The organism is Acidovorax sp. ST3 (assembly GCF_003231145.1).
Taxonomy (GTDB): Bacteria; Pseudomonadota; Gammaproteobacteria; order Burkholderiales; family Burkholderiaceae_C; genus Acidovorax.
On record NZ_QKVP01000003.1, the window covers coordinates 626349 to 682182 of the forward strand.

General features: G+C 65.1%; 56 protein-coding genes (1 of these 56 running past the window's edge). 28 read left to right on the top strand and 28 right to left on the bottom strand.

Annotation, left to right across the window (positions count from 1 at the left end):
* The 7 genes from boxB to DNK89_RS12110 form a co-directional block, all read left to right on the top strand.
* On the top strand, positions 1 to 668 hold the final stretch of the coding sequence (boxB, locus tag DNK89_RS12080; protein ID WP_110960269.1) for a benzoyl-CoA 2,3-epoxidase subunit BoxB. The gene continues 760 nt to the left of window position 1, outside the view; 668 of the gene's 1428 nt are visible here — the last part of the coding sequence; the start codon falls outside the window, past its left edge; it ends in the stop codon at positions 666 to 668.
* A gap of 153 nt (positions 669 to 821) precedes the next feature.
* Positions 822 to 2099: a benzoyl-CoA 2,3-epoxidase subunit BoxA gene (boxA, locus tag DNK89_RS12085; protein ID WP_110960270.1), complete on the top strand. Its 1278-nt coding sequence runs from the start codon at positions 822 to 824 to the stop codon at positions 2097 to 2099.
* A 257-nt stretch (positions 2100 to 2356) separates the two neighbouring features.
* Positions 2357 to 3157 (top strand): DUF3348 family protein, encoded by an 801-nt coding sequence (locus DNK89_RS12090; RefSeq protein WP_110960271.1) that lies wholly within the window; start codon positions 2357 to 2359, stop codon positions 3155 to 3157.
* On the top strand, positions 3154 to 5823 hold the full coding sequence (locus tag DNK89_RS12095) for a DUF802 domain-containing protein (protein WP_110960272.1): 2670 nt from the start codon (positions 3154 to 3156) through the stop codon (positions 5821 to 5823). Before DNK89_RS12090 ends, DNK89_RS12095 begins: the two co-directional genes overlap by 4 nt.
* Complete coding sequence (locus tag DNK89_RS12100; protein ID WP_110960273.1) at positions 5820 to 6488, top strand: OmpA family protein; 669 nt, start codon at positions 5820 to 5822, stop codon at positions 6486 to 6488. The genes DNK89_RS12095 and DNK89_RS12100 overlap by 4 nt, the downstream gene beginning before the upstream one ends.
* Complete coding sequence (locus tag DNK89_RS12105; RefSeq protein ID WP_110960274.1) at positions 6485 to 7075, top strand: DUF2894 domain-containing protein; 591 nt, start codon at positions 6485 to 6487, stop codon at positions 7073 to 7075. The genes DNK89_RS12100 and DNK89_RS12105 overlap by 4 nt, the downstream gene beginning before the upstream one ends.
* A 261-nt stretch (positions 7076 to 7336) precedes the next feature.
* Positions 7337 to 7633 carry a DUF4148 domain-containing protein gene (locus DNK89_RS12110; RefSeq protein ID WP_015015694.1) on the top strand — a complete coding sequence of 99 codons (297 nt, stop codon included), beginning with the start codon at positions 7337 to 7339 and terminating at the stop codon, positions 7631 to 7633.
* Positions 7634 to 7797: 164 nt separating this feature from the next.
* On the opposite strand, the gene DNK89_RS12115 is transcribed toward DNK89_RS12110, so the two are convergent.
* On the bottom strand, positions 7798 to 8700 hold the full coding sequence (locus tag DNK89_RS12115) for a LysR family transcriptional regulator (protein WP_015015695.1): 903 nt from the start codon (positions 8698 to 8700) through the stop codon (positions 7798 to 7800).
* A gap of 99 nt (positions 8701 to 8799) precedes the next feature.
* Between DNK89_RS12115 and DNK89_RS12120 the strand changes: the two genes are divergently transcribed.
* Genes DNK89_RS12120 through DNK89_RS12130 form a run of 3 tightly spaced genes read left to right on the top strand, consistent with a single transcriptional unit; the run spans position 8800 to position 13811 of the window.
* Positions 8800 to 10374 carry an NADH-quinone oxidoreductase subunit L gene (locus DNK89_RS12120; protein WP_110960275.1) on the top strand — a complete coding sequence of 525 codons (1575 nt, stop codon included), beginning with the start codon at positions 8800 to 8802 and terminating at the stop codon, positions 10372 to 10374.
* 24 nt (positions 10375 to 10398) lie between these two features.
* Positions 10399 to 12957, top strand: a complete 2559-nt coding sequence (locus DNK89_RS12125; RefSeq protein WP_110960276.1) for a YbcC family protein — start codon at positions 10399 to 10401, stop codon at positions 12955 to 12957.
* On the top strand, positions 12957 to 13811 hold the full coding sequence (locus DNK89_RS12130) for a DUF6671 family protein (RefSeq protein ID WP_110960401.1): 855 nt from the start codon (positions 12957 to 12959) through the stop codon (positions 13809 to 13811). The genes DNK89_RS12125 and DNK89_RS12130 overlap by 1 nt, the downstream gene beginning before the upstream one ends.
* Before the next feature lie 16 nt (positions 13812 to 13827).
* Here DNK89_RS12130 and DNK89_RS12135 read toward each other — a convergent pair whose 3' ends face one another.
* The 6 genes from DNK89_RS12135 to DNK89_RS12160 are packed head-to-tail and all read right to left on the bottom strand — an operon-like array spanning position 13828 to position 21029.
* Positions 13828 to 14775 (bottom strand): nitronate monooxygenase family protein, encoded by a 948-nt coding sequence (locus DNK89_RS12135; protein WP_110960277.1) that lies wholly within the window; start codon positions 14773 to 14775, stop codon positions 13828 to 13830.
* Positions 14772 to 15782 (bottom strand): nitronate monooxygenase family protein, encoded by a 1011-nt coding sequence (locus tag DNK89_RS12140; protein ID WP_110960278.1) that lies wholly within the window; start codon positions 15780 to 15782, stop codon positions 14772 to 14774. The genes DNK89_RS12135 and DNK89_RS12140 overlap by 4 nt, the downstream gene beginning before the upstream one ends.
* Positions 15783 to 15785: 3 nt before the next feature.
* Positions 15786 to 16892 carry a CaiB/BaiF CoA-transferase family protein gene (locus tag DNK89_RS12145; protein WP_110960279.1) on the bottom strand — a complete coding sequence of 369 codons (1107 nt, stop codon included), beginning with the start codon at positions 16890 to 16892 and terminating at the stop codon, positions 15786 to 15788.
* Positions 16889 to 18991: an acetate--CoA ligase family protein gene (locus DNK89_RS12150; protein ID WP_110960280.1), complete on the bottom strand. Its 2103-nt coding sequence runs from the start codon at positions 18989 to 18991 to the stop codon at positions 16889 to 16891. Before DNK89_RS12150 ends, DNK89_RS12145 begins: the two co-directional genes overlap by 4 nt.
* Positions 18992 to 19031: 40 nt before the next feature.
* Positions 19032 to 20180, bottom strand: coding sequence for an acyl-CoA dehydrogenase family protein (locus DNK89_RS12155; protein WP_238990794.1), 1149 nt, complete (start codon positions 20178 to 20180; stop codon positions 19032 to 19034).
* Between the two features lie 36 nt (positions 20181 to 20216).
* A complete protein-coding gene (locus DNK89_RS12160) occupies positions 20217 to 21029 on the bottom strand; it encodes an IclR family transcriptional regulator (RefSeq protein ID WP_110960282.1) in 813 nt (270 codons plus the stop codon).
* 189 nt (positions 21030 to 21218) lie between these two features.
* On the opposite strand from DNK89_RS12160, the gene DNK89_RS12165 reads away from it, so the two are divergent.
* The 10 genes from DNK89_RS12165 (at position 21219) to DNK89_RS12210 (ending at position 29142) form a co-directional block, all read left to right on the top strand.
* Positions 21219 to 22199 carry a tripartite tricarboxylate transporter substrate binding protein gene (locus tag DNK89_RS12165; protein WP_110960283.1) on the top strand — a complete coding sequence of 327 codons (981 nt, stop codon included), beginning with the start codon at positions 21219 to 21221 and terminating at the stop codon, positions 22197 to 22199.
* A gap of 59 nt (positions 22200 to 22258) precedes the next feature.
* A complete protein-coding gene (locus DNK89_RS12170; RefSeq protein ID WP_238990795.1) occupies positions 22259 to 22690 on the top strand; it encodes a zinc ribbon domain-containing protein in 432 nt (143 codons plus the stop codon).
* Complete coding sequence (locus DNK89_RS12175) at positions 22687 to 23862, top strand: thiolase family protein (protein WP_110960285.1); 1176 nt, start codon at positions 22687 to 22689, stop codon at positions 23860 to 23862. Before DNK89_RS12170 ends, DNK89_RS12175 begins: the two co-directional genes overlap by 4 nt.
* 33 nt (positions 23863 to 23895) lie before the next feature.
* Positions 23896 to 24705, top strand: a complete 810-nt coding sequence (locus tag DNK89_RS12180) for an enoyl-CoA hydratase/isomerase family protein (protein ID WP_110960286.1) — start codon at positions 23896 to 23898, stop codon at positions 24703 to 24705.
* Between the two features lie 51 nt (positions 24706 to 24756).
* Positions 24757 to 25572, top strand: coding sequence for an SDR family NAD(P)-dependent oxidoreductase (locus DNK89_RS12185; protein WP_110960287.1), 816 nt, complete (start codon positions 24757 to 24759; stop codon positions 25570 to 25572).
* Positions 25573 to 25675: 103 nt separating this feature from the next.
* The gene (locus DNK89_RS12190; protein WP_110960288.1) at positions 25676 to 26644 is read left to right on the top strand and encodes a tripartite tricarboxylate transporter substrate binding protein; all 969 of its coding nucleotides are present in this window, start codon (positions 25676 to 25678) and stop codon (positions 26642 to 26644) included.
* Positions 26644 to 27477 (top strand): SDR family NAD(P)-dependent oxidoreductase, encoded by an 834-nt coding sequence (locus tag DNK89_RS12195; RefSeq protein ID WP_110960289.1) that lies wholly within the window; start codon positions 26644 to 26646, stop codon positions 27475 to 27477. The genes DNK89_RS12190 and DNK89_RS12195 overlap by 1 nt, the downstream gene beginning before the upstream one ends.
* A complete protein-coding gene (locus DNK89_RS12200) occupies positions 27474 to 27977 on the top strand; it encodes a nuclear transport factor 2 family protein (RefSeq protein ID WP_110960290.1) in 504 nt (167 codons plus the stop codon). Before DNK89_RS12195 ends, DNK89_RS12200 begins: the two co-directional genes overlap by 4 nt.
* Positions 27977 to 28786 (top strand): SDR family NAD(P)-dependent oxidoreductase, encoded by an 810-nt coding sequence (locus tag DNK89_RS12205; RefSeq protein ID WP_110960291.1) that lies wholly within the window; start codon positions 27977 to 27979, stop codon positions 28784 to 28786. Before DNK89_RS12200 ends, DNK89_RS12205 begins: the two co-directional genes overlap by 1 nt.
* Positions 28787 to 28842: 56 nt before the next feature.
* Entirely contained in the window at positions 28843 to 29142 is a 300-nt protein-coding gene (locus DNK89_RS12210; RefSeq protein WP_110960292.1) for a putative quinol monooxygenase, read from the top strand.
* A 182-nt stretch (positions 29143 to 29324) separates the two neighbouring features.
* On the opposite strand, the gene DNK89_RS12215 is transcribed toward DNK89_RS12210, so the two are convergent.
* The 6 genes from DNK89_RS12215 to DNK89_RS12240 form a co-directional block, all read right to left on the bottom strand.
* On the bottom strand, positions 29325 to 29885 hold the full coding sequence (locus DNK89_RS12215) for a VOC family protein (RefSeq protein ID WP_110960293.1): 561 nt from the start codon (positions 29883 to 29885) through the stop codon (positions 29325 to 29327).
* A 19-nt stretch (positions 29886 to 29904) separates the two neighbouring features.
* The gene (locus tag DNK89_RS12220) at positions 29905 to 30918 is read right to left on the bottom strand and encodes a zinc-dependent alcohol dehydrogenase family protein (protein ID WP_110960294.1); all 1014 of its coding nucleotides are present in this window, start codon (positions 30916 to 30918) and stop codon (positions 29905 to 29907) included.
* 8 nt (positions 30919 to 30926) lie between these two features.
* Entirely contained in the window at positions 30927 to 31505 is a 579-nt protein-coding gene (locus tag DNK89_RS12225; protein WP_110960295.1) for an amino acid synthesis family protein, read from the bottom strand.
* Between the two features lie 31 nt (positions 31506 to 31536).
* Complete coding sequence (locus tag DNK89_RS12230) at positions 31537 to 32508, bottom strand: tripartite tricarboxylate transporter substrate binding protein (protein ID WP_110960296.1); 972 nt, start codon at positions 32506 to 32508, stop codon at positions 31537 to 31539.
* Between the two features lie 94 nt (positions 32509 to 32602).
* Positions 32603 to 33463 (bottom strand): fumarylacetoacetate hydrolase family protein, encoded by an 861-nt coding sequence (locus DNK89_RS12235; RefSeq protein WP_110960297.1) that lies wholly within the window; start codon positions 33461 to 33463, stop codon positions 32603 to 32605.
* 378 nt (positions 33464 to 33841) lie between these two features.
* Positions 33842 to 34561 carry a GntR family transcriptional regulator gene (locus DNK89_RS12240; protein ID WP_110960298.1) on the bottom strand — a complete coding sequence of 240 codons (720 nt, stop codon included), beginning with the start codon at positions 34559 to 34561 and terminating at the stop codon, positions 33842 to 33844.
* Positions 34562 to 34595: 34 nt separating this feature from the next.
* On the opposite strand from DNK89_RS12240, the gene DNK89_RS12245 reads away from it, so the two are divergent.
* Positions 34596 to 35177, top strand: a complete 582-nt coding sequence (locus tag DNK89_RS12245; protein ID WP_110960299.1) for an NADPH-dependent FMN reductase — start codon at positions 34596 to 34598, stop codon at positions 35175 to 35177.
* Positions 35178 to 35242: 65 nt separating this feature from the next.
* On the opposite strand, the gene DNK89_RS24395 is transcribed toward DNK89_RS12245, so the two are convergent.
* Both DNK89_RS24395 and glmS read right to left on the bottom strand, forming a co-directional pair.
* On the bottom strand, positions 35243 to 35416 hold the full coding sequence (locus tag DNK89_RS24395) for a hypothetical protein (protein ID WP_161958936.1): 174 nt from the start codon (positions 35414 to 35416) through the stop codon (positions 35243 to 35245).
* Positions 35417 to 35487: 71 nt separating this feature from the next.
* On the bottom strand, positions 35488 to 37419 hold the full coding sequence (glmS, locus tag DNK89_RS12250) for a glutamine--fructose-6-phosphate transaminase (isomerizing) (protein WP_110960300.1): 1932 nt from the start codon (positions 37417 to 37419) through the stop codon (positions 35488 to 35490).
* A gap of 144 nt (positions 37420 to 37563) precedes the next feature.
* Here glmS and DNK89_RS12255 point away from each other — a divergent pair, with 144 nt between their 5' ends.
* Entirely contained in the window at positions 37564 to 38052 is a 489-nt protein-coding gene (locus tag DNK89_RS12255) for an Lrp/AsnC family transcriptional regulator (protein ID WP_110960301.1), read from the top strand.
* Between the two features lie 269 nt (positions 38053 to 38321).
* A complete protein-coding gene (locus tag DNK89_RS12260) occupies positions 38322 to 39374 on the top strand; it encodes a diguanylate cyclase (RefSeq protein WP_110960302.1) in 1053 nt (350 codons plus the stop codon).
* 21 nt (positions 39375 to 39395) lie between these two features.
* Here DNK89_RS12260 and DNK89_RS12265 read toward each other — a convergent pair whose 3' ends face one another.
* The 3 genes from DNK89_RS12265 to DNK89_RS12275 form a co-directional block, all read right to left on the bottom strand.
* Positions 39396 to 40205 carry an ATP-binding protein gene (locus DNK89_RS12265; RefSeq protein ID WP_110960303.1) on the bottom strand — a complete coding sequence of 270 codons (810 nt, stop codon included), beginning with the start codon at positions 40203 to 40205 and terminating at the stop codon, positions 39396 to 39398.
* Entirely contained in the window at positions 40202 to 41632 is a 1431-nt protein-coding gene (gene glmU / locus DNK89_RS12270) for a bifunctional UDP-N-acetylglucosamine diphosphorylase/glucosamine-1-phosphate N-acetyltransferase GlmU (RefSeq protein ID WP_110960402.1), read from the bottom strand. The genes DNK89_RS12265 and glmU overlap by 4 nt, the downstream gene beginning before the upstream one ends.
* Before the next feature lie 165 nt (positions 41633 to 41797).
* Complete coding sequence (locus DNK89_RS12275; protein WP_110960304.1) at positions 41798 to 42553, bottom strand: Crp/Fnr family transcriptional regulator; 756 nt, start codon at positions 42551 to 42553, stop codon at positions 41798 to 41800.
* Positions 42554 to 42691: 138 nt separating this feature from the next.
* Here DNK89_RS12275 and DNK89_RS12280 point away from each other — a divergent pair, with 138 nt between their 5' ends.
* Positions 42692 to 43090 carry a BLUF domain-containing protein gene (locus DNK89_RS12280; protein WP_015015707.1) on the top strand — a complete coding sequence of 133 codons (399 nt, stop codon included), beginning with the start codon at positions 42692 to 42694 and terminating at the stop codon, positions 43088 to 43090.
* Between the two features lie 149 nt (positions 43091 to 43239).
* On the opposite strand, the gene fabF is transcribed toward DNK89_RS12280, so the two are convergent.
* Positions 43240 to 44505 carry a beta-ketoacyl-ACP synthase II gene (gene fabF, locus DNK89_RS12285; protein ID WP_110960305.1) on the bottom strand — a complete coding sequence of 422 codons (1266 nt, stop codon included), beginning with the start codon at positions 44503 to 44505 and terminating at the stop codon, positions 43240 to 43242.
* Positions 44506 to 44664: 159 nt separating this feature from the next.
* Here fabF and DNK89_RS12290 point away from each other — a divergent pair, with 159 nt between their 5' ends.
* Positions 44665 to 45291: a TetR/AcrR family transcriptional regulator gene (locus DNK89_RS12290; protein WP_110960306.1), complete on the top strand. Its 627-nt coding sequence runs from the start codon at positions 44665 to 44667 to the stop codon at positions 45289 to 45291.
* A gap of 86 nt (positions 45292 to 45377) precedes the next feature.
* On the opposite strand, the gene DNK89_RS12295 is transcribed toward DNK89_RS12290, so the two are convergent.
* Both DNK89_RS12295 and DNK89_RS12300 read right to left on the bottom strand, forming a co-directional pair.
* On the bottom strand, positions 45378 to 45755 hold the full coding sequence (locus DNK89_RS12295) for a DUF2917 domain-containing protein (protein ID WP_060985389.1): 378 nt from the start codon (positions 45753 to 45755) through the stop codon (positions 45378 to 45380).
* A gap of 105 nt (positions 45756 to 45860) precedes the next feature.
* Positions 45861 to 46400, bottom strand: a complete 540-nt coding sequence (locus tag DNK89_RS12300) for a DUF2917 domain-containing protein (protein ID WP_110960307.1) — start codon at positions 46398 to 46400, stop codon at positions 45861 to 45863.
* Positions 46401 to 46534: 134 nt separating this feature from the next.
* Between DNK89_RS12300 and DNK89_RS12305 the strand changes: the two genes are divergently transcribed.
* Complete coding sequence (locus DNK89_RS12305; protein ID WP_110960308.1) at positions 46535 to 47536, top strand: LysR substrate-binding domain-containing protein; 1002 nt, start codon at positions 46535 to 46537, stop codon at positions 47534 to 47536.
* A 91-nt stretch (positions 47537 to 47627) separates the two neighbouring features.
* Here DNK89_RS12305 and tyrS read toward each other — a convergent pair whose 3' ends face one another.
* A complete protein-coding gene (gene tyrS / locus DNK89_RS12310; RefSeq protein WP_110960309.1) occupies positions 47628 to 48860 on the bottom strand; it encodes a tyrosine--tRNA ligase in 1233 nt (410 codons plus the stop codon).
* 204 nt (positions 48861 to 49064) lie between these two features.
* Between tyrS and DNK89_RS12315 the strand changes: the two genes are divergently transcribed.
* Complete coding sequence (locus tag DNK89_RS12315; protein ID WP_015015714.1) at positions 49065 to 50435, top strand: M23 family metallopeptidase; 1371 nt, start codon at positions 49065 to 49067, stop codon at positions 50433 to 50435.
* A gap of 37 nt (positions 50436 to 50472) precedes the next feature.
* The gene (locus DNK89_RS12320; protein WP_110960310.1) at positions 50473 to 51582 is read left to right on the top strand and encodes an anhydro-N-acetylmuramic acid kinase; all 1110 of its coding nucleotides are present in this window, start codon (positions 50473 to 50475) and stop codon (positions 51580 to 51582) included.
* A 33-nt stretch (positions 51583 to 51615) separates the two neighbouring features.
* Here the strand turns inward: DNK89_RS12320 and mdtD are convergent, their stop codons facing one another.
* The 6 genes from mdtD to rplM form a co-directional block, all read right to left on the bottom strand.
* Positions 51616 to 53037: a multidrug transporter subunit MdtD gene (gene mdtD, locus DNK89_RS12325; protein WP_015015716.1), complete on the bottom strand. Its 1422-nt coding sequence runs from the start codon at positions 53035 to 53037 to the stop codon at positions 51616 to 51618.
* 109 nt (positions 53038 to 53146) lie between these two features.
* Positions 53147 to 53512, bottom strand: coding sequence for an iron-sulfur cluster insertion protein ErpA (erpA, locus tag DNK89_RS12330; protein WP_008907234.1), 366 nt, complete (start codon positions 53510 to 53512; stop codon positions 53147 to 53149).
* Between the two features lie 60 nt (positions 53513 to 53572).
* Entirely contained in the window at positions 53573 to 53971 is a 399-nt protein-coding gene (locus tag DNK89_RS12335) for a polymer-forming cytoskeletal protein (RefSeq protein ID WP_060986949.1), read from the bottom strand.
* A 154-nt stretch (positions 53972 to 54125) separates the two neighbouring features.
* Positions 54126 to 54836: a DUF6776 family protein gene (locus tag DNK89_RS12340; RefSeq protein WP_110960311.1), complete on the bottom strand. Its 711-nt coding sequence runs from the start codon at positions 54834 to 54836 to the stop codon at positions 54126 to 54128.
* Positions 54837 to 54996: 160 nt separating this feature from the next.
* Positions 54997 to 55389 (bottom strand): 30S ribosomal protein S9, encoded by a 393-nt coding sequence (gene rpsI / locus DNK89_RS12345; protein ID WP_110960312.1) that lies wholly within the window; start codon positions 55387 to 55389, stop codon positions 54997 to 54999.
* Positions 55390 to 55400: 11 nt separating this feature from the next.
* A complete protein-coding gene (gene rplM / locus DNK89_RS12350) occupies positions 55401 to 55832 on the bottom strand; it encodes a 50S ribosomal protein L13 (RefSeq protein WP_015015720.1) in 432 nt (143 codons plus the stop codon).
* Positions 55833 to 55834 lie beyond the last annotated feature (2 nt).

Sequence of the window (55834 nt, forward strand, 5' to 3'; positions counted from 1 at the left end):
CGCGCGTGCTCTCGCGCACCGCACAGGTGATGAACGACCTCAAGACCGACGACCCGGCCCAGGTGCGTGCAGCGGGCGCCATCGACCTGCCCACCATCCAGCGCTACCTCAACTTCCACTACAGCGTGACCATCGATCTGTTCGGCGCAGACCAGTCGAGCAACGCCGCCACCTTCTACAGCTCGGGCCTCAAGGGTCGCTACGAAGAAGGCAAACGCACTGACGACCACGTGCTCAAGGGCCAAACGTACAAAGTGCTGGAGGTCAAGGACGGCCAGTTGCTGGAAAAAGAAGTGCCCATGCTCAACGCGCTGAACGAAGTGCTGCGCGACGATTTCGTCAAGGACTCCATGGCGGGCGTGGGCCGGTGGAACAAGGTGCTGGAGAAGGCGGGCGTCCCCACCCGCCTGGTGGTCCCCCACAAGGCCTTCAATCGCCAGATCGGCGCGCTGGCCGGCATCAAGATGTCGCCCGACGGCCGCGTGGTGAGCGAGGCGGAATGGACCGCACGCAAGGCCGAATGGCTGCCCACGCCCGAAGACTTCGCGTTTGTGGCGTCGTTGATGGGCCGCGTGGTCGAGCCGGGCAAGTTCGCTGGCTGGATCGCGCCCCCGGTCATGGGCATCAACCGCCAGCCGGTGGATTTCGAGTACGTGCGTTTCAATTGACCCCTGCAGAGCCTGAGCCGCCAGCGCCCGCCTCTCCCAGGGGTATCCCGGCGCCTGCGGCCAGGCACAGCGGTTTTGCTCTGTATCGACTGAAGCCAGCCAACGCATGCAAGGTCACAGTACCCGTCGACATACATGGCACGAAGAACGACTATGGAAACCCACACGCTGATCGACAACGGCATCCTGAAGCAGCACCTGATCGACCCGGAGATCTGCATCCGCTGCAACACCTGCGAGGCTACCTGCCCGGTCAATGCGATCACGCACGACGACAACAACTACGTGGTGCGGGCAGATGTGTGCAATGGCTGCATGGCCTGCATATCGCCCTGCCCCACGGGTTCCATCGACAACTGGCGCGCGGTGCCGGTGGGCAGGGCCTACAGCATTGAAGAGCAGTTCAGCTGGGAAGAGCTGCCCGGCGAGCTCGCGCCCCACGAACTGGTTGCAGCAGGTGCAGAACCCGCCACAGCGGCGGCAGCACCAAAGCCAGCCGTTGAGGCCCCGGCAGAGCCGGGCACGCAGGTGTTTCGGTCTGCCCAGTACGGAGCCACGTTACCGCCCTGGTCCGCAGCACATCCGTACACCAATCTGTTTCCACCCAAAAACCCGACCACAGCCACCGTGGTCGGCAACTTCAACTGCACCGAGGCGGGTTTTGAGAGCGAAACCCACCATGTGGTGCTCGACTTCGGCAGCATGCCGTTCCCTGTGCTGGAAGGGCAATCGATTGGCATCATCCCGCCGGGCACCGATGCGCTTGGCAAGCCGCACCACGCGCGCCAATACTCGGTGGCCAGCCCACGCAACGGTGAACGCCCCGGATACAACAACCTAGCGCTGACCGTGAAGCGCGTGACCGTGGACCACGATGGCAACCCTGTGCGTGGCGTGGCCTCCAACTATGTGTGCGACCTGAAGGTGGGCGACAAGGTGCAAGTGGTGGGGCCGTTCGGCAGCAGCTTCCTCATGCCCAACCACCCGCGATCGCACATCGTGATGATCTGCACCGGCACCGGCAGCGCTCCCATGCGCGCCATGACCGAGTGGCGGCGCAGGCTGCGCAACAGCGGCAAATTCGAAGGTGGCAAGCTCCTGCTGTTCTTTGGTGCACGCACGCAGCAGGAACTGCCCTACTTCGGCCCCCTGCAAAGCCTGCCCAAAGACTTCATCGACATCAACCTGGCTTTCTCCCGCACGCCCGGGCAGCCCAAGCGCTACGTGCAAGACCTGATGCGCGAGCGCGCCGCCGATCTGCTGGCCTTGCTGCGCGACGACAACAGCCACTTCTACGTCTGCGGCCTCAAGGGCATGGAAGAAGGCGTGGTGATGGCACTGCGTGACATAGCGCAAGAGGCAGGGCTGAGCTGGGAGACCCTGGGCGCGACGCTGCAGCGCGAAGGCCGACTGCACCTGGAAACCTATTAAGGCCGTAAAGGCCTTGGCCTGAGGTCTCTCTCTAATTCAAGCCCTGGAGCCTCCAAAAGGCCCAGCGGCTGGGCCTCTGGGCGCTGCATGGCGCTCTTTCCGTCGTGTAACAGCTGCAACGCCGGACGCTGACCGGCCGACCGGCCTTTCGTTCCTGCGAAAATAGCGGGCTTTGCCTACGGGGACCCGTTCCCTCCTGCACGCGCCGCCGGACCATCCCGCTCGGCCGTGCCCACCCAGTGCACAGCCTTCGCGGGATGACCCAACACCACCGACTCAACAGCTCACCCCTCGTGGTCCTGCTCCAGCAATGGACGCGGGAAGCCAGTGAGCGGGCCGCGCGTCCGGTGCCAGCCGTCAAGCCCCCCGATGTGGCAGAGCAGCTGAGCCAATGGCTGGGAACCGTGGACGCCGTCCAGCTCAGCCGGGCGCTGCACGCGATCGAGACCCTGCCATCGCAGGCAGGCAGTGCACAACGCCCACCCATGGTGCTGAACATGACGGCACTCACCGGCTTGGTAGCAAAGGTTAAGGCCGATCTCGAAGGCCAGCTGACCACCAGGCCCGCTGCACCCAAACCGCTGCGGGCCCGGGCGGACAACACGCCCGTGGAGCTGCCGGACCCGATGGTGGAAACGGAATTCGCCACCCATGCGCCACGCTATCTGGACCTGCAAAAGCAGATGGAGCTGCGGCTGCAGCCCCTGAGGGCGCAAGTGCGCCAGGCGATCGCACAGGGCACACCCACGTTGCGCCAGGTAGCGGCGCTAGACGCTGTCATGGAGCACATGCTGGCGCCGCGCGAGCAACGGCTGTGGGCCTTGCTCCCCGCACATCTGGAGCGCCGACTGGCGCACCGCCATCGGCAACACCAGCACCGGCTGACCGCCCAGGGGCTGACCGATGAGCCTGCGCGCTGGCGGCAGGCAGGAGGCTGGCTGTGGGCCTTCGAACGCGACATGCAGGCCCTGCTCACCGCAGAGCTGCAAACGCGCATGGAACCAATCACGGGACTGCTGGAAGCGGCCCAGAACGACACGACAGGACAACAGGAATGAACAAGAGTGTGATGACAGCCATCTTTGCCACAGGCCTCGCGGCCGCTGGCTGGGTGGGCTGGGATTTTATAGGCCACAGCCCGCTGGCACTGGCAATGACGGTGATGATCGCCGCAACCTACCTGCTGGGAGCCTGGGAGCTGATGCGCTATCGCGCGGCCACCGCCTCGCTGACGCGCGCGCTCGACGCCCGTCAAGAGCCTCCTGCGCTGGAGGCCTGGCTGGAAAGCCTGGACCCGGCACTGCGCCACCCGGTTCGGCAACGCATCGAAGGCGAGAGAGTGGCCTTGCCAGGCCCCGCGCTCACACCCTACCTGGTAGGACTGCTGGTGATGCTGGGCATGCTGGGCACCTTCGTGGGCATGGTGGTGACGTTCCACGGCGCCGTGTTCGCCCTGGAGGCCTCTGGCAACCTGGAATCCATCCGCAACGCACTGGCTGCGCCCATCAAGGGACTGGGCCTGTCGTTTGGTACGTCCGTCGCGGGGGTGGCTACGTCGGCCGCGCTGGGCCTGTTGTCCGCCCTGAGCCGCCGTGAACGGCTGCAGGCGGTCCGCCAGCTGGATGCACGCATCCCCACGCTGTTTCGGGCCTTCTCTTCCGCCCAACGGCGTGAGGACACCCTGCAGGCCCTGCAAGCGCAGGCCCAGGCCCTGCCGCTAATTGCCGACCGCCTGCAAGCCATGATGGAGGGGCTGGAGCGCCGCCACAGCCAGCTCAACGACCAGCTGCTGGCGCAACAGCAGGGGTTTCACAAAGAGGCCTCTGCCGCCTACACCCAATTGGCGCAGGCCGTGGGCGCATCGCTGCAAGACAGCCTGAGCACCAGTGCCCAGCAGGCCACTGCCGCCATGCGCCCGGTGGTGGAACAGGCCATGGCGACGCTGGCACAAGAGTCCCAGCGCACCCACGAGCGGCTGCGAGAACACACCAGTCAGCAGCTGCAAAACCTCAGCGCGCAATGGGAGGGCACCGCACGCAAGGTGGCCGACACCTGGGCCCGGGCGCTCGACCAGCAGACGAACACGCAGGGCGCACTGGCAACCCAGTTCGAGGGCGCATTGCAAACACTCACGCAGGCTTTTGACGACCGCTCGAAATCCCTGGTGGACTCCCTGCACGCATCCGCCGCACAGCAACAGGCCGCCCAGGCGGAGGTGGACCAACGGCGACTGCAAGGCTGGGAGCACACCATGCAGGACATGGCCCGCAACCTCGCCGCTGAATGGCAGCGTGCAGGCACCCACACCCTGACCCAACAGCAGGAGGTGGGCCAGGCCTTGGAGCGCACAGCACAGCAGATGGACCGGCAATTGCAGGCCACCACCCAGGCCTTTGCACAGCAGGCCGAAGCACTGGTCACCACGCTTCAAGCCACCGTGGCCGAAGCCCACGCTGCACAACGGTCTGCGGACGCGCAGCGGCTTGCCGACTGGACCCAGTCCATGCGTCAGATGGCCCAGACAATCAGCGGCGAATGGCAGAGCGCCGGGACACAGACTGCTGAACAACACCAGGCCACCAGCGCGGCACTCGCCCAGGCAGCCCAGCAGATCGAACACCGCCTGCAGACCGCCAACAGCGCCTTCGAACAACGCTCAGAGGCCCTGCTGGCTGCGTTGCAAGCCACAGCCGCCGATGCCCAGCAGGCACAGCGCGACGCCGACACGCAACGGTTGGCAGACTGGAGCCAGTCCCTGGAGAACGTGGCGCACACGCTCAGCGCCGAATGGCAGCGCGCCGCCACCCAGACCGTGGAACAACAACGCGTCCTGGTGCAGACGCTGGAGGAGACTGCCACACAGGTGAGCCAGCAACTGAACGCCCAGGTGGAACGCACCTTGGGCGGCACCACTGCGCTGATGGAGCAATCCGACGCGCTGCTGCGCACACGCATCGACACCGAAGCCCAGTGGGTGCAAGCCCAGGGCCAGCGCATGGAGGCACTGACCCAGGTGTGGCGCGATGAGCTGGTCGCCCTGCGCGATGCCGAAGCCGTGCGCGGCCAGGCGGCCGTGGACCGCCTGGAGACCCTGCAAGCCGCCGTGGCAGAGCACCTGGCCACCCTCGGCGCTGCGCTGGAAGCACCGCTCACGCGCCTGCTGCAGACCGCCTCCGACGTGCCACAGGCGGCAGCCGAAGTCATCACCCAGTTGCGGCAGGAAATGACACGCTTGGGCGAACGCGACAACCTCGCACTGGCCGAGCGCACGGCCATGACGCACCAGTTGGGCACACTGCTGCAATCCGTGAACGATGCTGCTGTGCAGCAGCGCGCGGCCATTGACGCCCTGGTGGGCTCGGCCGCCCAGGTACTGGAGCAGGCGGGCCAGCAATTTGCGCAGGCCCTGGGCGCACAGGCAGACAAGGTGGACGAGGTCGCTGCGCAAGTGGCAGCCAGCGCCATCGAATTGTCCAGCCTCGGTGAATCCTTCCAGCACGGCGTGGGCCTGTTCAGCGCCAGCAACGACAAGCTGATGGAGAGCCTGCAAGGCATGGAGGGCGCGCTTCGCGAGTCAATGGGCCGCAGCGACGAGCAGCTGGCCTACTACGTGGCACAGGCCCGCGAGGTGATTGACCTGAGCATCAGCGCACAACAAGGCATCGTGGAAGACCTGCGCCGACTCCATGGCCGTGCCACGGCAGAACAAGGGGTGCCTGCGTGATCGGCGTGGACGACACTCTGGACGACGCTACCGACCAGACAGCCCCGGTGTGGGCCGTCTTCGGCGATCTGATGGCGGGGCTGCTGGGTGCTTTTGTGTTGATCCTCGTCGGCGTGCTGGTGGTGCAGATTGACCTGGTGGCCAGCCTGCAGCAAGAAGTGCAAAAGCGCCAGATGGAAGAGCAGCGGCGCATGGCGCTTGAAAAGGCGTTGGCCGTTCCGCTGGCTGCTGGGCGCGTGACGGTGAACAACGGACGCATTGGCATCAGCGGCAGTGTGCTGTTTGCCACTGGCTCTGACGAACTGCGTGCCGAGGGACGGCAGTTGCTCAAAAGCCTGGTCCAGCCGCTGGGGGTGTATTTGCGCGAGCGCGATGAAATGCTCATGGTCAGTGGCTTCACCGACAACACCGCGTTGCTGCGCGGCAGCCAGAAACGTTTTGCGGACAACCTGGAGCTGTCGGCCCAGCGCGCACTCACCGTGACCCGGGCGCTGATTGACGAAGGCATGCCGTCCTCCCAGGTGTTCGCGGCCGCCTTTGGTGCCGAACAACCCGTGGCCGACAACAGTGACGAAAGAGGCCGTGCACAAAACCGCCGCGTGGAGATGGCGCCCGTCCCCAAGGCCGCGCCTCAACGGCCGGCCGAGCCCCCCCGAGCCCCATGACCGATCCCCGCCTGGAGACCTTGCGCGCAGCAGGCGCGCACCATCACGACCCCGTGCGTTTCCATTATCTGGAGGTGCTGGCACGCCGCCTGCCCGGCCAACCGCCCGCCGTGCAGCGGCTGCTGACTCACAAGTTGGAAGCCGCGCTGGCGAGCTACCCCCAGAAGCCGCCCCGTACCACGGCATCAACCCGCCACGAACGCCATGCCAATGCGGGCTCCGCGCTGGCACAACTGAATCAGTCCTTGGGAATGCCCCGGCACAGCGCTGCTGTGGGCGACCCGTTTGCGGTGGACAACGCTCCATTGCCCGCGCTCAAAAGCGTGCACCAGTTCAGCAAGGCCTGGTCTCACATCGCCGCGGAGCAGCAAGTGGTGCAGGCCCTGCACCGAGGGCCGGAGAATGCGGGCCCCCTCAACGCGCACAAGCTGGTGCTGCGCTCCCTCAGCCTGATGCGCACCCTGTCTCCAGACTATCTGCGCCACTTCATGGCGCACATGGACACGTTGCTGTGGCTGGATCAGGCGAGCCACAAGCCTCCCACCCCCGCCCCCCGTCCAGCACGCAAGGCGCGCAGCAAGCCCTGACCCGCTGCGGCTGCCGCAAGGCATGCAGAGATCGCCGCTCAGTGCATTCAGATCTCAGTCCAATTATTTCGAATACCAGAATAGTCAATTAAATACTGAATAGTTTTTTCTTGAACACCGTCGGCGTACAGTTCATCCCATCGATGAGCCGAACCCGTCAGGCGACTCACCGAACCCGGAATGAAGTCATTTTTCATCAACACTTTGTGCACTTCACGCCGGCTTTTTTTGAGACGCTTTTTTTATTCAAGGATTTGCATCATGAACAAGACCGTACGCTTCCTCTCCATCGCTGCTGTTGCCGCTTTCGCCTCGTTGGGCGCCCACGCTGATGAAGCCGATGCTTCGCAGTTCGCTACCCAATTCGAAACCCAGCGCACCCGCGCCGAAGTCCGCGCAGAGGCCGTGGTAGAAGCCAAAACACACAGCATGGAACCTGCTGGCTCGCGCGTTGCCACCTACCAATCCACCGCCGACCGCGCTGCCGTGCGTGCCCAGGCCGCAGAAGCCGTTCGCACGGGCCAGATCTCCCACGGCGAAATCGGCAACGCCATGTGATGCAAGCCGATGCGGGCGTTTCGGACGCCACCGCTTGGCGCATCCACTGCGGCTGAGCGAAGGCGTCATCGGTGCACCGCATCACATTGCATCGCCCCTGAACGAGCCCCCATTGCGGGGCTTTTTTCATGGGGCAATCTTTTGACGAATCCCAGCTGGGTCTGTCAGGACGGCCCCATGCGGCCCGACGAACGTTCCAGCAGGGTTTCCAGCACCTCGATACGGTGCCGATGCCGGGTGGTGATGGCGTAGAAATGCTCCTGCAGCCCGGCGGAGTAGCCCACCTTGACCAGGATGCCCGTGCGCAACTCGTCCTGAACCACCACCTCGGGCAGCACGGTCAGCCAGCCGCTGTCACGGGCGATCAGGCGCAGCATGGCCATGTCATCCACCTCGGCGCGCAATCGGGGCGTCACCCCGGCCGATGCACACAGGGCCTCAAACTGCGCGCGCAGCGCATGGCGGGGGCCAGGCAGTGCCACCTCCATGCCCTCTAGGTCTTCAGGTATGCGCAACGAGCGCGATTGCCACACGCTGGCAGGGCCGACCAGCGAGATGGACTGGCTGCCGAGAAATTGGCAGTGCAAGGGGCGCTCGGAGTCGGAAGGCACTGACTCATTGGCCAGCACCACGTCCAGCTGGTGCTGCACCAGGCGGGTAATCAACCCCTCCAGCAGTCCTGACTCCAGCGTCAGAACCACGGACGGGTCGGCCAGCAAGGGGCGGATCCAGTTCTCCTGGTAGTTGCGGGACAACGTTGCCACACTGCCCACACGCAGCCGGGTCACACCCGACGCGCTGCCCTGCAGGCGCCCAAGCATTTCCTGACCCAGCCCGAAGATGTTCTCGGCATATGCCAGCACCAATTGCCCGGTGTCGGTCAGCAGCAGGCGGCGGCCTTCTCGCAAAAAAAGCTCTTCGCCCAGGCGCTCTTCCAGCTGCCGGATCTGGGTGGACACCGCAGACTGGGACGTGTGGAGCTCTTGCGCTGCCTGGGTGAGGTGCCCCAGCTTGGCCACACGCCAAAAGTAGAACAGGTGGTTGAAGTTGAGTTGATCGAGTCTCATTGTTCTATTTTTAGTATTTCCTTGTTCTTTTCAATGTATTTTACAGAACAATAACCCCGCAGCATCATCGCCCCCAGTCTTGTTTCTGGAGGTTGAGTGATGCCATTTCTTCACGTTTTGTCCCACGCCAGCGCATGGGCACCGGGCATGCTCATGCTGGCCGCCATGGCGCTGGCGCTGTGCCACAAAGGCTCGGTTGCCACGTTGTGGCGCTGGATGCTGATCCTGTCCGGTACCGCGCTGGCGGGTTCTGTATTGGCGGCGATTGCGGCCATGGCTGGCATCGGCAGTCTGGACCTCGCAGGCTGGCTCAAGGCATCGCCGATGGGCTTGTGCATGGGTGTTCTGGTGCAACTGCTGGGCACCGTCATCGCAGCGTTTTCTGCGCGGTACCTGGAGGGAGAGCCCGGCCAGCCGCGCTACATGGCGGCGCTGGCGGGCGTGCTGGCTGCCGTGCATATGCTGCTGCTGGCAGACCACTGGATCGTCCTGGCCATTGCCTGGGCTCTGGTGGGCATTGCGCTGCAGCACCTGTTGTGCTTCTACCCCGACCGGGCTTTTGCCAGCCTGGCTGCCCACAAAAAACAGATGGCTGACCGGGTGGCCGACGTATTGCTGGTCGGTGCGGCGGCACTGGCATGGCTGGAAGCCGGCAGCGGTTCTTTGTCGGCATTGTGGGCGTACATCGCACGCGACGGCATGTCCCCGTTGTTGCACGCCAGCGCGGTGTTGCTGACCCTGGCCGTGATCTTGCGGACGGCCTTGTTGCCCGTACATGGCTGGCTGATCCAGGTGATGGAGGCGCCCACGCCGGTGTCTGCACTGCTGCACGCAGGCGTGGTCAACCTGGGCGGGTTCGTGCTGATACGGTTCGCCCCCTTGCTGGAAAACGCCGCCGCTGCCCGCGTCGTGCTGGTCGTTTTTGGCCTCGGTACAGCCGTGCTCGCTGGCATGGTCATGCTGACGCGCATCAGCATCAAGGTGCGACTGGCCTGGTCTACCGTGGCGCAGATGGGGTTCATGCTGCTCGAATGCGGGCTGGGCCTGTACACACTGGCTGCGCTGCACCTCGTGGGCCACTCGTTGTACAAGGCCCACGTGTTTCTGTCGGCGTCTAACGCGGTTCGGCAAACCCGGCTGCAGGCCATGCACAGCGCAACCCCTCCGACTGCCATCAGCCTGGCGCTGGCACCCGTCGCCGCCACGGCCACCGTGCTGGTGGTGCTGAACTTGGCGGCGGATGCGCCCTGGCCGGCATGGTGGTCTGCCGTGCTGGGGCTGGCCTGGGCACCGCTGCTCTGGTCGCCTCAGGGCCAGGCCAGCGCCAAGACTGCGGCCTGGCACAGCCTGGCGGGGTTGGTGATGGTGGCAGGCCTCACCGCAGCGGCGGTCGCCATCCACCATCTGCCACTGGGCTTGCGCGATGCTCCGGCGCACGTTCTGGGGTGGCTGGCACTGATCGGACTTTTAGGCCTTTACCTCTTTCTGGCGCTGCTGCAAAGGCAGCCCCACATGCTGCGGACGTGGCGCCGGTGGAGCTATGCGGGGTTCTACATCGACGAGGCGTACACCCGGCTGGCCCTCTACATCTGGCCCACCGCCTGGACACCCCCTGCCCCGCGTGACGCTGTGCACCGTGTAGCAGGCCCCACGTTGCAAAGAGTCGCCCCCTGAACCGCACTGCACCCGGAGAACCCGATGATGGAATCACTGACCGACTGCCCCACCGAGGAGCTCGAGCTCGCGGCGCCAACGCCCACGCACGCCGCGCAGCACCCGGCCTCGCACAACGACATCGACACCGCCTGCGCACAAGCGTGCCAAGCCATTGCACCGGCCTGGCCCCTGGACCGTGCCATTGCAGTCAACCCGCACTGGGCGCGCATCGGCATGCCGGTGCGCCGGGTAGCTGCGCGCATGGCAGCGCTGGGCGGCATTCAGGTCTTTCCCGGGCGCGACCGGCAACTGCAAGCGTGGACGGAAGGACGCATCAGCGCCCAGGACCTTGATCAGGCGATCCGCCAAGTGCCTCAGGCGCAAGCCTGCAGGTTGACGGCCGAAGACTGCGTACAGGCCCTACACAACACCCAGCCTGTGGAGCAGTTGCCGCTGCTGATCGATGTGCTGGACAACGATCCCCACCGCCACACCCGCTTGTCCTGGCGCCAAGCCATCACCCACCAGGTGAGCCAGACTTGTGCCGCGTATTTCGACCAGACACAGGCCGACTGGCAGCCCCAGCGATCCGAGGGCCTGTATGCGTTCTGGCGCGAGACTCTGCAGCACGACCACTCCATCGGCCTGCTGATGGGCTTGCCACACCTCGCCGAGGCCTTGGAGGCCTTGCCCGCCACCCGGGAAGACGCCGAACGCTGGGTACTGCACAGGCTGCGTCTTCCGAAGGCAGTGTGGCCAGACTATCTGGAGTCGGTGCTGCTGACGGTGAATGGCTGGGCTTCGTGGTGCGCCTATCTAGGCTGGCAGGCCCACCTGAACCAGACGACCGACCCGCACCTGCGGGAGTTGCTGGCGATCCGGCTGGCATGGGGTGCGGTTCTGCTGCATTGCAAGGACGATGCCGCAGGCACCCATGCCTTCCAGGCGCTGCAACAGGCATGGGGCCAGGCTCCAGCTTTGTTGCAACGGGCAGAGCAGGCTCTGCTGGTCGACGAAGTGTGGCAAGTAGCTCTGGAAGTCGGCTACCAGCGCCAACTGGCTCAGCGGCTGCTCGGTGCCGGCAGTGCCCCGCCCAACCAGCACGAGATTGAGGTGCAAGCCGCTTTTTGTATCGATGTGCGCAGCGAGCCACTGCGGAGGTCCCTGGAGGCCATTTGGCCCGCCGTACAGACCATCGGGTTCGCGGGATTTTTCGGCCTGCCCCTCGCCTACACACCGCTGGGCACCAGCGCTCGCACGCCCCACCTGCCGGGCCTGTTGGCACCCGCAGTAGAAGCCACTGACTGCATCGTGCCATCCACTGCGGGCGCGTTGAAGACCGATGCGACGCTGCAAGCAGCAGCGACCAACGCACGCTCCAGGCGCTTTGCGCTGGCCGACCAATGGCTGTCCGCCAGCCGCTGGCCGGGTGCGGCGTTCTCGTTCGTTGAGGCGGCGGGCGTGGGCTATGCGGGCAAGCTGGGCCAATGGCTGCGGCCCTCCCGGCAAGCCAGGGCCAACGATGCACTGGAAGGCCTGCCTACGCGCTATCGCCCCCTGTGCCGGCCCCAGCTCACGGGGCTGGACATCGGCGCCAAGGTGTCGCTGGCAACGCGGGTGCTGCGCTCCATGGGGCTGGACGGTTATCTGGCGCCCCTGGTACTGCTGGTAGGGCATGGCAGCCAGTCGGCCAACAACGCCCATGCGGCAGCGCTGGATTGCGGCGCATGCTGCGGCCAGACCGGCGAAGTCAGTGCCCGCAGCCTGGCGCAACTGCTGAACGAACCTGCCGTGCGAACGGGCCTGGCGGAACAAGGCATCGCCATTCCGGAGTCCACAACCTTCGTGGCGGCCCTGCACAACACCACAACCGATGAGATCGAGGGCTTTGACCTGGACCTGCTGCCCCCAGCCGCTCGCCAACGGTGGGACAGCCTGCAGCCGGTGCTACACCACGCCAGTGACCAAGTCCGCAGAGAACGAGCACCGCACCTGCACATCGACCCACGGACACCGCACGACGATTTGCTGAAGCAATTGCGAAGGCGCGCCAACGATGGCGCCCAGACGCGCCCGGAATGGGGCCTGGCGGGCAACGCAGCCTTCGTCATCGCACCCCGGCACAGGACGCTGGGCGCTGCGCTACAAGGACGCAGCTTTCTGCACGACTATGACGCCCAGAGAGACCCCGACGGCAGCCTGCTGGAAGCGCTCATGACCGCGCCCATGCTGGTCACCCACTGGATCAACTGGCAGTACCACGCATCCACCTGCGACCCCACACGGCTGGGGAGCGGCAACAAAGTGCTGCACAACGTGGTGGGCGGAAACATCGGCGTCTTTGAAGGCAACGGCGGCGATCTGCGCATCGGCCTGTCGCAGCAGTCGGTGCACGACGGGAAGCGCTGGGCCCACGAACCGCTGAGGTTGACCGTGGTGATTGATGCGCCCCGCCAGTCCATCGACGCAGTGATAAATCAACATGCCGTCGTCAAGCAACTGGTGGACCACGGGTGGCTGCACCTCTGGCGGTGGGAAGGCGCCGACCTGATGCGCTATGACCAGGGTGTCTGGGAGCCGCTGCACACGGAGAAATGGTGATGCACCCCAGTGCACGCCCCTATGCAGACCGCCGCATCGCCTTGCTGACCCAGCATGGCAAGGAGCGGGTCATCGCGCCCGCGCTGGAGCCGGGTCTGGGTTGCACGATTGAACATGTCAGCGGGTTCGATACCGACCTGCTGGGCACCTTCACCCGCGAAACGGCACGTGCGGGCTCGCAACTGGATGCAGCACGGCGCAAAGCCCGCAAGGGCATGGAGCTCTCCGGCCTCGATGCCGGCCTGGCCAGCGAGGGCAGCTTTGGTCCCGATCCGTTCACAGGAATGGTGCCCTGGAACGTGGAGCTGATCGCCTGGCTGGACGACCGCATGGGCATCGAAGTCGTCGGCATGGCACAAGGGCCTGCGCGCAGCGGGCACCTGCTGAGCGATGACTGGAGTGCCGTGGAGGCATTTGCGCAGCGCGAGGGCTTCCCGCAGCACCAGCTGGTGCTGCGCCCGGAGAGCCAGGACGACACCCGCATGCACAAAGGCATCGCGGACTGGGACCGGCTGCGGCGCTGCTTCGACGCCTGCCAAGCCCAGGCCAGCAACCGCCAGGTCTTTGTGGAGACGGACCTGAGGGCCTTTGCCAACCCCACCCGCATGCGCCTCATCGAGCAAGCTGCGCAGGACTTGCTGCAGCGATTGCAGTCCAGCTGCCCGGCCTGTAACACCCCAGGTTACTGGCTCACCGAACGCATACCGGGGCTTGCCTGCTCTGCGTGTGGACGGCCTACCGCATCCTGTCGCGCTGAGGTGTGGTCCTGCCCGCGCTGTCAATACCAGTCCAGAGTGAACAAAGCCACGCAGGCATTGGCAGATCCGCGCCACTGCGCACATTGCAATCCCTGAGCAGCGTTCACCCCCGTCAAGCGTACGTCGTGACGCCTTGGTACTCCATCTTCATGGACTGAACCAGTTCGGCCACCGTGGGCAAGGATGTCACGCCCGACACTGAATGCCCCGCGCTCCAGAGGTCCGACCACCGCTGAATGACGGGTCCTTCAGAGCCTCCTCCAAATTTCTTGCGGGCCTCCTGCACGGACACCGTCTCGTCCAACGCTTCGGGGTCGAGCCCCACACGGACGATGGACGGCTTCAAAAAGTTGGCTGGTAACCCAGTGAAGGCGCGTGTGGCGAGCACATCGTCCATGGAGCTTTCCAGAAGCATCTCTTTGTAGTCCGCCGTCGCCATGCTTTCCTGGGTGGCGATGAATCGCGTACCCACACACCCCAGATCGCAACCCAACACGGTCGCGGCGCGCAGTGCCACGCCGTCCGAGAGTCCTCCCGACAACACAATGGGGCCGTCGAACATCTGGCGTACAGCACGCACAAACGCGAACGGGTTGGCCCAGCCGGTGTGCCCGCCTGCGCCGGACGACAGAAGCACCAGGCCATCGACGCCTGCCTCCACCGCACGCTCCGCATGGTGGAGCGAGGCCACATCGGCAAACACAAGGCAGCCGCCGTCACGCAAGGCAGGAATCACCGAAGCGGGAGACCCCACACTGGTGATCACCAGCTCCGCACCATGGCGCACGATCAAATCCACTTCGGCCTTGAGGCGTGCGGGGTCGCGCCGCATGATGAGGTTGGGGCAATAAGGCGCTCGGCCGGGCTGCTCTTCGGCTTCGCGCTGAAGCCGCTGCAACCACACCGCAAACTCGTCCAGCGACGTGCAATTGGCTGTGGGAAACGCGCCGATGACACCGGCCGCGCAAGCGGCCGAGACCAGATCGATGCCAGAGACACGCAGCATGGGGGCCGCAATGACGGGCACCACCAGCCGCTCCATGAAAGGCAGTCGGTTCATTCTTGTTCCATTCCGTTCTGTGAATGCATTGCGTGAAGGGCCGCGATGGCCTGCGCCGCTTCGTTCACCATGCCGTTGACGATGGCCTGCAACGGCTCGATGCGTTTTGCGAATGCGATGGATGGCCCCAATGAGACCATGCCATGGTGCCATTCACCCTCGGCGTAGCAGCGGTCGCGCGCGACGGTTCCGCTGATGAGGTCGCCGAAGGCGGAATATTCGGTGGCACCAGCCCGCTCGATGGCTTGAACCTGGCGCGCGGTGTCGTTCAGCAGCACGCGCCAGGTGGTGCCCAATGACTGCAGCAACCGCACCGTGGAGTGCTCGTCACAGGTGAGCAAATGCTCCTTGTAAAGCGGGTGCGTCTGGATCTCCTCGCACACCAGAAAGCGGCTGCCGATGAGCACACCGTCCAGCCCCTGAGCCAGCACCGCGGCCAGTTGCCTGCCAAGGCCAATGCCGCCGCCCAGCACCACGGGCACGCTGAACTGGCCGTGGGCAAGCGCACCCATGAGCATCGTGGGCAGCTCGTTCGTGCCCGGATGCCCGCCCTCTTCGATGCCGACCAAAGCAATGGCATCCGCACCTGCGCGCTCTGCAGAAAGCGCGTGACGGATGCTGGAGGCTTTGTGAACAACGACGGCGTTGGCCTTATGCAGCGCTTTGATGAGTTCCGCTGGCGCATGTCCTGCTGTCTCAAAGATCCTCACGCCATGCGCCAGAGCTGCATCCATCCAGCGCGGAACCATGGCGTTGGCTTCGGGCCGGTGCGAGAGCGTGAGATTCACGCCAAACGGTTTTCCGCAGGTCAGCTCCGTGCAGAGCGCAAGCGCGTGGCAGAAATCCGCTTCGCTGGCATACGACCGGGGCGTGATGAAGCCCATGCAACCTGCATTCACCAGCGCAGCCACATACTTCGCGTCGGACAGCCACATCAGGCCGCCGCCCAGGATGGGGTGATCGATCCCCAGCAGCTGCGTAATGCGCGTGCGCAGGACGGCGGCCATGACTCAGTCGACCCCTGCACCCAGTGGTGGTGCGCCCGCCAGGTCGGTGCCGCCCATCCCCTCCATGGCCACCGGAAAACGGACCCAAGGCATGTCATCACCCGCGGCAAACTTGCCTCGCGAGGCGAAATGCGCTTGAGCCGGCAGTTCGGCGGGATGAACCACGGGTGCAGCTGGAACGTCATGGCGGCACAGCAGTTCGAAGGCCTCCCACGATTCCAGAGGCTGCATGGCCTGCTCGATACGCAGATTGATCGCATCGGCCACCGCCTTGCGTGCCTTGTGCGTGGCGTACTCCGGACCATCGAACGGCGCGAGCGGCAGGGCTGTGCACAAGCGCTTCCAGAAATGGTCTTCCAGCGCAGCAACCGACACGTAGCGCCCATCCTTGCACCGGAACGCTCCGTAGGCAGCCTTGACCAGTGTGGCCTCGCGCTGTGCTTGCACCGTGCGCGCACCGGCCGACCGGTACGCGCCCAGCCGTGGGTTCATCCAGTGCAAGGCGCAATCGGCCAACGCCACGTCCAGGTACTGCCCCCGGCCCGTGGTTTCGCGCTGGAACAGCGCGGCGAGCGTGGCGGACAGCGCGTACATGGTCCCGCACAGGTCGGCCACCGGCAGACCGAAGCTCTGCGCAGGGGCGCCGTCCGGCGGGCCCGAGACGGCCAGCACCCCGGCAGCGGCCAGGTAGTTGATGTCGTGCCCCGGCAGGTCAGCCCACGGCCCCGTCTGGCCGTAGCCACTGAGGGACACATAGATGAGGCGCGGGTAGGCCTGGCAGAGCGATGCGGCATCCAAGCCCAGGCGCGCCATCACGCCGGGGCGGTAGGATTCGACCACCACGTCTGCCGACGCGATCAACTCGCGGACCTGGGCGCGCTGGGCCTCGTCCTTGAGGTCCACCAGCAGGCTCTGCTTGCCCCGGTTCACGGCCTCGAAAGCGCCCTGTCCCAGGTGGCGCGCGTTGTCGCCGTGCGGCGGGCGCTCGATCTTGATGATGCGCGCGCCCATCTCCGCCAAGCTCTGCGTCAGGAAAGGCCCCGGCAGCAGCTCACTGAAATCCACCACCGTGATGTCCTTCAGCGGCGGCCGGGCTGCGGTGGCGGTCATGCGGCGGTTCTTTCGATGATCACGGCGTCGAGGGGCAACACGCCCTCGCCTTGCGCGCCAATCCACACGGGGTTGAGGTCCATCTCCTCGATGCGGTTTGCGTTGTGCATCACGAAGTCCGAGATGCGCAGCAGCAGCGTCTGCAGCGCCTCCAGGTCCGCCGGCGGGCTGCCACGTGCGCCGTCCAGCAGGGGAAAACACCGCATCTCGCGCACCATCGCGGCAGCCTCGCTGGCGCCCAGCGGCAGCATGCGGCGCGTGACGTCGCGCAGGATCTCCACGTAGATGCCGCCCAGCCCGAAGGTCATCACATGGCCGAACACCGGATCGCGCGTGACGCCGACCATCAGCTCCAGGCCGCCGCGCGGCGCCATCTTCTCGATCAGCAGGCCGTCAATGTGTGCGTCGGGCCGGTGGTGCTTCGCAGCCGCCATGATGTCCTCCCAGGCTTGACGCAGTTCGTCGGCTTTTTGCAGCCCTACTACTACGCCGCCGATATCGGACTTATGGACGATCTGCTCGCTTGCGATCTTTGCCACCACGGGGTAGCCCATGGCGTTGGCCGCCGCGACGGCGTCCTGCGCGGTGGCGGTCAGTGCGTTGGGCAGTAGGGCGATGCCTGCTGCCAGCAGCTGGGACTTGGCCTCGGCCTCGGACAGGCTGCGCGTGGCAGTGGCTTGCGCAAGCACTGCCATGGGGTTCAGCGGCACACGCGCAGCGCTGGCGCGCTTCCAGCGGCCGTATTCGATCCAGCGCTGTATGGCCTTGATGGCCTTGCCCACAGACCGTGGCGGTGCAAACCCGCCTTCGACCAGCATGCGATAGCCCTCGCCCATGCGGTCGCTCATCCAGATGGGAATGATGGGTGTGGCACAGCCCTTTTGCGCCGCGATGATGGTGCGTGCCAGCTGGATCGTGGTGTCGCCATAGTCCAGCGCGATCGGAACGATCACACAGCCCAGATTGGGGTCCACCGCTACAGCGCTCAGCGACTTCTCGATCAATGCCGCATCGCTCAGCACAGCGGCGGTGGTGTCCACCGGGTTGTCCAGCGCGGCGAAGTCGGGCAGCAGATCGGCCAGGACCTGCCGCGTGTGAGGGGCAAACTGAGCGAGGGTCAGGCCTGCGGTGCCCACGGCGTCCGCCGTCAAGGCTGCGGTGCCGCCCGACGAGGTGTAGATGGCCACACCTTCGCTGGGTGCTGGCTCGCCGCGTGCGAACAGCCAGGCAGTATCAACCAGCTCGTCGATGTCATCCACCTCGATCACGCCGCACTGCTTAAACACGGCGCTGTTCACTTCGGCCGATCCGGTCAGGGACGCTGTATGCGATTGAGCCGCCTTCTGCCCGTATTCCGACTTGCCCACTTTAAGCGCGATCACGGGCTTACCGTTGGCCGCAGCACGGTTCACGGCGGCCACGAACTTTGCGCCATCCTTGATGCCCTCCAGCAAGGTCACGATCACCTTGATGTCGGGAGCATCGGCCATGTAGTGGATGAAGTCGGCCACCTGCAGGTCCACCTCGTTACCGGTAGAGGCCCACAGGCCGATGCCGATACCCCGGTCCATGGCCTGCATCACGTTGCGCCCCAGGCCGCCACCCTGAGTCGCCAGGCCGATAGGACCCTTGACGAGGTCATGAGGGAAGGAGGGCGAGAAGGTCAGGCCCAGGCGGTGGTTGACGTTGGTAAGACCCGGGCAGTTGGGGCCATACAGGCGCATGCCGCCCGCATCAGCAATCTCCTTGAGCCGCACCTGGGCACGTTCGCCTTCTTCACCGGCCTCGCCAAAGCCCGACGTCAACACGATGGCAAACAGAACGCCCCGCGCTGCGCATTCTTCGGCCACCGCCAGCACGCCCGATGCGGGCACCACGATCACCGCCACGTCCGGCGTGGCGGGCAACGATGCCACACTGGGCCAGCAGCGATGCCCGCGAATCTCTGCCTTGGTCGGGTTGACGAGGTAAATGTCTCCGTCGAACTCTGAATGGTCCAGCAGATTGGTCAGCGTGCGCTCGCCAATGCTCTGCGGGCGGTCGGACGCGCCCACAAGGGCAATTGAGCGAGGGCGGATCAGTCGCGAAAGGTCAGTCAATCTTGTCTCCTGGTCGTTATGGGGGTGTTTATGACGAGGGTCAAACAATCGCCGAGATGCCCAGGATTTCGCGCCCGGCAATCAAGGTCTGCACTTCGGTTGTGCCTTCAGGAATCGTGCCGCCGCGCGTGTCGCGGAAGATGCGCTCAATGGGGTAGTCGGTGGCATAGCCCAGGCCGCCGTGCACCTGCAGCGCCATGCTGGCGACTTCGTGTGCAGCCTCGGTGGCGTACAGCTTGGCAATCGAGCAAGCAGTGCGCGCATCGGCATTGGCGTCCAGTGCGGCGGCGGCGCGCAGGCTCAGTGCCCGGGCGGCTTCCACACGGATCGTCATGTCCACGATGAGCTTTTGCACCAGTTGGAAACTGCCGATGGGCTTGCCGAACTGGGTGCGGGTACGGGCATAGTCAATGGACAGGTCGAGCGCCGCCTGCGCAGCGCCCACGGCACCCATGGCAATGTTGACGCGCGCGCCGTCCAGGCCCATGAGCATCTTCTTGAGCGCGTTGCCTTCTTCGCCCAGCAGGTTGGCGCGAGGCACCTTGACGTTGTCGAACGCGAGCTCGGCCGTACCAGTACTCCGCAGCACCATGGTGTCAACATTGCGCACTTCATAAGGCGATACATCACGCTCTACCAAGAAGGTGGAGAGCCCTCCCTGGCAATCGGGGCTGAACGTGCGGGCAACCACAATGCCAAAGTCGCCAAAGGCTCCGTTGGTAATCCACAGCTTGCGGCCGTTGAGGACGTAGTGGTCGCCCTGCAGGTCTGCGCGGGTCTGGACCTGCGCAATGTTCGAACCCGTGCCCGGCTCGCTGATGGCGTTGAACACCTTGCGTTCGGATGCCAGCAGGGGCTTCAGGAAGCGTTCGCGTTGCTCTTCATTGGCTTCGGCCGCCAGCTTGTTGATGGCCGCGTTGGTGATGTTCACCATGGTCCGCAGCGACAGCCAGGTGTAGCCCGCCTCTTCCATGAGCATCGCCCAGGTCATCTGGTCCATGTCCATGCCTCCAAGGGCCTCGGGCAGGCGGCCACCGATGTATCCGAACTGGGACAGCTCCTTGAGGAGTTCGAAGGGGAAGGTCTTGTCCCGGTCGTGCTGGGCCACGCGGGGTGCGACCTCGCTTTTCATGAAGCGGCGCACGCTGTCACGCAGCATTTCTTGTTCGGAACTCATCGTTGAATACATGGCTATGTCTCCTGGGTTGAATGCATGGACCCGCCGCTAGGCGGGCGTGGTGTCTTTGGTGCCCGCGCTGCGCCGGCCCGAGGCGGTGGCGCGCAGCGTGGGCGAGGGGTTCTGGGGGTGGAACACGAGCGCCCGTACCTCCTGCAAAGCCTGCAGGCACGCGTCTTTGGTACGACGCAGCCGTTCGGTGGGGCCGGCGATCGACAGCGCGAGGGGTTCGTCGCCCAGATAGCCAGCCACGGCGATGGCGGCCAGGCCGTCAAAGCCTTCGTTCTCCACCCACATCCAGCCTTGCTCGCGCGCTTGCGCGATCTGCGCCTCCAGCGCTGCGAGGTCGGTGATGGAGCCGGGGGCGATCTGCTTGAGCGGCTTGAGCCGCAGCTGGCGTGCAGTCTCTTCGGGCGTGCCCAGCGCCAGCTCGGCCTTGCCCAAAGCGGATACGTGCAGGGCGATCTTGTTGCCCACGTTCTCCACATAGCGCAGCGGGTGTGTGCCCTCGGCAAACGCCAGGACCTTGACCACGCCGGCCTCCACGCGGCCGCACATGCCGGTCTCTCCAGTCTTGTCGCGCAGCAGTTCGCAGGCCTCGGACGCCACCGCGTAGAGCGAATCCCCCGCAGCGATGCCTTTGGCAACCGTGAGCAGGCGGGCTGTGGGATAGAAGCGCCGGGTGCGCGCTGTCCGCATCAAGTAGCCCAGCTCATGCAGCGTGTGCAAGAGATCGGAGCAACTGCTTTCTGGCAGGTCCATCAGGCGCGCAAGGTCTGAGTTGGAGAGTTCGCGGCGCTCCCGGGCAAAGACCTCCAGAAGGGCCATGGTGCGAGACGCAGCGGGGACGATGGTGGGCATAAGTTCTCCGGTATTTCGTAGATATCAACGAATCATAGCTTTGACAGCAGGACTATTCATTGAGGAAATCTCTGTGAAATCTCGTTCTTTGCTTTCGATACGAAGATCAAAACTTCTTGCTTGTCTACGAAATATTGAAGTATTCTACGACCAGCCGCAATCCGGTGGCAACAAAAAATGGAGACAAACATGCGTAGAACCTTCCGAAAACTGGTTGTTTTTGTCATCGCCTCATTGGCCTTCGGTGTGCTACACGCTGCGGGAGATGTGTGGCCCAGCAAGCCCATCACGTTTGTGGTGCCGTTCCCACCCGGGGGCATTACGGACAGCACGTCGCGGCTTTTGGCCAAGCTGCTCAGCGCACAGCTGGGACAGTCAGTGGTGGTGGACAACCGCCCGGGGGCGGGCGGCTCCATCGGTGTCGAGTCGGCCTCGCGCCAGCCGCCTGATGGCTACACCATCATTTACGGCACGCAGGGAACGCATGGCGCCAATCTGGCGCTCTACAAGAACGTGCGCTATGACCCCGTGGCGGACTTCGTGCCCGTGCACGCCATGTCGGAAACGCCGCTCATGCTGGTGATCAACCCTTCACGCCCGTTCAAGACGGTGCCGGAGCTGATTGCCTATGCGAAAGCCAACCCCGGCAAGCTCAACTACGGCTCCGCAGGGCCTGGCACGGGTACCCATCTGACGGCCGAGCTGTTCCAGACCGCCGCCGGCATCAAGATGACCCATGTGCCGTACCGCGGCAGCGCGCCGGCACTGACCGACTTGATGGCCGGCAGCATCGACCTGATGTTCGACTACCCGGCGGTGGTGTTGCCCCAGGTGCAGGCGAACAAGCTCAAGGCGCTGGCGGTCACCTCCAAGACGCGCCTGGCCAGTTCGCCCGACGTACCCACCGTGGCTGAGCTGGGCGTTCCCGAAGCCGAATCCACTGCCTGGGGCGCGGTGTTCGTTCCGGCCAAGACGCCACCTGAGATCGTGAAGCGCCTGGGCGACGAGATCGCCAAAGCCATCGTTCACCCCGAAATGCTGCAGGCCACCGAGAAGTTCGGCAGCGTCCCGCTGGTCGGCCTGCGCGACGCCAAGATGGGCGCCTTCGTGAAGTCGGAGATGACCCGGTGGCGTGCAGTGGTGCAGCAATCGGGCGCCAAGCTTGATTGACAGGCTGCGGGCAATCCCTGCCCGCCCAACAGCTTTCCTTTTTTCCCTCCCTTCTCTCTATGACCGATTCAAAGACTTCCTTGAAGCCGTTGCAGCCGACTCTGTATGAGCTGGCAGAAGACGGCCACTCGCTCAACTTCTTCTTTGCGCAATGCAGCGCCTGTGGCGGGCTGAGCTTTCCTGCCAACGCACCGGGCTGCACGCATTGCGGAGAACCACTGAGCAAAGCACAACGCATCACTCGCCCGGGAGGTGGAGAGCTGCTGGAGTTCGTGACCCTGCATGTGCCACTGCTGCCCGGCATGGCAGCGCCCAGCATTGCGGGGGACATCCGCATCGCCCCAGGCATCGTCGAAGAAGGTGTGATGGCCGTAGCAGATGAATCGGCACTAAAGCACGGCATGACGGTTCGCGCCATTGCCGAAGTGAGGCCTGAAGAAGGTGTTTACGCCTGTCGCTTTGTGCCCGTGAACGAAGGAGCCGCGCAATGAGCCCTACCCATCAATCCCATTCGGGCAACTGGCTGGATGCCAACGGCGGCGTGTTCATCGCCGGCATTGGCCTGCACCCTTATCAATTCCCTACCGAAACGCCCTACACCGAATTGGGCCTCACGGCCGTGCGCGCCGCGCTGACCGACTCGGAACTGGCATGGGACCGCGTGCAAAGTGCGTATGTGGGCACCACCTCCATCGGGATGGCAGCCGGCCGCGTCATGCTGCGCCACCTGGGGTCCACGGGCCTGGCGGTGACGCAGGTGGAAAACGCATCGGCCTCGGGCTCCTTTGCGTTCCGCCAGGCATGCATGGAAGTGGCCACCGGCATGAGCGATGTGGTGTTGGCGGTCGGTGTGGACAAACACGGCGACGGGCGCCGCGCGGCCAACAAGGACGGCCTGGAGAGGCTGAGTGAAACTGCCACCATCCCGGCGGCCAAGTTCGCGATGATGGCGCGCACCTATCTGCGCGAGCGCGGTGCCTCCGTCGAGGAAATGGCCAATGTGGCCGTCAAGAACCACGGCAATGCGGCACGCAACCCGTTTGCACAGTTCCGCAAACCCCGGACACTGGAACAGGTGCTCGCATCGCCGCGCGTGGTGGGCGACCTCACGGTGCAGCAATGCTGCCCGCGCGGCGAAGGGGCTGCGGCAGTGATGGTGGTGTCAGGCAACGCCATCCGCAAATTGGGATTGGATGCACGCCGCTGCGTACGCGTCAAGGCATCAATCGCAGGCAGCGAGCGGCCCGAAACGCAATACGGCGACAGCGCCGTGGAGTTGGTCCGTACCAGCGCGCAGGCCGCATTTGACCAAGCAGGCATTTCCCCCAAGGAGCTCGACCTGCTGGAACTGCACGATGCCTTCTCGGTGGAGGAGCTGCTGTACAGCGAAGCCATTGGTGTGTGCGAACCCGGCGAAGGCGCCCGCTACCTGGCGCGGGGGGATTCGCAGATCGGCGGCCGCTGCACCATCAACGCATCGGGCGGACTCATCGGCATGGGCCACCCGCTCGGTCCTACGGGCATTGGCCAGTTGGCGGAGATCACCCGCCAGTTGCGGGGAGAAGCCGAAGGCCGGCAGCACCCCAACGCGCGTTGGGGCATGGCCCACATGATCGGCCTGGGTTCTGTGTCCGTCGCCCATGTGCTGTCGGCATCGGCGTGACGGCACTTCAGATATCTCTTAGGAAGCAAGCCAATGACTACCCCCGATATCCAGAACCTGGGCACATTGCTCTATGAGGTGCGCGACCGCGTGGCCGTGATCACCCTCAACCGGCCCGACCGCATGAACACTCTGGGCAGCACCATGAAGCCGGACCTGGCGCGCGCCTTCTTTGAACTGGCGCGCAACGACGAACAGGTGCGCGCGGTTCTGATCACCGGCAGCGGCGACAAGGCGTTCTGCGCGGGCGCTGACATCAAGGAGCGCGCTACCGACGTGGTGCGCGGCACGGAGTATTTCGTGCGGCAGAAAGCAACCCACGAACTGTTCCGCAACATCGAAGAGTTCGAGAAGCCCGTGATTGCGGCCATCAACGGTGTGGCCCTGGGTGGCGGGCTGGAGATTGCCTTGTGCTGTGACCTGCGCATCGCGGCCTCCCACGCGCGCTTCGGCCTGCCCGAAATCAAGCTGGGCGTCATTCCAGCAGCGGGTGGCACACAGCGACTGCCACGGCTGGTGGGTGAAGCCCGGGCCAAAGAGCTGATCCTGACGGCCGACTTGGTGGACGCGGAAACGGCACTGCGCTACGGCCTCGTCAGCCGTGTGGTGCCGCAAGCCGAGTTGATGACAGCTGCACTGGAACTGAGCCAGCGCATTGCGCAGCACCCGCCGCTGGCGGTCCGTTTTGCCAAACGTGCCATCAACCGAGGCATGCAGACCGACCTGGACTCGGGCCTGGAATACGAGCGCTATGCGGCCGCAATGATCGTGGACAGCGAAGACCGCATCGAGGGCATGCGCGCCTTTGTCGAGAAACGCGAACCCCAATTCAAAGGACGCTAGGGCATGACCGCACTGGCGACTTCATCAGACAACACACACGAAAGGTATCCCATGGAACTCGGATTGAACGGACAGGTCGCGCTCGTCACTGGCGGCGGGCAAGGTGTAGGCCGGCAGATTTGCATCGAACTCGCCGCCGAAGGTGCGCGCGTGGTGGTGAACGACCTGTTTGCCGAACGCGCCCAAGCGGTGGCGGATGAGATCAACGCCGCAGGCGGGCAAGCTTATGCCGCACCGGCGGACATTACCCAACAGGAGGCGGTCGATGCCATGGTGGCCAATGCCGCCGAGCATTTCGGTGCACCCATCACGGTGCTGGTCAACAACGCGGGCATCATCCCTGAGCGCCGCGAAAAAGGGGGCCGCACACCCGCCTTTGTGGACACCCCCGTGGTGGACTGGGCCAAGATCGTGAACCTGAACGTCTACGGCACCATGCACTGCTGCCGCGCCGTGTTGCCGGGCATGGTGCAAAGTAAGACGGGTCGCATCATCAACATCATCTCGGAAGCGGGCCGCATCGGCGAGGCCAACATGGCGGTGTATTCGGGGGCCAAGGCTGCGATTGCCGGTTTCGCCAAGGCCCTGGCACGGGAGCACGGCCGCCATGCGGTCACCGTCAACTCCATCGCTCTGGGCGCCGTGTCCCATGAGGGCATCAAGGACGGTCCGTTGAACATCCACGCCACGGTAGAGAACAACGAACTGCTGGGCAAGATGCTCAATGCATATCCCATCTCCAAAGGCGTGGGTCGCCTGTCCCGTCCGGGCGACGTGTCGGGCATCGTGGCGTTCCTGGCGTCGGACCGCGCGCTGTTCATCACGGGGCAGACCATCGGCGCATCCGGCGGTTTCGCGATGGTTTGATGCAGGACGGGGTGGTCGGTCAAACCGCCTCTGCGCCGCTCAGGTGCTAACCGTGCTGCGTTCTCATGCAACACGACCGAACACACAACAAGGAGACAAGACCATGATGAATCGCCGCCATTTCTCGGCATCCATGGGGGCTTTGGCACTCTCGCCCTCGGTATTTGCACAGAGCGCCTACCCGCAGCGCCCGATCACCCTCGTCGTTCCCTTCTCTGCAGGCAGCGTTGTGGATGTCCAGGCGCGCTTGATCGCGAAGGCGCTGAGCGACAACCTGGGCCAGCCCATCGTCATCGACAACCGGGTCGGTGTGAGCGGCTCCATCGGTGCGGAGTACGTGGCCCGCGCGGCGCCCGATGGCTACACCATCCTGCTCGGCACCCAGGGCACACAAGGCACCAACACCGTTCTCTTCAAGAACATCCGTTACGACCCAGTCAAGGACTTCGTGGCCATCCATGGGTTGACGGGTAACGCCAACGTCCTGGTCTGCAATCCCAATACAAAGTTCAAAACCGTCGCCGACGTGATCGAGTTCGGCAGGCAACAGCCTGGCAAGCTCAACTTTGGATCGGGTGGAAATGGCACGTCGGCCCACCTGTGCCTGGAGTTGCTGCAAACCGAAACCGGCGCGCGCTTCAATCACATCCCCTACAAAGCCACGACCGCGGCCCTGGTCGACCTGATTGCGAGCAATGTGGATGTGCTCTTCGACTATGCACAGACATCTCGGGCCCACATCCGGGACGGAAAAATCAATGCGCTCGCGGTGACCAGCACGAGCCGCCTTGCTGCACTGCCCAACGTGCCCACCATGACCGAGGCCGGAATCCCCAGCGTGGTGGCGATGAACTGGGGCGGTATCTTTGCACCGGCCAATACGCCTGCGCCCATCGTCAAACGCTTGTCCGACGGGGTGGGTCAGGCACTGAATTCGCCCGAGGTCACAGCGGCGCTGGACGCGGTCTCGAGCGTGAAGATCGGCATGCCCCACGAGCAGTTCACGCCTTTCGTGGCCAGCGAGGCGGCCAAGTGGGCCGAGGTGATTCGCAAGTCTGGGGCGAGTCTCTGATGCCATCGCCCAAAGTGGCCGTAGTCACCGGCGCAGGCAGCGGTATCGGCCGCGCGCTGGCGTTGGCATGTGCTCGCGAAGGCATGGCGGTGGTGGCTGCGGACATCGAGACGGAGGCCCTGGCGCAAACGCAGGCGCTGGTGAAGGCCGCAGGTGCCGATTGCATGGCACAGCGCTGCGATGTGTCGAGCGCCGCTGACGTGGAGCAGCTCGCCGAAGCCAGCTGGCGCTGGCGAGGCGGCGTGGACTGGCTTTTCAACAACGCCGGTGTGGCGGTGCTCGGGACAGCCTGGGACGCCACGGAGGACGACTGGCGGTGGGTGCTGGGCGTGAACCTGATGGGGGTAGCCCATGGCGTGCGCAGCTTTGTGCCGCGCATGCGCGCGCGGGGCACGCCGGCCCATATCGTCAACACCGCGTCGGCGGCTGGCCTCGCCACCGTCGGAGGCTCTGCGGTGTACTGCGCCAGCAAGCACGCGGTCGTCGCATATTCGGAATGCCTGGCCAAGGATCTGGAGCAGGTGGGCTCTTCCATTGGCGTGTCGGTGTTGTGCCCCTCTTTGGTGGCCACGCGCATCAACGAGTCACAGCGCAACCGGCCCGCCGCCTTGGCAGCTGCCGGCCCGACGGCAGCGGCGTATGAAGAGCGAGTGCGCGCCGGCATGGCCTCCTCCGCCGTCAGTGCCGAGGATGTCGCACGCGCGGCGGTCGAGGCAATTCACGCACGCCGCTTCTACGTCATTCCCCATGCTCGCACGGGTGCGTCCGTGCAGGACCGAAGCCAAAAAATCATGGGCGATTTCCACGACATTCACCAGGAGAATCTTCAGTGACCGCAGCCTACCCACCCGCCGACTTTGCCGCCTTGCACGCCCATGTGAGGGCGCTCACGGACCGTGTTGAACAGATGGAGAGCATCGAAGCCATCCGCGCGCTGCGCGCCCGCTACCACGAGCTGGTGAACGAGGATGCGGGCAACCGCCTCTACGAACTGTTTGCCCCCGATGCATCGGTGGCCTACGGCGGGCGCCCCGAAGTGCGGGGCCGCGACAACATCCGTGCATTCTTCGCATCGTTTCCGGTGCAAACGGCCCGGCAGTTCATCCACAGCCATGTCGTGCAGGTGCAGGGCGAGCGGGGCACCGGGTCCAGCTACCTGGACGGCCGGCCGGTGCGGGACAGCAAGAGCTTTTACGTGGTGGGCCGCTTTGACGACGAGTACATCCGCCTGGACGGGCAGTGGTTCTTTCAGCGCGTCACTCTGAGCGTGCACTACATGATCGAAGCCGCTGAGCGCTGGGACCACCTGATTCCGCTGCAAGGAGCCCGTTGATGAATGACACAGCCACCACGGCCTTGTTGCCATCCTTGTTTGATCTCACTGACCAGCGGGCGCTGGTGACGGGCGCTGCCAGCGGCCTTGGCCTCGCCATCGCAGAAGCCTTGCTGGGCGCGGGCGCGGAAGTTGTACTGTCCGACAGCGACGCCCAGGCGCTGGACGCCGAAGTGCAGCGCCTGCGCCAGACGCATGCGAAGGTGCACCAGCGCGTGATCGACGTCAGCGATGGCGCCGAGGTGGACCGCCACATCGACGCCCTGGCCGCCGAAGGGCCCATCGACTGCGTGTTTGCCAACGCGGGCATGAGCGCCGGACCCGGCTTCCTGGCAGAACAAGGGCGTCTGGAAAATGTGGACCCGGCAGCGTGGGAGAAGGTGCTTCAGGTAAACCTGACGGGCGTGCTGGCCACGCTGCGCGCCGCCAGCCGCCACATGAAGCCCCGGCGACAGGGGCGGATCATCGTGACCTCGTCCATCGCCGGGCTGCGGTCGGAGGCGCATTCCGGGTATGCCTACGTGGCCTCCAAGGCCGCGGTGAACAACGTGGTGCGCCAGGCGGCCATCGAGCTGGCGCCGTTCAACATTCTGGTCAACGCCATCGCCCCGGGCCCCTTTGCCACTGGCATCAACGGAGGCCGCCTGCGCCTGCTAGAGAGCGCCGACCGCATGCGCACCTACATTCCGCTCGGCCGTATCGCCGAGCCGCGCGAGATCCAGGGGCTGGCGCTGCTGCTGGCGTCGCCGGCCTCCAGCTACATGACCGGTACCATCATCCCCATCGATGGTGGAGCCAGCGCCCGTTAGCATTTAGAGGCGTCCGCTCATTCAGACCAGCCACTACGAGAATAGAAAGCCACACCATGATCATCGTCACAGGCCATGTAATAGCGCGCAAGGACACGGAGGAGACCGTTGAGAGACTGGCCGTGGAGCATGTTCTGCGCTCCCGGGCGGAGCCGGGTTGCGTGTCCCACGAAGTCAGCCGCGACGTGCAACAGCCACTGCGGTTCGTGTTCTTCGAGCGCTGGAGCGACTTGGCGGCACTGCAAGCCCATTTCCGGGTGGAGGCCTCGCGCACGTTCGCACAGTCCATGGCAAGCCTCTGTCAGGAGCCTCCGCGAATCGATATCTACGAGGCGGAGGTGGTTGCTGCACGCTGAGGGCCTGCCCCTTCAGCATTACGTCTTGGACAAGAAAACGGCGCCATGGATGCCGCTGCCGCATACCGCCAAACCCACCGCTGCATTGGGCCTTGCGCGGCTACACAAGAGCTCAAAGCGGTTGCATAGAGCGGCGATGAGCAGCCGAAATTTGCTGCAGCACCTCGAAAACCTCGCTCTCTTTAGCCTCCCTGCGCCTTCAAAGCCGCATTGCGTTGCGCAAACCGCGCCGTCCATTCCGTCATCGGCATGAAGCTGGGGTCCGAACGCACAACGCGCTCGGTCTGGGCCCAGATGGCGTCGTCGGTCTGATCCAGGTCCAGGGGATCGCCATGGGGTTGGCTCACGTACCAAGGGGTGTCCAGGTAAATCTCGACCGTGTTGTCTTCCGGATCCATGCAGTAGATGGAGATCGCATTGCCGTGGTTCAGGCCGCGCATCTTTGTAGCACCAAGGGCCAGCGCACGGCGGCGGGCTTCGCGCAGGTGGTCGAGGGTCTGGACCTTGAAGGACAGCTGCATCACCGTGCTGGGGGCGTCCGCTCCGCGGCCTCCGGCCAGCGCCAACTGGTGGTGCTGATCGTCGCGCCCGCTCAGAAAAACGATCTCGAAATGAAAGGTCACACCTTCGCCCCGGTCGGTCTCCTGCATGTCAAACATGCCGGTGTAGAAGGTCTTCATCACCTCCAGGTCGCGACAGAAGATTCCGCAGTGGGAAAGGTTAGCGGTATAGGGTGGGTTCACGGTGTCGGACTCCAGGGGTTCAGGGGATGAGGACCAGCTTGCCGAGCGTTCCACCGCTGTCGAGAAGCTCGTGGGCCCGGCGTGCCTCAGCCAGCGGCATGCGCATGGCGCGCGGCGCACGCACCTGGCCGCTGGCCATGAGGACGATGGCCTGCTCCATCAATCCACGGCGTTGCACCACATCGGCGTCCACCGCGTGGATGGAGAAAGTACGAATGGCGAGGCTCTTGGCGAGCAGCTTTCGTAACTCGTCGAACACGTCCGCAGAGGGCGGACCGGCCAGGATGTTGTACGACACGGCCATGCCCGACGGCGCGAGCGAGCGCAGGCACGCAATGAAAAGCGCAGCACCCACGTGGTCGAACGCCAAGTCCACGCCGCGGCCACCGGTCAGCTCCATCACCCGTTGCGGCAGCGACTGCACGTCGCCATCCACCAGGTCTGTCACACCGTTCTCCAAGGCGAATGCCCGCTTCTCAGGCGTGGAGGCGGTGCCGATCACACGCAGGCCACGCGAGCGCGCTACCTGGGCGAGCGCTGTGGCTACCCCACCGGCTGCGCCCGGCACCAGAATGGATTGGGCCGGCAGGTTGCCGTTGCTGGCCAGCAGAGCAAGAGCCAGCTGGAAGTTGCCAAGGCTCACGGCATCTTCCCAAGCGATGCTGGCGGGCAGCACAAAAGGCGCCGACTCTGGCACGCAGATGGCCTGCACATAGCAGCCACCGCGCTGTGGCAGCTCTCGCGCACTCACCAGCACACGATCTCCCACTTGCAGCCGAGCCACGCCCGGGCCCACGGCGTCCACAACGCCAGCCAGCTCGTTGCCGGGGATGGCAGGTAGTGGTGGCATCCATTTGTAGGTGCCGTTGCGGATCAGCACGTCCGGTCCGCCCGCGCCGATGGCGTGCGCTCGCACGCGCACCTGGCCCGGCCCGGGCTGGGGTGTGGGCAGGTCGACCCAGGAAAGGACTTCCGGGCCACCTGGGACCTGCATCTGCACGGCTTTAATCGAGCCTTCGAAAGAGATCGCCATCTTGACCCTCAGCGCTGACCATCGTGGACGGAGACCTGCTCGCGGGTGAGCCCGCCCAGGCGCGCATGGATGCGGCCACCATCGGCCATCACCAGCGCAAAGAGGATTTCGTCAGGGCGCGGTGCGTCCTGGATGCCGACCTCGGCGCTGTTAAAATGACTGCGGACATAGGCCGCGTGGATGTAATGCAGCGGCACCATCAAGCGGTAGCCCGTCGCTGCGACGGCCTTGGCCGACGGCACGATGGCCTTGGGCTCGCCCAATACTTGGCGCATCGCCCAGCCGCCGGCTTCATGCCAGACGGCGCCGTGTTCCAGTTCGCCGTTCACCCCCACAATCGCGGCCTTGCTGTAGGCCTGCACGTTGTCCTTGCCCAGCACGCCGACCAACTCTTCGGCGAGCGTCGTGCCCAGGCTGCGCAGCTCGGCCATGAACGGCAGAAGGTCCGGCTCATACCGGCCCGCATAGGGGTTGCGAATGACGGCACACGCAGAGGCGACACGCAATGGGGTTTGCGGCGGTGGACCGCCCTCGTGATACACCGTTTCAATGGTCAAGCTGCGCTTGCGGATAGCGATCAAAGTCATGCAATAAGTCCTTCGATGGAATGGGTGGCAATCATTGTTTGGGTATCTTGGCGTCAGCCACTACCTGCTGCCATTTTTCTATTTCGCGGCTAACCATGGTTTTCATTTCTTCGGGCGTACTGCCTCGTGCCTCACCCCCCATGTCTTCCAGCCGCTGTCGCACAGCAGGCGCTTGCAGTGCACGCTGCACTTCAGCCTGGAGGCGATCTACGACCACACGGGGCGTGCCGGCCGGGGCCATCAAACCCGCCCATGACCGCACGTCGTACCCCGCCACGCCTTGTTCTGCCACGGTAGGAACGTGGGGCAGGCCAGGCCAGCGCTGCAGACCTGTGGTTGCAATGGCCCGCAACTTGCCCGCCTGGATGTTGGTCAACACCGCCGTGGGGGGCGCGATGATGAAAGGCACATCGCCCGCCAGCAGGGACGTGATCGATGCAGCGTCACCCCGATAGGGGACATGCATGAGACTCACGCGTGCCATCTTGGCCAGCAACTCGCCCGCCAGATGGTGGGTGGAGCCCACACCCGCGGTGCCGTACCCGACCGTTCCCGGCGCAGACTGTGCATTCGCGATCACCTCGCGCAAGCTCTGAATCTTTGAATTGGCGTTGACCACCACCAAAAAGGGGAAGAAGGTGATGGTGGACACCATCTCGAAGTCCGCCACCGATTTGTACGGCAGCGTGTTGTACAGGGCGCCCGCCACCGCATGGCCGCCGGTGGCCAGCAGCAGGGTGTACCCGTCGGGTTTGGCGCGCGCTACCGTGGTGGCTGCGATGGTTCCACCCGCGCCCGACTGCGACTCCACCACCATCGGCTGGCCCAAGGCTTTGGCCATTTCCATACCAACGGCGCGCGCGATGGCGTCAGCATTGCCGCCAGGGGCAAAACCCTGGTAGAGCTTGATGGCTCGCTCGGGGTACGCCTGAGCCCAGGCCGGCAAAGCCGGCCATCCGAGCGCGGCCGCGCCACAGGCGGCCAGGACATGTCTTCTATGCATGGTATTTGTCTCCGTGGGCGGTGGCCGCATGGGGCCTGGCTCTGCCCTTGCAGGTGTGGGTGGAAGATCGAGAGCGGTTGGCGAACGGTGGAGATCAGCCCTGCGCAACTACGGGATTGCGCAGCACGCCAATGGCTTCGATTTCCACTTCCACCACGTCACCAGGCTTCATGAAATGCTGCGGCTTCTTGCTCCAGCCCACACCAGCCGGAGTGCCGGTGATGATCACGTCACCGGGCACCAGCGTGAAGATGGTGGAGGCGTAGGCGATCAGTCGGGGAATGGAGAAGATCATGTGCCCGGTGTGGCTGGACTGCACGGCCACGCCGTTCAGACGTGTTTCCAGCTTGAGTTCCCGGCCCGGCGCGATTTCGTCGGCGGTCACCATCCAGGGGCCGAAGGCACCGGTGGATTCAAAGTTCTTGCCTGAAGCGATCTGCTTGGCATGGAACTGCCACTCGCGCACGCTGGCATCGTTGTAGCAGCTGTAGCCCGCGATGTGAGCCCAGGCGTCTGCCTCGCTGATGTCACGGCCTTCCTTGCCGATCACTACGGCCAGCTCACCTTCCCAGTCCAGCGAATCCGACACGTGTGGGCGAATGATGGGGCCCTGGTGGGGCGTCTGTGACCGCCACACGCGCAGGAAGATCGGTGGCTGCTCGGACAACTCGCGCTGCATGCCGGCGGCGAGCACTTCTTGATGGTGGTCCATGTAATTACGCACCGCACAGATGATCTTTTCGGGGCGAGGAATCACTGGCAAGAAGGTCACGTCAGCCAATTTCGCATCCGCCTTGAGCCCATCCACCAGAGCATCACGACGCTGGAAATCCGGGCTCGCAATGAAGTCGGCCAAGGTGGCATGGCCTGTTCGGCTGGCGAGTTCAGCCACGCCATCGCCGAGGACGACGCCCCAGGTTTCACGGCCGCCGATTGAGTAGGACATCAGTTTCATGGGTTTCCTTAGAGAGGGATGGAAAAAGAGGCTCCGAGATGAGTGACTCAACGAATCACGCATCCTCCGAATAAATGCATGAAGTTATTTTTATGCATAAAATATGTTTCATGCATAGTGGTTTCTACCGAGTAATCTCCGGGAACTTGTCTGAATCAGGTCGCAAAAGGCCGCGCAGCCAACGTCAGGAAAGGCGTATCCAGAAGCAAAAAAGCCCGCTGGCACGAGGCCTGCGGGCTTTTTGCTGCGGAAGCGGGGGCGTTGACGAGAGAGAGGAAGATCTAGGGAAAACCGGTCTCTACAGGCGCCCCTGGTAAAGGTCTGGTGCGCGCTGGGACCAGTCCGCTTAGTTTTCTTGAGCTGATTTTGAACAGCCTCTTAGGCACCGCGATCAGGCTCCACCTTGCTCAGCACGGCCAGCACATTGCGCTCCGTGCCCAAGATGTGCTCCCGCAGCAGCGCACAGGCGGTGTCCGCATCGCGCCGCAGGGTTGCATCCATGAGCTTGCGGTGCTCGCTGGATTTGTTCTTGAAGGTTTTCCGGTAGCGTGCAGAAAACCGCCGGTAGCGTTCGGCCTGGTCAAAGAGGCTGGCGCTCCAGGTGCGCAGGCGCTCCGAGGGACTCGCCGAGATCAGGGCCATGTGAAAGGCCGTGTGTACATCGGTCCATCCCTGGTCCAAAACGACCGGTCCGTCGCTGAGCCGACCTTCCACCTTTTCCAGGCGATGGAAGGCTGCCACCACCTGGGCTTCCCACGCGTCGTCCCCATGCTCGATGGACTCGCGCAGCGCCTGTACATCGAGCATGACCCGCATGCGGGTGATATCGATCAGATCTTCTGCAGAGATTGCGGTAACACGAAAACCCCGGCGCTCATCGGCGCGGATCAACCCTTCCTGGGCCAGACGGCTCAGGGCTTCCCGCAGAGGGCTGCTGGAAAAACCGTAAGCGGCTTGCAACTCATCGAGCTTGAGCTTGGCACCGGGGCTGTAGGTGCCGCTCAACACATCCCTGCGCAGTTGCGCAAAGGCTTGGTCCACCAGGGGTGGGGTGCGCTGAGCAGTGTCGTTTTTATACATGTTTTGAATTTTATGCATAAACTCAGACCATTGAAATAAGGAGAAAACCTCAGTGACTACCGCCTCGACCCACTCCCATGTGCGCCTTTTGGCCATCTCGGGCAGCATCCGCCGCGCCTCGCATTGCACGGCTGTGCTGCGCAGCCTGCAGCCTCTGCTGCCGGCTGAGGCGACGCTGGAGTTATTTCCTCTCGACGAGATTCCCTTGTACAACGCCGATCTGGATGGGGATCAACCGCCCGCCGCCGTGGCTGGGTTGAAAGAAGCGATCAAGAGCGCCGATGGACTGGTTATCTGCTCACCAGAATACAACTACGGCATACCCGGCGTGCTCAAGAACGCCATTGACTGGGCGTCGCGCCCGGGCTTCGCATCGCCCCTCAAGGGCAAGCCGGCGCTCATCATGACAGCCTCGCCGGGCACTGCCGGCGGCGTACGGGCACAGTCTCAAATCCGTGACGCGTTGACGGCCACCCTGGCGCGCCCACTGGTGCGGCAGCACATTGCCATCGCCAGCGTGGCCACGCGCGTGCAGGATGGCCAGTTGGTGGACAAACCTACGCTGGACATCATCCAGGCAGGTTTGCAAGAGTTGATTGAGGAGATCCGCTGGATCGCAGCACGCTCGGCCTGACTCCGAAACTCCGTCATCACGCCTCCCTTCGGAGCGCGATGACGGCCGCCCTGCGGTGCGGGCACTCAGCGCTGCGGCATGTCTTTGGTGCTGTACCCCAGCTTCACCTCCGCGTCCGCCGGGATGGCAGGCATGCTGTCATTCCATGCCAACCAAGATTGCTTCATCGCGTCCAGCCTTGCAGGCTCGACTTTCGCCCGATTGGCCCCTTCGCGGGCGTCCTCGGTGATGTTGAACAAAATGTTTTTTGTTTACGACTCAAATGTGCTGCTTACGACTATTTTTGGCGTGAACAAAGACGCCCCCCGCCTCACTCCACTGTCACCGATTTCGCGAGGTTCCGGGGCTTGTCCACATCCGTCCCCCGCGCGCAGGCCGTGTGGTACGCCAGCAGCTGCAGTGGCACCACGTGCAGCAGCGGGCTCAATGCGCCGTAGTGCTCGGGCATGCGGATCACGTGGATGCCTTCGCTGCTTTCGATGTGGGTGTCGCCATCGGCCAGCACGTACAGCACGCCAGCACGGGCGCGGACTTCCTGCATGTTGCTCTTGAGCTTCTCCAAGAGGGCATCGTTGGGCGCCACCGTCACCACCGGCATGGCGCTGGTCACCAGGGCCAAGGGGCCGTGCTTGAGTTCGCCGGCCGGGTAAGCCTCGGCGTGGATGTAGCTGATTTCCTTGAGCTTGAGCGCGCCTTCCAGCGCGATGGGGTAGTGCAGCCCTCGGCCCAGGAAGAGGGCGTTTTCCATGCGCGCAAAGTCTTCAGCCCAGCTGATGAGCTGGGGTTCGAGCGCCAGCACGGCCTGCAGGGCCACGGGCAGGTGGCGCATGGCCTTGAGGTGGGCGGCCTCCTGCTCTTCACTCAGGCGGCCCTTGCTCTGCGCCAGGGCCAGCGTCAACAAGAACAGGCCTGCCAGCTGCGTGGTGAAAGCCTTGGTGCTGGCCACACCGATCTCGACGCCGGCGCGCGTGATGTACGCCAACTTGCATTCGCGCACCATGGCGCTGGTGGCAACGTTGCAGATGGTCAGCGTGTGCTGCATGCCCAGGGACTGCGCGTGGCGCAGCGCGGCCAGGGTATCGGCCGTCTCGCCCGACTGGCTGATGGTGACGACCAGTGTGCGCGGGTTGGGCACGCTGGTGCGGTAGCGGTATTCGCTGGCCACTTCCACCTGGGTGGGGATGCCAGCGATTTCTTCGAGCCAGTATTTGGCGGTGCAGCCGCTGTAGTAGCTGGTGCCGCAGGCCAGGATCAGCACATTGTCGATTTCCTTGAACACGCGCCAGGCAGCAGCGCCGGGCTCGCCATGCTGGCCTGCGCCATCAAACAGCTCGGGCACGATGCCGGCCAGGCCTTCCAGCGTGTCGGCAATCGCGCGGGGCTGCTCGAAAATTTCCTTTTGCATGTAGTGGCGATACGGCCCCAGCTCGGCCGCGCCGCTGTGGGCCTGCACGGTGCGCACGGGGCGCTGTTCGGTGGTCAGCGCATTGCCGTCCTTGCCCACGATCCAGTAGCGGCCCAGCTGCAGGTCCACCAGGTCGCCCTCTTCCAGATAGACGATCTGGTCGGTGACCCCCGCCAGGGCCATGGCGTCGCTGGCCAGAAAGTGCTCGCGCGATGACGAGGCGCCGGTGGCGTCCTTGCCCACGCCCAGGATCAACGGAGACCCGGCGCGTGCCCCCACCACACGGTGGGGTTCGTCCTTGTGCATGACGGCGATGGCATAGGCGCCATGCAGTTCGGCCACGGTGGCCCGCACGGCGTCGAACAGGTCGCCGCTGTAATGGCTGTCCACCAGGTGGGCGATGACCTCGGTGTCGGTCTGGCTTGCAAACACGTAGCCGCGTGCCTGCAAGCGGGCGCGCAGTTCTTCGTGGTTCTCGATGATGCCGTTGTGCACCAGTGCCACCCGGCCTGCGGCCTGCGCATGGGCGTCCGCGCCCGTGCCGTGGCTGAAATGCGGGTGGGCGTTGTGCACGGCGGGCGCGCCGTGGGTGGCCCAGCGGGTGTGGGCAATACCGGTGGCGCCATCGATGTGCTCGGTGCTCACCTGCTCCAGCAGCTCGGCCACGCGGGCGGTGCTGCGGGCGCGCTGCAGGCCGGCAGGACGCGTGGCGTCCAGGCTGGACGCATGCACGGCCACGCCGCACGAGTCATAGCCCCGGTATTCAAGCCGCTGCAGGCCCTGCACGAGGATGGGAACGATATTGCGCGTGGAGACTGCGCCGACGATGCCGCACATGGTGGTTGCCTTTGGTTGGAATGTGATGGGATGCGGCGATGGTAGGCAGCGTCACAAAAAATTATTGATTGATATTTGCAGCAACATGAACTTTAATTTCACCAATAATCAATGTTGAAATTTTTGTTCATTTTCCGACATCCAATGGAATCCATATCGCTCGATGCAATTGACCTGCAGCTGCTCAACCTGTTGCAGACCGATGCCGCGCAGAGCAACCAGGCCCTGGCCGAACAGGTGCACGTGTCGCCCCCCACCTGCCTGCGCCGCGTCAAGCGCCTGCACGATGTGGGACTCATCGAGCGGAAGGTGGCCATCCTGCAGCCCGACCGGCTGGCTGCCCTGCAAGGCCACGGGCTGGCTTGCATCGTGGAGGTGTCGCTGGACCGCCAGGGGGCCGAACAGCTCGACGCCTTCGAAGCCCGCGCTGTGCAGGAGGCCGCCGTGCAGCAGTGCTGGCGCGTCTCCCCCGGGCCAGACTTTGTGCTGGTGGTGCACACGCGGGACATGCCGGGCTACCTGGCGCTGTCGCAGCGGCTGTTCACCGGCGACGCCAACGTGCGCAATGTGAAGGCGTTCTTTGCGACCCGGCGGGCCAAATTTGAGACAAAAGTGCCGGTAGCGCTAGATTGATATACGCTAGTTGCTATCAATTTATTAGCAAACCACCTGCATCCTCACCGGTGCCCTCTCACCACCTCGCCCCTCAGCACCACCCCTGCCAGGCCCAGCAGCGCATCCCACCACCCAGCAACGTCATCCATGCGACTGGTGGGAATGGACCACGGTCATTTCTCGCTGGTATCGCCTGACCGGGCGTTGTAAGCTCCCCCGCACTTTCAACCTACCTGGCCGGTGAATGCCCGCGTGGCAGCACCGCCCTTCCCCTTCCCCTGACCTCCATGCCGACGCCCCGCCGCCAGATGCCCCGCCGCATCTACCCCTTGCGCATCCTGGGCATGGGGCTGGGCGGCATGGTGGTGGCGACGGTGCTGTGGGAGCGCCAGGCATCCCCCCTGGCCTGGACGGCCCTGTTGCTGGCCACGCTGGTGTGGCCGCATGTGGCCTACCTGCTCACACGCCGCGCGAACGACCCTTACGCCGCCGAGGTGCGCAACCTGCTCATCGACTCGGCGCTGGTCGCTGCGCTGGTGCCGCTGATGCACTTCAACCTGCTGCCCAGCGTGATGCTGCTCACCCTGACCATGGTGGACAAGATCACCACCGGCATCCGGGGGCTGTGGGTGCGCGCCCTGTGGGTGATGCTGGCGGCCGGTGTGGCCAGCACTGCGGTCATGGGGCTGCACTGGGCGCCCGAGACCTCCATGCGCGTGATGGTGGCCTGCCTGCCGGTGATGTCGCTGCACACGTTGTCGGTCAGCGCCGTGAGTTACCAGCTCATCCGGCAGTCTGCGCGCCAGAACCAGATGCTGGACGAACTGCGCCGCGTGGACGCGCTGACCGGCCTGTTCGGGCGCGGCCACTGGCAAGAACAGGCAGAGGCCGCACTGCGCCGCCACCACACCACCGACGAGCCCGCCTGCATGCTGATGCTGGACATCGACCATTTCAAGGAGATCAACGACGCCTACGGCCACACCGTGGGTGATGAGGTCATCCGCGCGCTGGCGCATGTGGTGCGGGGCAATGTGCGCGCCGGTGACTGCGCGGGGCGCTACGGCGGGGACGAGTTCGCCATCGTGCTGCCCGGCATGCATGCGCGCGACGCTCTGGCCATTGCCCAGCGCATCCGAGAGCAGACAGAAGGCGTGCGCCTGCGCAGCCTGCCCGAACTGCGCATCACCAGCAGCATCGGCGTGGCCCCGGCCGACCACCGCCACAGCAGCCTGCGTGCGTGGATCGACGCGGCCGACGCAGCGCTGTACGTCGCCAAGAACGGCGGACGCAATCAGGTGGCGGGGTGCATGGAGCCAGCGCTGGTACCAGCGGTGTAGCAGCCAGCACTGCGGCTGGCGTCAGGGCTCGCTGGCGGCTGCAGGGTTCACCGGCCACTGCACCCGCACCGTGCAACCAGCGCCGGGCACCGCCATCGCGCTGATCTGTGCGCCGTGGCGCTGCGCAATGGCGCGGCACAGTGCGAGCCCCGCGCCCACACCCTCGAACTCCGTCTCGCGGTGCAGGCGCTGGAACACGCCGAACAAGCTGCCCGCGCGCGCCGGGTCAAAGCCCACGCCGTTGTCCTGCACGGTGAAGGCGATCTGGCCTGCGGGTGCCGCGTCCGCCGACACCGTGATACACGGGTGCGCCACGGAGCGCGTGAACTTGAGGGCGTTGCCCAGCAGCTGCACCAGCAGATCCTGCAGTAGCGCGGGGTCGGCTTGCAGCGTGGGCAGGTCGGCAGCCACACGCCACTCCACAGCGCGCCCCGCTTCGGCTGGGGCCAGTGTGGCGCGCGCTTGGGCCACGGCATCGGCCAGCGGCACGGGCTGCAGGCGCAGCGGTGCCCGGCTGGTGCGCACCAGGGCTTGCAGCCCATCGATCATGAGCCCCATGCGGCGGGCGGACTGGTCCATGGTGGCGAGGAAGCCCAGGGCCTCTTGCACCTCGGCGCCCTGCACCACCTCGGGCGGCAGGTCGCACAGTACCTCGCGCACCAGCGTGCCGTACGACGTCACATGCCGCAGCGGCGCACGCAGGTCGTGCGAGACGGCGCGCAAGAACTCCTCCTGTGCCGCCGCCATGTCGGCCACCTGCTGCTGGCTGCGGGCCAAGTCGGCGCGCAGTTGCTGCAGTGCGTGATCGATGCCGGTGCCTGACTCGTTCATGGCTTGGGTTGTTTGGCGGGGCGGGACCAGTTGGCAATGCTCACCTGCTTGCCGCGTGCCACGCTCAGCGCGCCGGGCGCCGTGCTCTTGGTGATGGTGCTGCCGCCCCCCACCGTGCCGCCTGCGCCAATGGTCACGGGCGCCACCAGCACGCAGTTGCTGCCAATGTGCACATCGGCCTCGATCACCGTGCGGTGCTTGTTGGCGCCGTCGTAGTTGGCGGTGATGCTGCCTGCCCCGTAGTTCACACGCTCGCCCACAGTGGCGTCGCCCAGGTAAGCCAGGTGGTTGGCCTTGGCGCCGTCGGCCAGCGTGCTGTTCTTCACTTCCACAAAGTTGCCGATGTGCACTTCGCGGCCCAGCTGCGCGCCGGGGCGCAGGCGGGCAAAGGGGCCGATCAAGGCGCCCTCGCCCACGGCGGCGCCGGCCTTTTCGCCGTCGATGTGGGTGTAGGGGTGGATAACTGCGCCTGCCGCAATGCGTGCGTTGGCAATGCAGCAGTTGGCGCCAATGCTCACGCCCTCGCCCAGTTCCACGCGGCCGGTGAAGACGCAATTCACGTCAATCTCCACGTCCTGGCCGCAGACCAGTTCGCCGCGCACGCCGGTGCGGGTGTCGTCGCGCAGGTCAAAGCGGGCCGGGTCGGCCAGGCGCACACCTTGCTCCATCAGCGCGCGGGCTTGGCGCAATTGGTAGGCGCGCTCCAACTCGGCCAGTTGCAGCGGGCTGTTGACGCCCGCCACCTGCAGCGCGTCGGTGATGCGGTGGGCCACCACGGGCACGCCGTCGGCCACGGCCATGGCAACGATGTCGGTGAGGTAGTACTCGCCCTGCGCGTTGTGGTTGGTCAGCCTTGCCAGCCAGGGCGTGAGCCGCCGCGCCGGCACGGCCATGATGCCGCTGTAGACCTCGGTGATGGCGCGCTGGGCGTCGGTGGCGTCCTTGTGCTCGACGATGCCTTGCACGGCGCCGTCGGCGTTGCGCACGATGCGGCCATAGCCCGTGGGGTCGGGCAGGGTCACCGTCAGCAGGGCCAGCTTGTCGCCTTCGCTGGCCGCCACCAGCGCGCGCAGGGTGTCGGCCTGCGTCAGCGGCACATCCCCCGACAGCACCACAGCCGTGCCGTCGTCACGCAGGTGGGGTACGGCCTGCTGCACGGCATGGCCGGTGCCCAGCTGGGGTTCCTGCCGCACGAATTTCAAGTCAAAAGTGCTGGTAGCGCTCGTCGCGCTTGCGGTAGCTGCTTCTACTTCTATAGCACCATGGCCGGTGATGACGATAGCGCTGCGTGCCTGCAGGTGCGCGGCCTGATCCAGCACGTGGTGCAGCAGCGGGCGCCCGGCCAGGCGCTGCAGCACTTTGGGGATGCGGCTTTTCATGCGCGTGCCTTTGCCGGCCGCCATGATGAGGATGTCGATTGGGGTCATGAAAATGGAAGGGAGGTTGCGCAGCACGCGCCCGGCGCGCGGGCATTGCGTAGATTATCGGCTGCGGCTTACGGGGCGCAAAATGCTACATAAATAATAGCTGCCAGCACATGATTTACCAGAACTCGCGGCCTTTTTGGCCCAAAACCTGCCGCAACGGCGGTGCTACAGCAGCGGCATCAGCCGGGGCGGCGTGTCGTAGTACTCGGCAATGCGCGCCAGAGCGCGCGTGTTGAGCAGGCGCAGCCGCCCGTTTTTCAGCTCGTGCAGGCCGAGCTGGGCCAGGCGCCGCAGCGTCTTGTTGGTGTGCACCAGCGACAGCCCGAGCGCATCGGCAATGTGCTGCTGGTTGAGCGGAAAACCCACCGAACCATCTTCCACCAGCCCGATGCGGTCGAGCCGCCGGTACAGGTGCATCAGCAGCATGGCCACGCGCTCGGTGGCGTTGCGGCGGCCGGCGGTGAGCAGGTTGTCGTCTACATGGCCCTCCTCGTGCGCCGACAGCCAGGTGATGTCGTAGCCCAGGCGAGGATGCTCGCGGAACAGCGCCCACAGGCTGTCGTTCTGGAACACGCACAGCGAGCAGTCGGTCAGCGCCTCGATGCCGTGCGCCGATACATCGCCAAACTCCTGCTGCAACCCGACCAGATCGCCGGGCAGCAAGAAGTTGAGGATCTGGCGGCGCCCATCGCTCAGCGTCTTGTAGCGAAACGCCCAGCCGGAATACAGCGTGAACAGCTTGGCGTTGGTCTGGTTCTCGCGCACCAGCGCACCGCCGGCTTCCACCGCCATGGTCTCGCTGCGAAAGCCCTGGATAAAGTCCAGCACCTCCGGCTTCACGGCGGTGAATGCACCGGTCTTGCGCAGCCGGCAATTGCTGCAGGCCGGAGGACAGACATGGGCGGGCAAGGTGGCGTTCATGAAGGAGCGATTCTAGGGACGGGAATCATGCCGAAACAGCTCGTTGCAACAAAGCTGCACGCAGGATGCCATCGCTGTCGCCTCTATGTCTTTTGACATTGCGCGGGCACCCTGCGCCCCCTACATTGGGCTGCACCTATGAATCTATCCCCCGCCCTGTACGAGGTGCTCTACGTGAGCACCATCGCCCCCGATCAACCGCTGAGCGTGGTGGCCGAAATTGCGGGGCGCGCGCGCTTTGTGAATGCCGAACTGGACATCACGGGCCTGCTGATCTTTGACGGACAGCGCTTTTGCCAACAGCTGGAGGGCCCGCAGAAAGCCGTGCTCAAACTCATCGAGCGCATCCGCAACGACCCCCGCCACATCAACGTGGAAGTGCTGCACCACGGCCCCCTGGCGGGGCGGCGATTCCAGCACTTCAGCCTGGCGTTCAGCACCGTGGAAGACGTGGACGCACTGGCCCGCATGGAGCTGCTGGATGGCGACGCGGCGCTCGCCGCGTTCGAGGCCGTGCGGGGCGAGCTGGTGCTCTGACCCGCCGCCTCGCACCGCTTTCAACTAAGAGCGGCTCACAAAACTCAGCGAAGCGGTTCTGGCTAGGCGCTGTGTCGCAGGCAGTACGAGCAGTACGACAAGACACCGCAACGACGCCAGAAGAGTTTTGTTTGCCGCTCTAACCATTCCTAGGTCCAGCGCCGCAGGATCAGCGTGGCGTTGACGCCGCCAAACCCAAAGCCGTTGAGCATGGCATGCGTCAGGGCCATGGACCGGGGCCGCAGCGCCACCAGGTCCAGCCCCTCGGCCAACGCATCGGGCTGGTGCAGGTTCAGCGTGCCGGGCACCACCTGGTCGCGCAGCGCCAGCGTCGTGAAGATGGCGGCCACCGCACCGGCCGCGCCCAGCAGGTGGCCGGTGGCCGACTTGGTGGAGCTGATGGCCACCGGCGCGTCCGCACCAAACACCCGGCGGATGGCGGCCAGCTCGCCCCGGTCGCCCACGCCGGTGGAGGTGGCGTGGGCGTTCAGGTGCTGCACGTCCTGCGCCGTGAGGCCCGCCTGTGCCAGCGCGGCCTGCATGCTGCGCGCGGCGCCGTCACCGTCTTCGGGGCCGGAGGTGATGTGGTACGCGTCGGCCGACGTGCCGTAGCCCACCAGCTCGGCCAGCGGCTGCGCGCCGCGCGCCAGCGCGTGGTCCAGCGCCTCGATCACCAGCATGCCCGCGCCCTCGCCCATCACAAAGCCGTCGCGCTGTGCATCGAACGGGCGTGAGGCCTGCTCGGGTGTGTCATTGAACGCTGTGCCCAGTGCCTTGGCCGCTGCAAAACCGCCCAGGCTCACGCGGTCGATGGCGGCCTCGCTGCCCCCGCACACGGCCACATCGGCCTCGCCGCTGCGGATCAGGCGCGCGGCGTCGCCAATCGCCTGCACGCTGGCGGCGCACGCGGTGACCGGTGCGCCCAGCGGCCCCTTGAGCCCGTGGCGGATCGACACCTGCCCCGCCGCCAGGTTGACCAGGAACGACGGCACCGTGAACGGCGACAGCCGCTGCGGCCCGCGCGTGTCGGTGGTGCGCACGGCCTCGGCAATCGCGCCAAAGCCGCCGATGCCCGAGGCGATCACCGTGGCCGTGCGCTCACGCGCCCGCTCGTCGGCCGGCGGCCAGCCCGCCTGGGCCAGCGCCTGCTGCGCCGCGCCCAGGGCAAAGGGGATGAAGCGGTCCATCTTGCGCTGGTCTTTGGACGAGACGATGGCGTCCACATCCCAGCCGCCCTCGGGGTCTTGCGCTGCATCGGGCACCCGCCCCGCGACCTTGGCGGCGATGCCCTCGGTCACCGCGTCCGGCAGGCGCGACAGGCCGGAGCGCCCGGCCAGCAGGCGCTGCCAGGCCAGCTCTACACCGCAGCCCAGCGGCGACACCAGGCCCATGCCCGTGACCACCACGCGGCGCATCAGGCCACTCCCTTGTTGCTACACACACCACTTGCTCTTTGCATGGATTCACCTCGTCAGACAGTTGGGCGCAGCGGTTCTGCACCTTTATGATTGCAATCGTCATCATAAACCGCAAACCCATTTTTTGCGTACGACTGTAATCAATAAGAGGCTTCCATGAAGGTTTCCAAAGCACAGGCCGCAGAGAACCGGCAGGGCATCCTGGACGCAGCCGCCCGCCTGTACCGCGAGCGGGGGCTGACCGGTGTGGGCGTGGCCGACATCACGCGCGATGCCGGGCTCACGCATGGCGGGCTGTACCGGCATTTCGCCTCCAAAGAGGCGCTGGTGCAGGAGGCGTGCACCCAGGCGTTCGACTGGTCCATCCCCGTGCTGGATGGCGAGCGGCCCCACGCGACAGTGAGCGACCGCGTCCGGCGCTACCTCTCGCCCGAACACCGCGACGCGCCGGGCTCGGGCTGCCCCGTGGCCGCGCTGGCGGTGGACGCCGCGCGGGCGGGCGGGGGGGTGTCCGAAGTGTTTGCCCAGGGCATCGAGCGCAACATCCAGCGGTTTGCCCAGTTGCTGGCCGACAGCGCCGCCGATGCGGACAGCAGCGCCGCGCCATCGCCACAAGACCGCGCCCGCGCCATCCATGTGCTGGCCACCATGGTCGGCGGGATGGTGCTGGCGCGCGCCACCGCAGCGGCCCAGCCCGCGTTGTCGAACGAGCTGATGCAGACGCTGCAGACGCAGCTGACAGACTGGCTGGAAGACGGTACCCCCAGCCCTTCGGACCGATAAAAAAAGGGCTGCCAGCGCTTGTTCAACAAGCACCGGCAGCCCTTCGAGAGTCACATCACCGGGGGCAAGGCGCCCCAGGGATCAAATCAGGCGCAGCAGGCGTCGCCCCAGGCAGGCGCCCCATTGCCCACCGACGCACGGCGCCACCAGGCGGCAGGGCGAGCATCGGCGGCATCGCCGCGCACCCAGCGGTACTGCAGGCGGCGGCCGTTCAGGGGTTCGACCACCACCGACTGGCCGGCCGCCACGGGCAGCGACTGACCTGCGCACAGGAACATGTCGCTGCCGTCGCCAAGACCCTGGCCCAGCGTGACCCAGGCCTGGCCTTCGGCAATGCGCAGGGTCATCGCGGCCTTGGGGGCCAGGGTGACGGCGGCGCCTGCGGCCACCTGCCCCGCCTCACCGGCGGCAGCGCCCGTGGCGCGGGAAGATGCAAACAGATGCAAAGCGTGAGAGGTTGTCATGGCTTTCTCCGGGTTAACCCTAATATGACCGTATGGTGCGCTGGTTGCAGAACAACGTCCAATGAAAAGCACGGCACCGATTGATGCTTTTCCTGCATGAGCCGCTCAAACGGTTCTGCGCTGTAGCGGTGCTGCTATCCGAAGCAGAGCAAACCGGGCCAGGCCAGCGGCAAACCGACCCCCAGCGCCGGCCACACCGGCCAGCGCCGTGCCCAGCGCACGGCCGCCCTGCCCCAGCGCCTGTCCCAAGTCGCGCAGCGGCTGTACCACGCCACATTCCCAGTCCCGGGCGGCCTGGCTGGCGGGCCTTGTCAGCGCAGAGGCTGGCAGCGCATCCCAGCGGAAAGCCACCGCCTCCGCGCTGCCCTGGGGGTTCCACGCCTCCATCACCACATGCTGCCCCGGCGCAACCGTCAGCTGTTCGCCCGGCTGCAGAACATGGTCTACCGCGGCGCCCGGCAGGTCCGCCAATGCGCCGCGCAAGGTGACCCACGCCTGCCCCTGGGCGATCTGCAGCACGCCATGGGAGTTGGGCCGCAAGGACAAGGCTTGGCCTGTAGCCAGTTTCCAGCAACCGGCCGCGCGACGGCCAGCCGTGGCGGCGTGGACGGATTGTTGCGATTCCAGAACGTTGCGGGCGGACATGACAGGCTCCTTGGCTTCAGTAAAACGTGTTGAGGAGCCTGAATGGTGCGCTTTGCACCGTACACAGTCCAATGAAAACGCGGTACGCTATTCATTCCATCGACGCATGAATCATCCTTTGCAGGAATGCCGCCATGACCTCTGCCGAATACTCCCCCGCCGTCTTGCGCACCCGGCCCGTGGCCACTGGGCACTGGCGCGCCTTCCTGGCCGTGGCCAAGCACCTCAACTTCCGCGCGGCGGCCGACGAGCTGGCCCTTACCCAGTCGGCCGTGAGCCGCCAGATCCAGGCGCTGGAAGAAGAAGTGGGCGTGCCCCTGTTCCTGCGCCACACGCGCGCGGTGGAGCTGACCAGCGCGGGGGCGCAGCTGCAGCGCGCGGTGGGCCCGGCGCTGGAGCGCATGGACGCCGCCGTGCGCCTGGTGCGCCAGACGGCCGGGCGACGCAGTGTGGCCATCACCACCTGGGCCAGTTTTGCATCGATGTGGCTGATCCCGCGCATGGAGGAGTTCCAACGCGACAACCCGGGCATCGACATCCGCATTGATGCGAGCGACGTGCAGGTGGACCTGGACACGTCGGACGTGGACCTGGCCCTGCGCTACGCCATGCCCGCCGGGGCTACCCAGGGCGGCATTCGCCTGTTTGGCGAGCAACTGGCTGTTGTGGCCAGCCCCTGGCTGCTCAAGAGCGGCAAGCCGCTGCGCACCCCCGCCGATGTGGCGCAGTTCACCCTGATCGAGGCGGGCGACGCCCACCGCACGCACTACCTGGAATACCTGAGCTGGCGCCGCTGGTTCGACACCCGCGACCTGACCAAGCTGCAACCCCAGCGCTGGCTGTACTTCAACTACGCCCACCAGATCGTGCAGGCCGCGCTGGCGGGCCAGGGCCTGGCGCTGGCCCGCATGCCGCTGATTGCCGATGCCCTGGCTTCGGGCGACCTGGTGGAGGTGCTGCCCGGCCACCGCATCGACTCGCCCCTGGCCTACTGGCTCATGGTCGGGCCCCGCAGCGCGCAGCGGCCGGAGATCAAGGCCTTCTGCGCCTGGCTGCAGGTGCAGGCCGAGGCCACCCGCCAGGCGATTGGGGATGTGCCCGACCCGGATTTGAACGACAACCTGGACGGGTCATGAAAAAAGCGCTGGGCCTTGCGGCCTCAGCGCTTTCATTTTGATAGCGGTCAGCGCATATTCCTCTAGCGCTTGCGGCTGTTTTGACCCCAAATCAGGCCAACGTTACCCGTGCAAACTTGCGCTTGCCCACCTGCACCACGTAAGTGCCGGCGGCGAGCTTCAGGCCCTTGTCGCTAACCACGCTGCCTTCCACGCGCACGCCACCGCCGTCGATCAGGCGGTTGGCCTCGCTGGTCGAGGGAGCCAAGTTGGCCTGCTTGAGCAACGCACCAATGCCCAGCGGCGCGCCCGACAGGCTCACCTCAGGGATCTCATCGGGCACGCCGCCCTTGCTGCGGTTGATGAAGTCCTGCTCGGCCGCGTCGGCGGCGGCAGCACTGTGGAAGCGCGTGGTGATCTCCTTGGCCAGCATCACCTTGGCGTCCTTGGGGTTGCGCCCGCCCTCCACCTCGGCCTTGAGCGCGGCGATCTCGGCCAGGCTCTTGAACGACAGCAGGGTGAACCAGTCCCACATCAGGGTGTCGCTGATCGACAGCACCTTGGCGAACATGGTGTTGGCGTCCTCGGCGATGCCGATGTAGTTGTTCTTGGACTTGGACATCTTGTCCACGCCGTCCAGGCCCACCAGCAGCGGCATGGTGAGCACACACTGCGGCTCCTGGCCGTATTCCTGCTGCAGGTGGCGGCCCATGAGCAGGTTGAACTTCTGGTCCGTGCCGCCCAGCTCCAGGTCGCTCTTCAAAGCCACCGAGTCGTAGCCCTGCATCAGCGGGTACAAGAACTCATGCACCGCAATGGACTGGCCGGTGGTGAAGCGCTTGTGGAAGTCGTCGCGCTCCATCATCCGTGCCACGGTGTAGCGGGAGGCCAGCTGGATCATGCCGCTCGCGCCCAGGGGCTCGCTCCACTCGCTGTTGTAGCGAATCTCGGTCTTGGCCGGGTCCAGCACCATGCTGGCCTGCTTGTAGTAAGTCTCGGCATTCACCTTGATCTGCTCGGGCGTGAGCGGAGGGCGCGTGCTGTTGCGGCCCGAGGGGTCGCCGATCAGGCTGGTGAAGTCGCCGATCAGGAAGATGACCTGGTGGCCCAGATCTTGCAATTGCCGCATCTTGTTCAGCACCACCGTGTGGCCGATGTGGATGTCGGGGGCCGTGGGGTCCAGGCCCAGCTTGATGCGCAGCGGCTGGCCGGTGGCCTCCGAGCGCGTCAGCTTCTTGACCCATTCGTCCTGTGGCAGCAGCTCTTGCACACCGCGCAGCGAGATTTCGAGGGCTTGTCTTACACCATCAGAGACCGGGGTTGTTGTAACAGCAGATTGATTCATAAGGGTTTTTTGGGATGTCTAGACAGCATGCACCGCTATACTTCAGCCCACATTGCAGAGGCGGATTCTAGTGGGACCGCCGTTTCGACCTGTTTTTCATCAACCTGTCGAATGGCTGCAGCCTGACAGTCTGTGCTCCTGGCCCCGCCCCGCATACGCACCGGGGGTGTGCCACGGATCCGCAATCACCCTGGGGATAGACCTTTGATTCACGGCCTCACTACGGTCCGCACCGCCAGCATCGCTTTGCTTGACCGGCTGTCCCGCACAATCCAGCAACATCCCAAACGCATCACCGCCGCCGTCGCAGCCATCCTGCTGACGGGTGGCGGCGGCGCATTCGCCGTGGCCTCCTTTGCACCCGATCCGGCCGAGCTGCCGGTGCGCATGGTGAACTACCCGGTCGAATCGCTGGCTGAGAACATGGTACTGGGCCAGCTCGACGCTCCCAGCTTTTCGCTGTTCCGCTCCGAACAGGTGCGCAGCAGTGACACCCCTGAATCGCTGCTGCAGCGCATGGGCGTGGCCGACCCAGCCGCCGCCGCCTTCATGCGCAGCGACACGCCGGTGCGCCAGAACGTGCTGGGCCGCACCGGCCGCATCGTGTCGGCCGAAACCACCGACGACCACCGCCTGATTCGCCTGACGGTGCGCTGGGTGCCGGACGACAGCGGCAACTTCCGCCGCCTGATCGTCGAACGCACGGGCGACAACAAGTTTGCGACCCGCATCGAAACCGCCAAGATGACGACCAACAGCCGTCTGGCGGGCGGCATCATCCACAGCTCGCTGTTTGCCGCCACCGACGCGTCGAACATCCCCGACGCCGTGGCCGTGCAGGTGGCCGAACTGTTCTCGGGCAACATCGACTTCCGCCGCTCGCTGCGCAAGGGCGACCGCTTCTCGGTGGTGTACGAAACCCTGGAAGCCGACGGCGAGCCCCTGTCCAGCGGCCGCGTGCTGAGCGCCGAGTTCGTCAACAACGGCAAGACCCACCAGGCCATCTGGTTCCAGGAGCCCAACGCCGCCAAGGGCGCCTACTACACGCTGGACGGCGAAAGCATGCGCCGCGCGTACCTGACCTCGCCCGTCGAGTTCTCGCGCGTGACCAGCGGCTTCAAGATGCGCCTGCACCCCATCCTGCAAACCTGGCGCGCCCACCTGGGCACCGACTTTGCAGCCCCCACAGGCACCGCCGTGCGCACCGTGGGTGATGGCGTGGTGGAGTTTGCGGGTGTGCAGAACGGCTACGGCAACGTGGTGTTCGTCAAGCACCGCAACCAGCACGTCACCGTGTATGCCCACCTGAGCCGCATCGACGTGCGCCAGGGCCAGTCGGTCGAACAAGGCCAGACGCTGGGCGCCGTGGGCGCCACCGGCTGGGCCACCGGCCCGCACCTGCACTTCGAGTTCCGCGTCAATGGCGTGCACCAGGACCCGATGACCATCGTTGCCCAGAGCGAAGCCGCCGCACCGGTGTCTGCCGCCGCGCGCCCTGCGTTTGACCGCCTCGCTGCCAACATGCGTGTTCAGCTGAACGCTGCCGCGCTCATCGAGCAGGCCAGCGCAGACTGATCCCGGCTTACCAACGACGCACCCCACCCGGCAGGCCATGTCCGATCTGTACATCGGCCTGATGTCGGGCACCTCGCTCGACGGGATCGATGGGGTGCTGGCCGATTTCTCAGGCCCGCGCCCGCGGGTCACGCACCACGCCAGCGCCGCCTTTGCCCCCGCACTGCGCGCCGAGCTGCTGGCCCTCAACACCCCCGGCGACAACGAACTGCACCGCGCAGCGCTCGCAGGCAATGCGCTTTCCCGGGCCTACGCCGAGGTGGTGCATACCCTGCTGCAGCGCAGCGGCCACCCGGCAAGCGCCATCCGAGCGATGGGCGCCCACGGGCAGACGGTGCGACACCGCCCCCAGGAATTTGACGGCACAGGCTACACCCTGCAGCTGGGCAGCCCCGCCCTGCTGGCCGAGCTGACAGGCATCACCGTAGTGGCCGACCTGCGCAGCCGCGACGTGGCCGCAGGCGGCCAAGGTGCGCCGCTGGTGCCCGCCTTCCACCAGGGCGTGTTCGGCCGGCCGGACGAGACGGTGCTGGTGCTGAACATTGGCGGCATCTCCAACCTCAGCGTGCTGGGGGCAGATGGCAGTGTGCTGGGCTTCGACTGCGGCCCGGGCAACGCCCTGATGGACCACTGGTGCCAGCAGCACACGGGCCAGCCGTTTGACAAGGACGGTGCCTGGGCCGCCACCGGACAGGTGCTGCCGGGCCTGCTGGCCGCGTTGCTGCAGGAGCCCTATTTGCACAAGGCGCCCCCCAAGAGCACAGGACGCGATCTGTTCAACCCCGCCTGGCTGGCCGCACACCTGCAGCCCTTTGCGCAGGCCACTGCGGCCGATGTGCAGGCGACATTGACCGAATTCACCGCAAGCGCTAGTGCAATATGCGCCAATAGCTATCTAAAAAATAGCAAAACCCTGGCTGTATGCGGTGGTGGTGCGCTCAACGGCCAGCTCATGCAGCGGCTGCAGGCCGCCTGCCCGTCCCTGCGGGTGGTGGCCACCGATGCGCTGGGCCTGCCCGCCCTGCAGGTGGAGGCCGCCGCGTTTGCCTGGCTGGCGCGCCAGGCGCTGAACGGAGCACCGGGCAACCTCCCCAGCGTGACGGGCGCCGCGGGCCCTCGCGTGCTGGGCGCGGTGTACCCGGCCTGAGACACCCCGTCTACACAGCCCAAGGCGCGGCGATCAGCCGTGGTCCCCGGCATCGACCGAGGCCCCCGCCTGGGTGCCGGACCGGTCTTGCGGCGACAGTTGCCAGAAGATGCCCGCTGAAGCCACCGTGATCAGCCCCATGCAGGCAAACGTGGCCTGAAAGGCTTGCAGTGTCTGCGCTGTTCCCGAAGGCTGGAAGAAATCGGTGAATGCCGCCAACACGGCCCCTGCCGCAGCCACCCCCATGCCCATGGCCACCATCTGCACCATCGACAGCAGGCTGTTGCCGCTGCTGGCCATGTCGTGCCCCAGGTCCTTCAGGGTCACGGTGTTCATGGCCGTGAACTGCAGCGAGTTCACCGCCCCAAACACCGCCAGCTGCACCACATGCACCCACAGCGGTTGCGAGGGCGCCGCCAGCCCGAAACTGGCCATGGTCACCCCCACCAGCAGCGTGTTGCCCACCAGCACCTGGCGGTAGCCAAAGCGGGTGATCAGCGTGGTGGTGAACCGCTTCATGGACATGCCCGCCACCGCCACGGGCAGCATCATCATGCCCGCCTGCAGCGGCGAATAGCCCATGGTGACCTGCAGCAGCAACGGAATCAGGAACGGCATGCACGAGCTGCCCAGCCGCGCAAACAGATTGCCCAGCAGCCCGATACGCAAGGTGTCCACCGAGAACAGCCGGGGCGAAAATAGCGGGTCAGGCCGCCGCGCCGCGTGCAGCCAGTAGGCCACCAGGCTGGCCAGCCCGAAGATCATGAGCACCAGCACACTCGCCTGCCGCAACCCTAAGCTGGCCAAGCCATCCAGCGCCAGCGACAGCGCCACCATGCCAAAGGCGAGCATCAGATAGCCCGCCAGGTCAAACCGTGCCACCGTCGGCGCAGCCACCCCGGGCATGTAGCGCATGGTGGCGGCACAGCCCACCAGCCCCACCGGCACGTTGATCAGAAAGATCCAGTGCCAGGAAGCCACCTCGACCAGCCAGCCGCCCAGGGTCGGTCCGATCAGCGGACCGATCAGCCCGGGGATCGCCACAAAACTCATGGCCTGCAAGAACTTCTCGCGCGGGAAGGTGCGCAACACCACCAAGCGCCCCACCGGTAGCAGCAGCGCGCCCCCCAGCCCCTGGAGCACCCGGGCGGCCACCAACTGAGTCAGGCTGTGCGACAGCGCACAAAACACCGAGCCCGCCACAAAAAACACGATGGCCAGAAAGTACACCCGGCGCGCACCAAACCGGTCGGCCACCCAGCCGGACGCCGGGATCAGCATCGCCATGGCCAGCGAGTACGCAACGACCACCGACTGCATGCGCAGCGGGCTCTCGCCCAGGCTCTGCGCCATGGCGGGCAGCGCGGTGTTGACGATGGTGGCATCCAGCGTCTGCATGAAAAAGCCGACGGCCACCAGCCACAGCAGCACTTTCTGGGAGGGTTCCTGATGCATGGGTTGCAGAGCTTTCCAAACGAAACAAACGACCCCATGAAAAAACCGCCCGAAGGCGGTTCATTCAGTCAGCGGCGGAGGTGCAGGTCTTTGCCTGGCACAACGATCCTCAGGCAGAGAAGCTGGAGCCGCAGCCGCAGGTGGTCGTGGCGTTGGGGTTCTTGATCACGAACTGCGCGCCTTGCAGGTCTTCCTTGTAGTCGATCTCGGCGCCCACCAGGTACTGGTAGCTCATGGCGTCGATGAGCAGCGACACACCGTTCTTGGTCATGGTGGTGTCGTCTTCGTTGGTGATCTCATCAAAAGTGAAACCGTACTGAAAGCCGGAGCAGCCGCCGCCTTGCACAAACACCCGCAGCTTCAGGTCGGGGTTGCCTTCTTCGGCAATCAGGTCCGCCACCTTGGCCGCTGCGCTGTCGGTGAACAGAATAGGGGCGGGCATTTCGGTCTGGATGTTTTCGGCAACTGCGCTCATGGGGTACTCCGGGTTCAGGGTTTGTACGGAATACTACTGCAAACCTCTCGGGAATTCAGATCACTGGCTGTTTGACGCTAACTTCAGTGGGGGCTTTTCTTCCACCAGCACCGCCGTGGGAATCAACTGCCCCGCGATCACGGCCCCTTGGTGCATCTCCAGCGCCTTGTAATGCACATTGCCGGTGATCTGCGCCTTGGGCTGCAGCTCCAGCAGTTCGCCCGCATGCACGGGGCCCAGCACCTGGCCGTTGATGATCACGTGGTCGGCATGCACCGCGCCCTCGACCCGCGCGGTTTCGGAGATCACCAGGATGCTGGGCTGGTCCGCGGCCGCCCGGATATCGCCGACCACATCGCCATCAATGCGCATGCCCTCGGCAAAATGCACATTGCCTTCGATCTTGGTGCCCTGTGCCACCAGGCTTTTGATGGGTGGCTGCTTCTTGCGCGAGAACATGGTCGGAAGACTCCTGAAGGAGCAGGCGGTACAAAAGCCCGCTTGCGAAGGGAAAACGTGCCAGACAATCGGCAGGTTGTGGGCAGCGGCTGCTGCGTGGGTTGCCTGGGCGAGGGCATCGAAACCAGATCAGCGCATCCACCGTCCGCCCGCACTATTCGATGGCCATGGTCTGGCTGGTGCGTACGGTGGCGCCCTCCAGCACGCGCGCGGTCACGGTTTTTACCACGGCCTGGGGGGGCAGATCGAGCACCCCCTCGATGCGGCGGTACTGCTTGACCTGCAGCGGCTGGCCCTGGGGGGGCTGGGTCTGTGTCCACGGTTTGCCGTCCAGCGTGCCCGCCAGCACCAGTTCCAGGCGCCCATTGAACTCGGGTGCATTGCGGGCCGCCTGGATGACCAGCACCTGCCAGCGCAGCTGCATCCCGCCCAGCACCTCGGCCTGGAGCGCGCGAATGGCCAGCCCATCGGTCTTGGCGGCGGGGATTAGCTTTTCGAAGAAGCCCAGATCCTCGCGCAGCGTGCGGTTGTCGGCTTCAAGCTGGCGCACCTGTGCCATCAGGCTTTCCTTGGCGGCTCGCTCGGTGGCCAGCAGGCTCTCGGCAGTCAACGCCACCGTCTGGCGCTCCTGGCCCTCTTCGCGAAGGCGGCTGATCTCTGCCCTCATCTGAACCACTTCATCGCGCGACACGGTATCGATTCCGGCAATGGACTTGCCGAACTCGAAGGCCCACAACGCCACGGCGGCACAAAAACCCATGACCACGGCCAGGGCCAGCCAGCGAAAGGGCCAGGGCAAGGCGCTGCGGATGGCCACCCGGGGGGCGCTGATGGTCAACCGACGGCGAAGCAGGCGAAAGCGCATGGGCTCGACGGGCAGGCCCGGGAAGGCGCTCCCCCAAAAAAAGAAAAGAGCGCACCATAAACGAAAAAACCGCCCGAAGGCGGTTTTTCTCTGTAAAGCACTCGCAGGGAGCACTTTGCAGTGGACGCTGCCAAGGGCAGCATCCGGCAGGACCCAAGGCTTAACGCTTGGAGAACTGCTTGGCGCGGCGTGCGGAGTGCAGACCGACCTTCTTACGTTCGACTTCACGTGCATCACGGGTCACGAAGCCGGCTTGGCTCAGGACGGACTTGAGGGATGCGTCGTAATCGATCAGGGCGCGGGTGATGCCATGGCGGGCAGCGCCAGCCTGGCCGGATTCACCGCCGCCGTGCACGTTGATCTGGATGTCGAAGGTTTCGACATGGTTGGTCAACGCCAGCGGTTGCTTGGCAATCATGATCGAGGTTTCGCGGCCGAAATACTGCTGAATGTCTTTGCCATTCACAGTGATCTTGCCGGAGCCTTTTTTCAGAAACACGCGGGCGACGCTGGACTTGCGACGGCCGGTGCCATTGTTCCATTCACCAATCATCTCAAGGCTCCTTAGATTTCCAGCACTTTGGGCTGCTGGGCGGTGTGTGGATGCTCAGCACCACCGTACACCTTGAGTTTCTTGATCATCGCGTAGCCAAGGGGACCCTTGGGCAGCATGCCCTTGACAGCCTTCTCCAGCGCGCGGCCGGGGTGCTTGGCTTGCATGTCGCGGAAGTTCGTGGCCGTGATACCGCCGGGGTAACCCGAGTGACGGTAGTACACCTTGTCCAGGGACTTGGTGCCGGTGACCTTGAGTTGGGCTGCGTTGATAACGACGATGAAGTCACCGGTATCGACGTGAGGCGTGTAAATGGCCTTGTGTTTGCCGCGCAAACGGAGAGCAACTTCGCTGGCTACTCGTCCGAGGACCTTGTTGGTCGCGTCAATCACAAACCACTCGTGCACGACCTCAGCGGGCTTTGCGCTGAAAGTAGTTGTCATGA

Coding starts and splice junctions, on each gene's coding strand:
- boxA (WP_110960270.1), top strand. CDS start 822: ATGGAAACCCACACGCTGATCGACAACGGCATCCTGAAGCAGCACCTG.
- DNK89_RS12090 (WP_110960271.1), top strand. CDS start 2,357: ATGACCCAACACCACCGACTCAACAGCTCACCCCTCGTGGTCCTGCTC.
- DNK89_RS12095 (WP_110960272.1), top strand. CDS start 3,154: ATGAACAAGAGTGTGATGACAGCCATCTTTGCCACAGGCCTCGCGGCC.
- DNK89_RS12105 (WP_110960274.1), top strand. CDS start 6,485: ATGACCGATCCCCGCCTGGAGACCTTGCGCGCAGCAGGCGCGCACCAT.
- DNK89_RS12110 (WP_015015694.1), top strand. CDS start 7,337: ATGAACAAGACCGTACGCTTCCTCTCCATCGCTGCTGTTGCCGCTTTC.
- DNK89_RS12115 (WP_015015695.1), bottom strand. CDS start 8,700: ATGAGACTCGATCAACTCAACTTCAACCACCTGTTCTACTTTTGGCGT.
- DNK89_RS12120 (WP_110960275.1), top strand. CDS start 8,800: ATGCCATTTCTTCACGTTTTGTCCCACGCCAGCGCATGGGCACCGGGC.
- DNK89_RS12125 (WP_110960276.1), top strand. CDS start 10,399: ATGATGGAATCACTGACCGACTGCCCCACCGAGGAGCTCGAGCTCGCG.
- DNK89_RS12130 (WP_110960401.1), top strand. CDS start 12,957: ATGCACCCCAGTGCACGCCCCTATGCAGACCGCCGCATCGCCTTGCTG.
- DNK89_RS12135 (WP_110960277.1), bottom strand. CDS start 14,775: ATGAACCGACTGCCTTTCATGGAGCGGCTGGTGGTGCCCGTCATTGCG.
- DNK89_RS12140 (WP_110960278.1), bottom strand. CDS start 15,782: ATGGCCGCCGTCCTGCGCACGCGCATTACGCAGCTGCTGGGGATCGAT.
- DNK89_RS12145 (WP_110960279.1), bottom strand. CDS start 16,892: ATGACCGCCACCGCAGCCCGGCCGCCGCTGAAGGACATCACGGTGGTG.
- DNK89_RS12155 (WP_238990794.1), bottom strand. CDS start 20,180: ATGTATTCAACGATGAGTTCCGAACAAGAAATGCTGCGTGACAGCGTG.
- DNK89_RS12160 (WP_110960282.1), bottom strand. CDS start 21,029: ATGCCCACCATCGTCCCCGCTGCGTCTCGCACCATGGCCCTTCTGGAG.
- DNK89_RS12165 (WP_110960283.1), top strand. CDS start 21,219: ATGCGTAGAACCTTCCGAAAACTGGTTGTTTTTGTCATCGCCTCATTG.
- DNK89_RS12170 (WP_238990795.1), top strand. CDS start 22,259: ATGACCGATTCAAAGACTTCCTTGAAGCCGTTGCAGCCGACTCTGTAT.
- DNK89_RS12175 (WP_110960285.1), top strand. CDS start 22,687: ATGAGCCCTACCCATCAATCCCATTCGGGCAACTGGCTGGATGCCAAC.
- DNK89_RS12180 (WP_110960286.1), top strand. CDS start 23,896: ATGACTACCCCCGATATCCAGAACCTGGGCACATTGCTCTATGAGGTG.
- DNK89_RS12185 (WP_110960287.1), top strand. CDS start 24,757: ATGGAACTCGGATTGAACGGACAGGTCGCGCTCGTCACTGGCGGCGGG.
- DNK89_RS12190 (WP_110960288.1), top strand. CDS start 25,676: ATGATGAATCGCCGCCATTTCTCGGCATCCATGGGGGCTTTGGCACTC.
- DNK89_RS12195 (WP_110960289.1), top strand. CDS start 26,644: ATGCCATCGCCCAAAGTGGCCGTAGTCACCGGCGCAGGCAGCGGTATC.
- DNK89_RS12205 (WP_110960291.1), top strand. CDS start 27,977: ATGAATGACACAGCCACCACGGCCTTGTTGCCATCCTTGTTTGATCTC.
- DNK89_RS12210 (WP_110960292.1), top strand. CDS start 28,843: ATGATCATCGTCACAGGCCATGTAATAGCGCGCAAGGACACGGAGGAG.
- DNK89_RS12220 (WP_110960294.1), bottom strand. CDS start 30,918: ATGGCGATCTCTTTCGAAGGCTCGATTAAAGCCGTGCAGATGCAGGTC.
- DNK89_RS12225 (WP_110960295.1), bottom strand. CDS start 31,505: ATGACTTTGATCGCTATCCGCAAGCGCAGCTTGACCATTGAAACGGTG.
- DNK89_RS12230 (WP_110960296.1), bottom strand. CDS start 32,508: ATGCATAGAAGACATGTCCTGGCCGCCTGTGGCGCGGCCGCGCTCGGA.
- DNK89_RS12235 (WP_110960297.1), bottom strand. CDS start 33,463: ATGAAACTGATGTCCTACTCAATCGGCGGCCGTGAAACCTGGGGCGTC.
- DNK89_RS12240 (WP_110960298.1), bottom strand. CDS start 34,561: ATGCATAAAATTCAAAACATGTATAAAAACGACACTGCTCAGCGCACC.
- glmS (WP_110960300.1), bottom strand. CDS start 37,419: ATGTGCGGCATCGTCGGCGCAGTCTCCACGCGCAATATCGTTCCCATC.
- DNK89_RS12255 (WP_110960301.1), top strand. CDS start 37,564: ATGGAATCCATATCGCTCGATGCAATTGACCTGCAGCTGCTCAACCTG.
- DNK89_RS12260 (WP_110960302.1), top strand. CDS start 38,322: ATGCCGACGCCCCGCCGCCAGATGCCCCGCCGCATCTACCCCTTGCGC.
- DNK89_RS12265 (WP_110960303.1), bottom strand. CDS start 40,205: ATGAACGAGTCAGGCACCGGCATCGATCACGCACTGCAGCAACTGCGC.
- glmU (WP_110960402.1), bottom strand. CDS start 41,632: ATGACCCCAATCGACATCCTCATCATGGCGGCCGGCAAAGGCACGCGC.
- DNK89_RS12275 (WP_110960304.1), bottom strand. CDS start 42,553: ATGAACGCCACCTTGCCCGCCCATGTCTGTCCTCCGGCCTGCAGCAAT.
- DNK89_RS12280 (WP_015015707.1), top strand. CDS start 42,692: ATGAATCTATCCCCCGCCCTGTACGAGGTGCTCTACGTGAGCACCATC.
- fabF (WP_110960305.1), bottom strand. CDS start 44,505: ATGCGCCGCGTGGTGGTCACGGGCATGGGCCTGGTGTCGCCGCTGGGC.
- DNK89_RS12290 (WP_110960306.1), top strand. CDS start 44,665: ATGAAGGTTTCCAAAGCACAGGCCGCAGAGAACCGGCAGGGCATCCTG.
- DNK89_RS12295 (WP_060985389.1), bottom strand. CDS start 45,755: ATGACAACCTCTCACGCTTTGCATCTGTTTGCATCTTCCCGCGCCACG.
- DNK89_RS12300 (WP_110960307.1), bottom strand. CDS start 46,400: ATGTCCGCCCGCAACGTTCTGGAATCGCAACAATCCGTCCACGCCGCC.
- DNK89_RS12305 (WP_110960308.1), top strand. CDS start 46,535: ATGACCTCTGCCGAATACTCCCCCGCCGTCTTGCGCACCCGGCCCGTG.
- tyrS (WP_110960309.1), bottom strand. CDS start 48,860: ATGAATCAATCTGCTGTTACAACAACCCCGGTCTCTGATGGTGTAAGA.
- DNK89_RS12320 (WP_110960310.1), top strand. CDS start 50,473: ATGTCCGATCTGTACATCGGCCTGATGTCGGGCACCTCGCTCGACGGG.
- mdtD (WP_015015716.1), bottom strand. CDS start 53,037: ATGCATCAGGAACCCTCCCAGAAAGTGCTGCTGTGGCTGGTGGCCGTC.
- erpA (WP_008907234.1), bottom strand. CDS start 53,512: ATGAGCGCAGTTGCCGAAAACATCCAGACCGAAATGCCCGCCCCTATT.
- DNK89_RS12335 (WP_060986949.1), bottom strand. CDS start 53,971: ATGTTCTCGCGCAAGAAGCAGCCACCCATCAAAAGCCTGGTGGCACAG.
- DNK89_RS12340 (WP_110960311.1), bottom strand. CDS start 54,836: ATGCGCTTTCGCCTGCTTCGCCGTCGGTTGACCATCAGCGCCCCCCGG.
- rpsI (WP_110960312.1), bottom strand. CDS start 55,389: ATGATTGGTGAATGGAACAATGGCACCGGCCGTCGCAAGTCCAGCGTC.
- rplM (WP_015015720.1), bottom strand. CDS start 55,832: ATGACAACTACTTTCAGCGCAAAGCCCGCTGAGGTCGTGCACGAGTGG.